This is a genomic window from Acinetobacter marinus (assembly GCF_900096915.1).
GTDB lineage: Bacteria > Pseudomonadota > Gammaproteobacteria > Pseudomonadales > Moraxellaceae > Acinetobacter > Acinetobacter marinus.
This window is the reverse complement of record NZ_FMYK01000003.1, coordinates 115,344-173,014: the sequence shown is the minus strand read 5'-3', so window position 1 is coordinate 173,014 and position 57,671 is coordinate 115,344. Positions and strand designations below refer to the sequence as shown.

At 43.6% G+C, this 57,671-nt stretch carries 50 protein-coding genes (2 of these 50 cut by a window edge); 21 read left to right on the top strand and 29 right to left on the bottom strand.

Annotated features, from left to right (window positions below):
• The 6 genes from BLQ60_RS06800 to BLQ60_RS06775 all read right to left on the bottom strand — a co-directional run.
• Positions 1-292: the 5' portion of a TonB-dependent receptor gene (locus BLQ60_RS06800; RefSeq protein ID WP_092617930.1), read on the bottom strand. The gene continues 1,871 nt to the left of window position 1, outside the view; only the first 292 of its 2,163 coding nucleotides appear in the window; it begins with the start codon at positions 290-292; the stop codon falls past the left edge of the window.
• A gap of 189 nt (positions 293-481) precedes the next feature.
• On the bottom strand, positions 482-1,672 hold the full coding sequence (gene tuf, locus BLQ60_RS06795; RefSeq protein WP_092616210.1) for an elongation factor Tu: 1,191 nt from the start codon (positions 1,670-1,672) through the stop codon (positions 482-484).
• Between the two features lie 96 nt (positions 1,673-1,768).
• Positions 1,769-3,907 (bottom strand): elongation factor G, encoded by a 2,139-nt coding sequence (fusA, locus tag BLQ60_RS06790; protein ID WP_092617927.1) that lies wholly within the window; start codon positions 3,905-3,907, stop codon positions 1,769-1,771.
• A 198-nt stretch (positions 3,908-4,105) separates the two neighbouring features.
• Positions 4,106-4,579: a 30S ribosomal protein S7 gene (rpsG, locus tag BLQ60_RS06785; RefSeq protein WP_092617924.1), complete on the bottom strand. Its 474-nt coding sequence runs from the start codon at positions 4,577-4,579 to the stop codon at positions 4,106-4,108.
• Positions 4,580-4,763: 184 nt separating this feature from the next.
• Positions 4,764-5,138, bottom strand: coding sequence for a 30S ribosomal protein S12 (gene rpsL, locus BLQ60_RS06780; protein ID WP_092617921.1), 375 nt, complete (start codon positions 5,136-5,138; stop codon positions 4,764-4,766).
• Positions 5,139-5,338: 200 nt separating this feature from the next.
• Positions 5,339-6,871 (bottom strand): EcsC family protein, encoded by a 1,533-nt coding sequence (locus tag BLQ60_RS06775; RefSeq protein WP_092617918.1) that lies wholly within the window; start codon positions 6,869-6,871, stop codon positions 5,339-5,341.
• A gap of 269 nt (positions 6,872-7,140) precedes the next feature.
• Between BLQ60_RS06775 and BLQ60_RS06770 the strand changes: the two genes are divergently transcribed.
• The 7 genes from BLQ60_RS06770 to hemJ all read left to right on the top strand — a co-directional run bounded on the left by BLQ60_RS06770 (position 7,141) and on the right by hemJ (position 20,521).
• Positions 7,141-8,292 (top strand): ATP-binding protein, encoded by a 1,152-nt coding sequence (locus tag BLQ60_RS06770; protein ID WP_092617915.1) that lies wholly within the window; start codon positions 7,141-7,143, stop codon positions 8,290-8,292.
• Between the two features lie 3 nt (positions 8,293-8,295).
• On the top strand, positions 8,296-11,070 hold the full coding sequence (locus BLQ60_RS06765; RefSeq protein ID WP_244515980.1) for a DUF5682 family protein: 2,775 nt from the start codon (positions 8,296-8,298) through the stop codon (positions 11,068-11,070).
• Entirely contained in the window at positions 11,067-12,230 is a 1,164-nt protein-coding gene (locus BLQ60_RS06760; RefSeq protein WP_092617912.1) for a vWA domain-containing protein, read from the top strand. Before BLQ60_RS06765 ends, BLQ60_RS06760 begins: the two co-directional genes overlap by 4 nt.
• Complete coding sequence (locus BLQ60_RS06755) at positions 12,227-14,590, top strand: SWIM zinc finger family protein (protein WP_092617909.1); 2,364 nt, start codon at positions 12,227-12,229, stop codon at positions 14,588-14,590. Before BLQ60_RS06760 ends, BLQ60_RS06755 begins: the two co-directional genes overlap by 4 nt.
• Positions 14,591-14,805: 215 nt before the next feature.
• Positions 14,806-18,567 (top strand): DUF4132 domain-containing protein, encoded by a 3,762-nt coding sequence (locus tag BLQ60_RS06750; RefSeq protein ID WP_092617905.1) that lies wholly within the window; start codon positions 14,806-14,808, stop codon positions 18,565-18,567.
• 148 nt (positions 18,568-18,715) lie between these two features.
• Positions 18,716-19,948 (top strand): beta-ketoacyl synthase N-terminal-like domain-containing protein, encoded by a 1,233-nt coding sequence (locus BLQ60_RS06745; RefSeq protein WP_092618688.1) that lies wholly within the window; start codon positions 18,716-18,718, stop codon positions 19,946-19,948.
• A gap of 120 nt (positions 19,949-20,068) precedes the next feature.
• On the top strand, positions 20,069-20,521 hold the full coding sequence (gene hemJ / locus BLQ60_RS06740; protein ID WP_092617902.1) for a protoporphyrinogen oxidase HemJ: 453 nt from the start codon (positions 20,069-20,071) through the stop codon (positions 20,519-20,521).
• 34 nt (positions 20,522-20,555) lie between these two features.
• Here hemJ and BLQ60_RS06735 read toward each other — a convergent pair whose 3' ends face one another.
• Positions 20,556-21,227 (bottom strand): HAD-IA family hydrolase, encoded by a 672-nt coding sequence (locus BLQ60_RS06735; protein ID WP_092618685.1) that lies wholly within the window; start codon positions 21,225-21,227, stop codon positions 20,556-20,558.
• 107 nt (positions 21,228-21,334) lie between these two features.
• Here BLQ60_RS06735 and BLQ60_RS06730 point away from each other — a divergent pair, with 107 nt between their 5' ends.
• Positions 21,335-22,108, top strand: coding sequence for a hydroxymethylpyrimidine/phosphomethylpyrimidine kinase (locus tag BLQ60_RS06730; protein WP_092617899.1), 774 nt, complete (start codon positions 21,335-21,337; stop codon positions 22,106-22,108).
• A 104-nt stretch (positions 22,109-22,212) separates the two neighbouring features.
• On the opposite strand, the gene dcd is transcribed toward BLQ60_RS06730, so the two are convergent.
• The 3 genes from dcd to BLQ60_RS06715 all read right to left on the bottom strand — a co-directional run bounded on the left by dcd (position 22,213) and on the right by BLQ60_RS06715 (position 24,085).
• Positions 22,213-22,782, bottom strand: coding sequence for a dCTP deaminase (gene dcd / locus BLQ60_RS06725; RefSeq protein ID WP_092617896.1), 570 nt, complete (start codon positions 22,780-22,782; stop codon positions 22,213-22,215).
• Between the two features lie 75 nt (positions 22,783-22,857).
• Entirely contained in the window at positions 22,858-23,544 is a 687-nt protein-coding gene (rpe, locus tag BLQ60_RS06720; protein ID WP_092617893.1) for a ribulose-phosphate 3-epimerase, read from the bottom strand.
• 127 nt (positions 23,545-23,671) lie between these two features.
• Positions 23,672-24,085: a MerR family transcriptional regulator gene (locus BLQ60_RS06715; protein ID WP_092617890.1), complete on the bottom strand. Its 414-nt coding sequence runs from the start codon at positions 24,083-24,085 to the stop codon at positions 23,672-23,674.
• Between the two features lie 161 nt (positions 24,086-24,246).
• Between BLQ60_RS06715 and BLQ60_RS06710 the strand changes: the two genes are divergently transcribed.
• Entirely contained in the window at positions 24,247-25,293 is a 1,047-nt protein-coding gene (locus BLQ60_RS06710; RefSeq protein WP_092618682.1) for an acetoacetate decarboxylase, read from the top strand.
• A gap of 77 nt (positions 25,294-25,370) precedes the next feature.
• Here BLQ60_RS06710 and BLQ60_RS06705 read toward each other — a convergent pair whose 3' ends face one another.
• Positions 25,371-25,739: a winged helix-turn-helix transcriptional regulator gene (locus BLQ60_RS06705; protein ID WP_092617887.1), complete on the bottom strand. Its 369-nt coding sequence runs from the start codon at positions 25,737-25,739 to the stop codon at positions 25,371-25,373.
• 141 nt (positions 25,740-25,880) lie between these two features.
• On the opposite strand from BLQ60_RS06705, the gene BLQ60_RS06700 reads away from it, so the two are divergent.
• Positions 25,881-26,435, top strand: coding sequence for a flavodoxin family protein (locus BLQ60_RS06700; protein ID WP_092617884.1), 555 nt, complete (start codon positions 25,881-25,883; stop codon positions 26,433-26,435).
• Positions 26,436-26,529: 94 nt separating this feature from the next.
• Here the strand turns inward: BLQ60_RS06700 and BLQ60_RS06695 are convergent, their stop codons facing one another.
• Positions 26,530-27,765: an NADH:flavin oxidoreductase/NADH oxidase family protein gene (locus BLQ60_RS06695; RefSeq protein WP_092617881.1), complete on the bottom strand. Its 1,236-nt coding sequence runs from the start codon at positions 27,763-27,765 to the stop codon at positions 26,530-26,532.
• 290 nt (positions 27,766-28,055) lie between these two features.
• Between BLQ60_RS06695 and BLQ60_RS06690 the strand changes: the two genes are divergently transcribed.
• Positions 28,056-29,318, top strand: a complete 1,263-nt coding sequence (locus BLQ60_RS06690) for a saccharopine dehydrogenase family protein (RefSeq protein WP_092617878.1) — start codon at positions 28,056-28,058, stop codon at positions 29,316-29,318.
• Between the two features lie 170 nt (positions 29,319-29,488).
• On the opposite strand, the gene BLQ60_RS06685 is transcribed toward BLQ60_RS06690, so the two are convergent.
• The 10 genes from BLQ60_RS06685 to argC all read right to left on the bottom strand — a co-directional run bounded on the left by BLQ60_RS06685 (position 29,489) and on the right by argC (position 40,628).
• The gene (locus tag BLQ60_RS06685) at positions 29,489-30,496 is read right to left on the bottom strand and encodes a M48 family metallopeptidase (protein ID WP_092617875.1); all 1,008 of its coding nucleotides are present in this window, start codon (positions 30,494-30,496) and stop codon (positions 29,489-29,491) included.
• 40 nt (positions 30,497-30,536) lie between these two features.
• The gene (locus BLQ60_RS06680; RefSeq protein ID WP_171259069.1) at positions 30,537-31,646 is read right to left on the bottom strand and encodes a YjgN family protein; all 1,110 of its coding nucleotides are present in this window, start codon (positions 31,644-31,646) and stop codon (positions 30,537-30,539) included.
• Between the two features lie 206 nt (positions 31,647-31,852).
• On the bottom strand, positions 31,853-32,686 hold the full coding sequence (gene fghA, locus BLQ60_RS06675) for an S-formylglutathione hydrolase (protein WP_092618679.1): 834 nt from the start codon (positions 32,684-32,686) through the stop codon (positions 31,853-31,855).
• A gap of 194 nt (positions 32,687-32,880) precedes the next feature.
• Positions 32,881-34,338 carry a C13 family peptidase gene (locus BLQ60_RS06670; protein WP_092617869.1) on the bottom strand — a complete coding sequence of 486 codons (1,458 nt, stop codon included), beginning with the start codon at positions 34,336-34,338 and terminating at the stop codon, positions 32,881-32,883.
• Between the two features lie 343 nt (positions 34,339-34,681).
• Positions 34,682-35,167, bottom strand: a complete 486-nt coding sequence (gene rimI / locus BLQ60_RS06665; RefSeq protein WP_092617866.1) for a ribosomal protein S18-alanine N-acetyltransferase — start codon at positions 35,165-35,167, stop codon at positions 34,682-34,684.
• Between the two features lie 58 nt (positions 35,168-35,225).
• Positions 35,226-35,573 (bottom strand): YnfA family protein, encoded by a 348-nt coding sequence (locus BLQ60_RS06660; RefSeq protein ID WP_171259068.1) that lies wholly within the window; start codon positions 35,571-35,573, stop codon positions 35,226-35,228.
• A 101-nt stretch (positions 35,574-35,674) separates the two neighbouring features.
• Positions 35,675-37,951 (bottom strand): ATP-dependent Clp protease ATP-binding subunit ClpA, encoded by a 2,277-nt coding sequence (gene clpA, locus BLQ60_RS06655; RefSeq protein WP_092617863.1) that lies wholly within the window; start codon positions 37,949-37,951, stop codon positions 35,675-35,677.
• A gap of 11 nt (positions 37,952-37,962) precedes the next feature.
• Positions 37,963-38,430 carry an ATP-dependent Clp protease adapter ClpS gene (gene clpS / locus BLQ60_RS06650; protein ID WP_244515978.1) on the bottom strand — a complete coding sequence of 156 codons (468 nt, stop codon included), beginning with the start codon at positions 38,428-38,430 and terminating at the stop codon, positions 37,963-37,965.
• 201 nt (positions 38,431-38,631) lie between these two features.
• The gene (locus tag BLQ60_RS06645; RefSeq protein ID WP_092617860.1) at positions 38,632-39,405 is read right to left on the bottom strand and encodes a DUF6776 family protein; all 774 of its coding nucleotides are present in this window, start codon (positions 39,403-39,405) and stop codon (positions 38,632-38,634) included.
• A 161-nt stretch (positions 39,406-39,566) separates the two neighbouring features.
• Positions 39,567-40,628 carry an N-acetyl-gamma-glutamyl-phosphate reductase gene (argC, locus tag BLQ60_RS06640; RefSeq protein ID WP_092618671.1) on the bottom strand — a complete coding sequence of 354 codons (1,062 nt, stop codon included), beginning with the start codon at positions 40,626-40,628 and terminating at the stop codon, positions 39,567-39,569.
• Positions 40,629-40,818: 190 nt separating this feature from the next.
• Here argC and BLQ60_RS06635 point away from each other — a divergent pair, with 190 nt between their 5' ends.
• Positions 40,819-42,288, top strand: coding sequence for a hypothetical protein (locus tag BLQ60_RS06635; protein ID WP_143005191.1), 1,470 nt, complete (start codon positions 40,819-40,821; stop codon positions 42,286-42,288).
• A gap of 66 nt (positions 42,289-42,354) precedes the next feature.
• Here the strand turns inward: BLQ60_RS06635 and BLQ60_RS06630 are convergent, their stop codons facing one another.
• A complete protein-coding gene (locus tag BLQ60_RS06630) occupies positions 42,355-43,104 on the bottom strand; it encodes a M48 family metallopeptidase (RefSeq protein ID WP_092617854.1) in 750 nt (249 codons plus the stop codon).
• A gap of 19 nt (positions 43,105-43,123) precedes the next feature.
• Complete coding sequence (gene rpiA, locus BLQ60_RS06625; RefSeq protein ID WP_092617851.1) at positions 43,124-43,795, bottom strand: ribose-5-phosphate isomerase RpiA; 672 nt, start codon at positions 43,793-43,795, stop codon at positions 43,124-43,126.
• Between the two features lie 118 nt (positions 43,796-43,913).
• Between rpiA and ilvA the strand changes: the two genes are divergently transcribed.
• The 6 genes from ilvA (at position 43,914) to BLQ60_RS06595 (ending at position 50,106) form a co-directional block, all read left to right on the top strand.
• Entirely contained in the window at positions 43,914-45,476 is a 1,563-nt protein-coding gene (ilvA, locus tag BLQ60_RS06620) for a threonine ammonia-lyase, biosynthetic (protein ID WP_092617848.1), read from the top strand.
• A gap of 616 nt (positions 45,477-46,092) precedes the next feature.
• Positions 46,093-48,003 carry an alkyl/aryl-sulfatase gene (locus BLQ60_RS06615; protein WP_092617845.1) on the top strand — a complete coding sequence of 637 codons (1,911 nt, stop codon included), beginning with the start codon at positions 46,093-46,095 and terminating at the stop codon, positions 48,001-48,003.
• Positions 48,004-48,220: 217 nt separating this feature from the next.
• On the top strand, positions 48,221-48,799 hold the full coding sequence (locus tag BLQ60_RS06610) for a hypothetical protein (protein ID WP_092617842.1): 579 nt from the start codon (positions 48,221-48,223) through the stop codon (positions 48,797-48,799).
• 52 nt (positions 48,800-48,851) lie between these two features.
• The gene (locus BLQ60_RS06605) at positions 48,852-49,307 is read left to right on the top strand and encodes a hypothetical protein (RefSeq protein ID WP_092617839.1); all 456 of its coding nucleotides are present in this window, start codon (positions 48,852-48,854) and stop codon (positions 49,305-49,307) included.
• Between the two features lie 48 nt (positions 49,308-49,355).
• Positions 49,356-49,850, top strand: coding sequence for a hypothetical protein (locus tag BLQ60_RS06600; protein WP_092617836.1), 495 nt, complete (start codon positions 49,356-49,358; stop codon positions 49,848-49,850).
• A 25-nt stretch (positions 49,851-49,875) separates the two neighbouring features.
• Positions 49,876-50,106, top strand: a complete 231-nt coding sequence (locus BLQ60_RS06595; RefSeq protein WP_092617833.1) for a DUF1653 domain-containing protein — start codon at positions 49,876-49,878, stop codon at positions 50,104-50,106.
• Between the two features lie 2 nt (positions 50,107-50,108).
• On the opposite strand, the gene BLQ60_RS06590 is transcribed toward BLQ60_RS06595, so the two are convergent.
• The 3 genes from BLQ60_RS06590 to BLQ60_RS06580 are packed head-to-tail and all read right to left on the bottom strand — an operon-like array spanning position 50,109 to position 52,140.
• Positions 50,109-50,747, bottom strand: a complete 639-nt coding sequence (locus tag BLQ60_RS06590) for an OB-fold-containig protein (RefSeq protein WP_092617830.1) — start codon at positions 50,745-50,747, stop codon at positions 50,109-50,111.
• Between the two features lie 35 nt (positions 50,748-50,782).
• Complete coding sequence (locus BLQ60_RS06585) at positions 50,783-51,103, bottom strand: Rieske (2Fe-2S) protein (protein WP_092617827.1); 321 nt, start codon at positions 51,101-51,103, stop codon at positions 50,783-50,785.
• A 56-nt stretch (positions 51,104-51,159) separates the two neighbouring features.
• Entirely contained in the window at positions 51,160-52,140 is a 981-nt protein-coding gene (locus tag BLQ60_RS06580; protein WP_092617824.1) for an adenosine kinase, read from the bottom strand.
• A gap of 181 nt (positions 52,141-52,321) precedes the next feature.
• Here BLQ60_RS06580 and BLQ60_RS06575 point away from each other — a divergent pair, with 181 nt between their 5' ends.
• Complete coding sequence (locus BLQ60_RS06575; protein WP_092617821.1) at positions 52,322-52,978, top strand: hypothetical protein; 657 nt, start codon at positions 52,322-52,324, stop codon at positions 52,976-52,978.
• Between the two features lie 395 nt (positions 52,979-53,373).
• On the opposite strand, the gene BLQ60_RS06570 is transcribed toward BLQ60_RS06575, so the two are convergent.
• Both BLQ60_RS06570 and BLQ60_RS06565 read right to left on the bottom strand, forming a co-directional pair.
• Positions 53,374-53,676, bottom strand: coding sequence for a type II toxin-antitoxin system RelE/ParE family toxin (locus BLQ60_RS06570; protein ID WP_171259066.1), 303 nt, complete (start codon positions 53,674-53,676; stop codon positions 53,374-53,376).
• Positions 53,664-53,936, bottom strand: a complete 273-nt coding sequence (locus tag BLQ60_RS06565; RefSeq protein ID WP_092617818.1) for a CopG family ribbon-helix-helix protein — start codon at positions 53,934-53,936, stop codon at positions 53,664-53,666. The genes BLQ60_RS06570 and BLQ60_RS06565 overlap by 13 nt, the downstream gene beginning before the upstream one ends.
• A gap of 199 nt (positions 53,937-54,135) precedes the next feature.
• On the opposite strand from BLQ60_RS06565, the gene BLQ60_RS06560 reads away from it, so the two are divergent.
• Both BLQ60_RS06560 and BLQ60_RS06555 read left to right on the top strand, forming a co-directional pair.
• The gene (locus tag BLQ60_RS06560; RefSeq protein ID WP_092617815.1) at positions 54,136-57,084 is read left to right on the top strand and encodes an insulinase family protein; all 2,949 of its coding nucleotides are present in this window, start codon (positions 54,136-54,138) and stop codon (positions 57,082-57,084) included.
• 115 nt (positions 57,085-57,199) lie between these two features.
• Positions 57,200-57,671, top strand: partial view of a phospholipase A gene (locus tag BLQ60_RS06555; protein ID WP_092618665.1) — the 5' end (the start) only. Its footprint extends 662 nt past the window's final position; 472 of the gene's 1,134 nt are visible here — the first part of the coding sequence; the start codon lies at positions 57,200-57,202; the stop codon falls past the right edge of the window.

Genomic DNA, 57,671 nt, shown 5'->3' with positions numbered 1-57,671 from the left:
CCGGCGTCCCTTGAAGCATGACACTCAGATCGTTAGCACCGTAGGTTTTATATTTCGACACATCAATGGTATCAATGGTCTGCGGAATATCTTTCTTATCCAAGCCATTACGTGTCACATTTGCTTGTTTATAGTCCACATAAGTTTTGATTGGATCACCCTCATCCATTGCCTCAATGACGATGGTGGGCAAAACCACAGCCCGATCCTCAGCATGCGCAGTTGTTGTTAGATAAGTGATCGAAAACAAGTTCAAGATGCTCAAACTCAGCAGTGTTTTGCGGAATGCCATAAATTCACCAATGCAAATATTAAGGCGAATGATTCTATATTAGTTTTACGCAAAAATACATTAGAATTCTCATCTTCATTCTTAAACTGAATTAATTAATTAAATTTCACACAGTTTGCGTGCTCAATAGATAAAATTCACATGTAAAAAAAGCGCCCAATGGGCGCTTTTTTAGATCACAGCAGTGACTTATGCAGTTACTTTCGCAACAACACCAGCACCTACTGTACGACCACCTTCACGGATCGCAAAACGTAGACCTGGATCCATCGCAATCGGGTGGATCAATTCTACTGACATTTCTACGTTGTCACCTGGCATAACCATTTCAACGCCGTCTTGCAATTGGATCGCACCAGTGACGTCCGTTGTACGGAAGTAGAACTGTGGACGGTAACCGTTTAGGAATGGTGTATGACGACCACCTTCTTCTTTAGAAAGTACATATACTTCCGCGTCGAATTTGGTGTGTGGTTTGATTGTACCGGGCTTAGCCAATACTTGACCACGTTGTACTTCTTCACGTTTTGTACCACGTAGAAGAACACCACAGTTCTCGCCTGCACGACCTTCGTCTAGCAATTTACGGAACATTTCAACACCAGTGACTGTTGTTTTCGCTGTATCTTTGATACCAACGATTTCAACTTCTTCACCCACTTTAACGATACCAGTCTCTACACGACCAGTAACAACTGTACCACGACCAGAAATCGAGAATACATCTTCAATCGGCATCAAGAAGTCTTTGTCGATTGCACGCTCTGGCTCTGGGATATAAGAGTCAAGTGCTTCAACCAATGCAAGTACAGCAGATTCGCCGTATTGACCCGCATCACCTTCAAGCGCTTTCAATGCAGAACCACGGATAACAGGCGTGTCATCACCAGGGAAGTCATAAGAAGAAAGAAGTTCACGAACTTCCATTTCTACGAGTTCAAGCAATTCTTCATCATCAACAAGGTCACACTTGTTCAAGAATACAAGAATGTACGGTACACCAACCTGACGAGAAAGTAGGATGTGTTCACGAGTTTGTGGCATTGGACCATCAGTCGCAGCACATACAAGGATCGCACCGTCCATTTGCGCAGCACCAGTAATCATGTTTTTCACATAATCGGCGTGTCCTGGGCAGTCTACGTGAGCGTAGTGACGTGTAGGAGAATCGTATTCTACGTGTGAAGTATTAATGGTAATACCACGTGCTTTTTCTTCTGGTGCAGAGTCGATTGCTGCGTAGTCTTTTGCTTCACCACCGTAGGTTTTAGCACAGATTGTTGCAATCGCTGCTGTCAAAGTTGTTTTACCATGGTCAACGTGACCGATCGTGCCCACGTTTACGTGTGGTTTATTACGTTCAAACTTAGCCTTAGCCATGTTCATCTTCCTTTGTAAGATTGCTTATGCAGGATCACTGCACAAGCATTAGATTTTAACTATAAAATTTAGTTAGGCAATATAGTAATCGAAAGATTACTCGTCGTCACCTTTTTTACCACCTGATTGGAATTTAGTGATAATGCCTTCCGCCACGTTACGTGGTGTTTCAGCATATTTTGCAAATTCCATAGAGTAAGTCGCACGACCTTGAGACATAGAACGCATTTGCGTTGCGTAACCAAACATCTCAGCAAGTGGCACTTCTGCACGGATTGCTTTAGTACCACCAGGTAAATCGTCCATACCTTGAACCATACCACGACGACGGTTTAAGTCACCCATGATATCGCCCATGTAGTCTTCAGGTGTTTCCACTTCGACTTTCATTACAGGCTCAAGAAGTACAGGGTCAGCTTTCATGAAACCATCACGGAATGCATAAGAACCAGCCATTTTGAACGACAATTCGTCAGAGTCGACATCGTGGTAAGAACCGTCATAAAGCACAGCTTTAACGCCTACAACTGGGTAACCAGCCAAGACACCGTTCTTCATACGTTCTTGAATACCTTTGTCAACTGCACCGAAGAATTCTTTTGGTACAACACCACCAACAACTTCTTCAGCGAATTCGTATTCTTTACCAGACTCATCAACTTCAAGCGGTTCAAGACGGACATAGACGTGACCGAATTTACCTTTACCACCTGTTTGACGAACAAATTTACCTTCTTGTTCAACCACTTTCTTGATGGTTTCACGGTATGCAACCATTGGCTTACCAATGTTCGCTTCAACACCGAATTCACGCTTCATACGGTCAACGATGATGTCAAGGTGAAGCTCACCCATACCAGCAATGATGGTTTGACCAGATTCTTCGTCTGTGCGTACACGGAACGATGGATCTTCTTTCGCCAAACGACCCAAAGCAATTGACATTTTTTCTTGGTCAGCTTTCGTTTTTGGTTCAACAGCCAATGAAATCACTGGATCTGGGAATTCCATACGTTCAAGGGTAATGATGTTTTTCTCATCACACAATGTATCACCCGTAGTCACGTCTTTAAGACCGACACACGCTGCGATATCACCTGCACGGATTTCGTCAAGATCTTGACGCTCATTCGCATGCATTTGTACGATACGACCAATACGTTCACGCTTAGACTTCACTGGGTTATATACTGGGTCGCCTTGTTTAAGTACACCAGAATACACACGAATAAAGGTCAAGTTACCCACGAACTTGTCATTCATGATTTTGAATGCAAGTGCAGAGAACGGCGCTTCATCAGAAGATTCACGAGTCGCTTTGGTTTCGTCCTTGTCATCAAGAACACCTTCGATCGCTTTTACTTCAGTCGGTGATGGCAAGAATTCAATCACAGCGTCCAACATACGTTGTACACCTTTATTCTTGAACGCTGAACCACACAACATCACTTGGATTTCTGAAGCCAATGTACGTGCACGTAGACCTGCAATGATGTCTTCTTTAGAAAGATCACCAGCGTCTAGATATTTGTCCATCAATTCTTCAGAGGCTTCAGCCGCAGCTTCAACCATGTTGGTGCGCCACTCGTCTGCTGTATCTTTAAGATCCGCAGGGATGTCGCCGTATTCGAACTGCATACCTTGAGATGCTTCATCCCAAATGATTGCTTTCATTTCGATCAGGTCAACAACACCTTGGAAGTTTTCTTCAGCACCGATTGGTACAACGATTGGTACAGGATTTCCACCCAAACGTGTTTTAACTTGTTCAACAGCACGGAAGAAGTTGGCACCAGTACGGTCCATCTTGTTCACGAATGCCAAACGAGGCACTTTATATTTGTTTGCTTGACGCCATACAGTTTCAGACTGAGGTTGTACACCACCAACGGCACAGTACACCATGCACGCACCATCAAGTACACGCATAGAACGCTCAACTTCAATCGTGAAGTCTACGTGTCCCGGAGTATCAATCACGTTGATACGGTGTTGATCAAATTGGTTACCCATGCCTGACCAGAAACAAGTCGTTGCAGCAGAAGTAATGGTAATACCACGTTCTTGCTCTTGTTCCATCCAGTCCATTGTTGCTGCACCGTCATGTACTTCACCGATTTTGTGAGATACACCTGTGTAGAACAAAATACGTTCTGTCGTGGTCGTTTTACCTGCGTCAATGTGCGCAGAGATACCGATATTACGGTAGCGAGAAATTGGAGTTTGGCGAGCCATATCTTACATTCCTAAATTTTGTTATTTAAAACAGGACGCATCAACACAAAATTGATGCGTACAGATACTTATGTCGTGTTTTCACGATGTCAGCAGATATCTTAAATACCTGCCCACCCCCCACTTTGATGGAAAGCGATATTAAATCGAATAACAGCATACATAAGTATTCTCCTGATAAGGGACTGTTTTATCCGCTTAGAAACGGTAGTGAGAAAAGGCTTTGTTGGCTTCAGCCATACGGTGTACGTCTTCACGTTTTTTCACCGCAGCGCCTTTACCTTCAGATGCATCAAGCAACTCACCAGCAAGACGTAAAGCCATGGTTTTCTCAGAACGCTTAGCAGCAGCATCTACTAACCAACGCATAGCCAAGGCAGTACGACGGGATGGGCGTACTTCCATTGGTACTTGATAAGTAGCACCACCGACACGGCGTGCTTTTACTTCGACCATTGGGCGAACTTTTTCAAGTGTATCTTCAAAAAATTCTACAGGGTCTACACTACTATTTTTTTCTTGAACGCGGTCTAAAGCACCGTAAACGATACTTTCTGCAATCGATTTTTTACCGTCTTGCATAACGTGGTTCATGAATTTAGCGATTGTTTGGCTACCAAACTTAGGATCCGGAAGGATTTCACGGGCAGCGACTACGCGACGTCTTGGCATTTTAATCTACCTAACTTTACTAGTCTTATGACTAGATGACACTTCAGGGGAATCCAGCAGTTTGTACGAGTGTCATGTACTTACGCTGGCCTTACTATACGTCGCTTGAATTTCATATCTTGAAAAGAACTCAAACAAGCGAAACGCTAAGGTGTTTATGCGTCGTTTTCAGACAGTAATCAAATTACTTCTTAGGACGTTTCGCACCGTATTTCGAACGTGCTTGGTTACGATCTTTCACACCTGCGCAGTCCAAAGAACCGCGTACTGTATGGTAACGTACACCTGGCAAGTCTTTCACACGACCACCACGAATCAATACAACACTGTGCTCTTGAAGGTTATGACCTTCACCACCGATATAGCTTGATACTTCAAAGCCTGAAGTCAAACGTACACGGCACACTTTACGCATTGCAGAGTTTGGTTTTTTAGGTGTAGTCGTATATACACGAGTACATACACCACGGCGTTGTGGACAAGCCTTCAACGCTGGAACTTTTGATTTTTCAATCAAAGTTGTGCGACCCTTACGGATCAACTGATTTGTTGTTGCCATATGGCAATTCTCCCGTTATTGAACAACCTTACAAAGTGCTTTGAAATAGCCACTTTTTAAGGGCATGAAATTGTAGATCAAAATGCCAAATTGGTCAATATCCTCAATACACTCAAAATCAGCTATCTAAATCGATACCTTCCATAAAAAATGACTGCAATAATGCAGTCACTTTTAACGACTTTTGAACTCAACAAATATCAACTTTTACGAGGCGTCGCATCATCTTGCTGTGCAGTTGCAGACTGCTTATCTGCAGTCTCTGCCTTTGCTTTGGCTCGTGAACTTGTGCTACGTCGAGTTGCTGGCTTTACTGTTGTTGACTTAGATGTTGCTGGCTTGGTTGTCGATGATTTGGTCGTGCTTCGTTTAGATGTAGCCGATTTTTCTGTTGATGGCTTTTCAGTTGACGCTTTTGCATCCGCTTTGCTTTCTATATTACTCGCTTTCGTAGATGCTGTAGCGGTTTTCGTTGATGTTCCGCTATCCGCTGGTGTAACTTCTTTTTTTGCCAAATCTTCAACAGCTTGATGAATCTCAGCTTCAGTTTTGGGCGCTTGCTCTGTGTCTGCGTGATCTTGCTTCTCAACTTTGACATTCACAATATCAGGATTATCGTCCAAATGTTGTTGTGCAGATTTTTGCTGTAACGCTGTGATTGCATCTTTGTGCTCTGTATGTTCAAGCAGTGGCGATACATCATTTTGTGCCAAAGCGGCTACTTGTGTGTGATGTGCATAACCACGTTGATACGCTTCAAGTATCGCAATGTGCTGCTCAGGATTATCGATCAAATAACGACGAGCATGAGAGAATATTTCATCAGCTTTTTCAGCGACTTCATCCACCATTTTACTGCCATAAAATGCACCTACCAAACCGCCCAGCACTGGCGTAGTGTAGCGTAACCATTTCACTTTACCCAGCGCATTGAGCATGCCCCATTTGTATTGCCCTTGTTCATCGGTCACGGCTTGTTTAAAGCCTTCAAAGCTATAATTGCTGTCTAAAAAAGTTTGCAATTGGCTGTAGTTGCCTGTGCTCAGTACATCTTTAAAATTGCGAATACCCAATAAAAGCACTTGTTTTTCAGCGATTAAACCTAAATCCGATTTGACCAACACTTGATAGACCGCCTGTTGATCTTCTTCATTATCTAGCTCAAAACCATAGGCATGCCCTGTTTCGTAGATGGTTTTTAAAGCCAATAACACGGACAACGGTAAATCCGCCACCGCACCGAGCATGCCCGCAACCCCGCTGACACCACCTTGCAGTGCGGCGAAGATTTTATTCACTTCTTTTAATGCAGATGATGCACGCGCCGAACGCTCGACATTTTGTTGTAGCTCTTGAATGGATTTGGCGCCTGTTTCAGCAAGGACACGTTCAGTCGATGCCAATGCCATAGAGGCTTTTGCCAACAGATCCAAGACTTCATCAGCAGCAGAATCGAGCCCATTTGGCAGGACAAAGCGTGCATATTTATTCACGGTGTTGTAACGAACGCCCAAAACCTGTTTGGTCACTGTTGGAAATTGATTACGGAACAATTGATGTAAATCATCATAATCCAAATCAAAGGCTTCACGCTGTTTGGCTTGACCTTCATGCACCTGCCCCTGCTGTTGGCTATGTTTTGACAATGCCGTTTGCTCGGTATTTTTATTCAGTGGCGATACTTTGAGTGTTTGTTGGCGGATTTGTTCAACGACTAAGTTTTTGATTCCCATTATTAATGCCTATGAAAAATTATCATTCGTTTTGATTAAATGCAATTTTGGCAGAAGATGCAACTTGCAATTGTCAGCAAACGTAGCGGATATGCAAAGCCATCCTAATTTTTCACCATGTCCTAACAAGATGTTTTACCCAAATGACCTATGCAAATAGCCTATGCAAATGGCTCATCCACATGGTTTACCAACCAATAACAAGCAAACAATTTCGACTGACATATACTGAGATGAAATGACATGATGATTAGGGACAGTAGATCTCAATGGCTCAAGATTCAAAAGTAAAACCAAGCGATGCAAAGAGTGACGTTAAAAATCAAGTATCCGACAACAATCTCCAGCACATCATCCGCCAAAGTGCCGAGCAAAAATATCACTATGAACTAGCACGCTTAGCTGAGCAAGATCAGGCTAACAAACCCGCTGGCTGGCAACTCTCAGCACATGCGGTACGCAAGTTTATCTTGGGTGATCAGCACTTAGATATCAGCAAAAAATTCTATGGTGATGATGCCTTGGTCGATCGTGCTTTGGTGACGCTAATGGGCAAGCAAGGATTGATGTTGGTGGGTGAACCTGGTACAGCCAAATCCATGCTGTCTGAGTTATTCAGCGCTGCCATTTCCGGCAATTCTCAGCGCACCATTCAAGGCACAGCGGGCACCACTGAAGATCATCTGAAATATGCATGGAACTACGCCCTGCTGTTAGCCGAAGGCCCAACCGAAAAGGCATTAATCGCCTCACCCATGTTTCAAGCCATGCAACTCGGACATATTGTCCGCTTTGAAGAAATCACTCGCTGTCCTGCGGAAATCCAAGATGTGCTGGTGTCGATGCTCTCCGAAAAGCAACTGATGATTCCAGAAATGGGACAAGACGCCAGCATCTATGCCAAGCAAGGCTTTAATATTATTGCCACTGCCAATTTGCGAGATCGTGGTGTGCATGAGATGTCATCGGCATTAAAGCGACGTTTTAACTTTGAAACGGTCAAACCAATTCAAGATCGTGCCTTTGAAATTGAATTGGTGAAAAAGCAACTACAGCATGAATTACAAGATTTAAGCCATGCAGTCAAAATACCTGACAGCGTGATCGAATTATTGGTGACCTTATTTCAAGAGTTACGCACGGGACAAAGTGTTGATGGTGCCAATCTCAAAACCCCTGATGCGGTGATGTCGACTGCCGAGGCGGTTAATATTGCCCATGCTGCCAGTCTACAAGCAATTTATCTCGATCAAGGTCAGTTAAGTGCGAGCCATATCGCCCAGCAGATGATCGGTGTGGTGTTTAAGGACAATGACGATGACCGCAAACGCTTGCGCTATTATCTCGATAGCGTCGCCAAAGAACGTGCCCGTCAAGACCAAGATTGGAAGCTGTTTTATCAAGCCAGTCGTGAGTTTTAAATCATGAATGCGGTTAAGTCAGCGCTAGATCAAGGTTCAGATCAAACCAGCATCCGATTTGCTGAAATTCATGTTGATTTGCCTGAACGCTTACAGTGTGCTTTTGATAAGCAAATGATGCTTGCCACTGAGCAGATTTATTTTGCACCGATCCGTCATCACAGTCCAAGCTGTGCCATGGCGCTCAAACACTATATTGAACAGCTCCAGCCCACGCATATCTTGATCGAGGCACCGCATTTTTTTGAACCATTAATTGCAGATTTATTGTCTAAAGACACCGTGCCACCCGTGGCAATCTTTGCTCAAGCTAAACCCTTAAAACTCAGCACCAAGCAAAAAGACACAACACCGCAAGCTGATCAAGAGCTAGACCGCACGCCAGCTCATGAAATTTATTCTGCTTATTTTCCATTTTGTGAATATTCACCCGAATGGGTCGCCATGCAGGTTGGTCATGCACATGGCGCACAGTTACATTTCATTGATCTGGATTGGGATAAGCAATGTCAATTTAAAGCCAATCAGCCTCAAGCCAACGCAACCCAAACCAATCTGATGGCAGAGCGCTATTTGGCGCACAGTCAATTTATTGCGCAACTGGCACAGCGTCTGCATTGTCGCAATCATGATGAGCTTTGGGATCATTTATTTGAGCTCAAATCCGCACAGCAATTGGCGAATCCGACGCAATATTTCCAAGAAGTGCTGACGTGGTGTGCCTTGGCGCGGTTAGATTATGAAAATGAGGTGCTGTACCAAGAGTGTTCTTTGCAACGTGAATATTGCATGTTGCAACATATTGAAAAGTTTAGAAATCATCACCCCGAGCAGGCAACAAACAAGTTACTGGTGGTCACTGGGGGCTTTCATACGTTGGCGCTGATCGAACAGCTCAGCCTAGACCATACAACAGCGACCGATCCGCAAAATCATTCAATTATCCCATCTTTAGACAAATTTGATCTGGCTTTGGATGCGCTCAACAATGAGCCCGCATGGCAACAAGATGCGTGGTTGATTCGCTATAGCGATGATCGGTTAGATGCCTTAAATGGCTATGCTTCTGGCATGCCCTCGCCTGCGTACTATTTATACCAATGGCTACATCAATGGAAAAATCAATCGCAACAACAAATTCAACAACAGATTCAACCTTATGACCACACTACCGATGATCTTACCCAACAGCATTTTTACAGTTTACTGAATGAACTTTGTCATCAACTTCAGGCAGGTAAAGCGCTGGAGGTCACCACTTTTATCGCACAAAAAAATACCGCAGAAATTGCTTTTGGACTTGCCAGCTTGCGTGGGCATCTCTATCCAAGTCGTTATGATCTGCTTGATGCGTTGCAAACAGCGTTAATCAAAGGCGAGATGGATGGTGGTCAGCAGTATTTTTGGCAAGTGGTGCATGAATTTTTAAGTGGACAAAAGCTCGGAAAAGTGGCTAAAAATCAACGTAGTCCTGCACTCCTACAACAGACCTATGCCACAGCCCAAAATTTTCGTTTTAAACTCGATGATACGTTGAGTAAAACACGGCAACTGGACATTTACCGCAAACCGATACAGCAAAAAATCAGTCAATTTTTACATATGCTCAGCTTTTTAAATGTCGGCTTTGCCACACAGTTGTCAGGTCCTGATTTTATTCACGGCACGCACATGGATTTGCTGTTTGAGCAGTGGCAATACGCATGGACGCCATCGGTTGAATCTCGTTTGATCGAGCTGGCGGAGCAAGGTGAGGATATTGCTCAAATTGCCATGCTAAAACTTCAACATGCCCAAGCCGAATTACAACAACAAGGTTTTGCCCAGTCTGCGCAGCACTGCGCCAAACTGTTTGCACAAGCATGTAAATTTGGCTTAAAACAACAGCTCCATCAGTTGCAACAGCATTTAGATGAACTGCTGACACAGGATATTGATCTGGGTTCGTTGATTCGTAGCGCCCAGCAATTATTTTATTTGTGGCATGGACGAATGCTTTTACAGTTGCCGAGTCATGCGCTGGAACATAGCCTGTATCTTGCGATACAACAGGCTTGCTATCAGCTCAATCAAATCTATGACACCCATGCTGAAAAAGTCGATGCACATCTAATACTTGTACGGGATTTACATCGGTTGATTGGTCAGGTGCAACAGCTTTTACCAAATATTGGTATGAAAGATATTAATGCAAACGACGCTGAATTGAATGATGTAGCAGTACCGAAAGAAACTCAGACAATCAATCATCTTAAGGCATTATTTTATCAACAGATTGATCTGCATCAGCTAAACATTCCTGAATTATCTAAACTCAAAGGTGCGCTACTTAGCATCATGTATTTGGATCAACGCATTGACTTGGCGCAATTGCAACACACGATTGAAAATGAATTTGCTGTTGGCACAGATGCCGAGGTGGCGGTGAGTTATCTACAAGGGCTGATGTCGATCGCACCAGAAGTATTCATTCAATCCACACTCGCAATCAAGAGTCTACAATCATTAATGGGCACGTGGACTGAGCAGACCTTCTTAGCGATTTTGCCTGATTTGCGCTTTATTTTTAGTCAGTTGACACCAAAGCAAAGCCATCAACTTTCCCAGCACGTTGCGCAGGATTTGGGCTTATCCAATCAAGCGGATTTATTGCAAGTGCATCACGACATCAGCGTAGAGGATGTGCAACATGGTTCGCAGTTGAACCATCAATTAACGCAATTATTACAAAGTGATGGTGTGCTGTCATGGATCAAAGATGTGGAGCAAAGCCGATGAACCCATCCCCTCATACTGACGATCAGAACAATTTAGATGAGTTAGCGCAAGCTCGGCGCTGGCGACTGATATTGGGACGTTATGCCGATCAACATTTGGCACAAGCCAATCTCTCAGGCGAACAACTCAAACTCGAGCGTTCCCTAGATTATTTATATCGTCACGAATATCAGCGCCGAGGTATCGAACAGGACAGCAATCGTCACGGTAGCCTCGATGCGTCACAACTCACAGCGATCAATTGGCTCAATCAAAGTCGCCAGCTATTTCCCAAGTCCACCTATGAACGCATGCAAAAACATGCACTTGAGCGCTATGGCTTAACCGAATTACTCAATCGTCCAGAACACATTCGTCAGCTCGAAGCCAATCCCGCCACCGCCAAAGCCATTCTCAGCATGCGAGGCAAACTTAATGCGGAAATGCGTGATGCCATTCGAGCGTTGATCAAAAAAGTGGTTGAACAATTGATGCAGCGCATTCGTCCTCGATTTTTAATGGCTTTTCAAGGACGTCGCAATCGCTTTCAGCGTTCGATGATCAAGCAAGCACAGAACTTTGATTGGCGCCGAACCATTCAGCACAATCTCAAACATTATCAACCTGAACTTGGCAAAATTATTATTCAACAGCCGTATTTTAATGCTCGAGTGCAACAGCATTTACCGTGGGAGATTGTGCTGTGTGTCGACCAAAGTGGCTCGATGATGGATTCGGTCATGCATGCTGCGATTACCGCCAGCATTTTGGCGGCGCTCCCTGCGGTGACTACGCATCTGGTGCTGTTCGATACCCAAATCGTTGATCTAAGTCATCAAGCACATGATCCCGTCGAAGTACTACTCACCATTCAGCTTGGCGGTGGCACCAATATCGCCCAAGCCCTGCGTTATTGCGGTCAAAAAATTACCCAACCACGGCGCAGTATCGTGGTGCTGATCAGTGATTTTGAAGAAGGTGGATCATTGCCTGCGCTGTACCAAACGGTGAGTGAATTGGCTGAGCAAGGCTGTCGTCTGCTTGGACTAGCGGCTTTAGACGATGCTGCCAATCCCGTCTATGATCGACAAACTGCGCAGGTCTTGCAAGATCGTGGCATGCATATCGGTGCGATGACCCCAGAGCATTTAGCTGAGTGGCTGGCTGAGGTGATGCAATGAGCTGGCAAATGTATCTACAGTATGATGAGGACAGCCTGACCAGTTTGAGCAATATTGGCTTATTACGCCGTGCCAAAAAATCCGTCGATCAAGTGCAATTGGCAAATAGCCCTGTAGAATTAAGCGCTGATCACGATGTATTACAGTTTCAGGTCGAAGAGTTTCAAGTCGGACTCCCTGCGACAGGCATCACCAACGCACGATGTACCTGTCCTGCCAGCGACTGTTGTAAACATATTTTGAGCAGTATTTTGTGGCTACAACAACATCCTGAACAATTACAACAAACGTCTACCGATGTCGCATCAGCACCGCAACCTGAACATGCGGATGTCGCTGATCAGTCAAAAAATCCACCAACCATTCCAACTCAAAGTAGTTCAGCATTAGACAGTTTGCTCTCGCTAGACAGTACAGCAATGCTAAAAGCAACACGTAAAGCCGAGCGACGCTTGGCATATCACATCGTCCAGAAATGGCAAGCTGATCCGACGCAATGTGAAATCGACATTCAACAGGACAAAATAAGTTTTAAAACGAATTTTTCTACGTCAAAAATTCATTATTTTGCTGGGGCAACGCCTGAAACCATGCTCTCTGATATCGCCAGTGCTCAAAAAATTGCCGTGCATCTGGCATGTATTGCGTGGTGTTTTTTAACGCAACAAGACGCGTCACAACCTAGCTCAGAAAAAAACAGCTCAGAAAATAGTTCTGAAAATAGCTCAGCAAATCGCTCACAAAACCATTCAAAAAACACATTCGCACAATCATGGCAATGGTCTGACGATGTCCTAATCGAGGCTAAAGAAGAAAATACAAATACTTTAAACGAAGATGATCTTGCCCTAATTGATGCCTTAGAATTGCAGTGCCAAGCCATTCTTGCACAAGGATTATCGCATCTGTCTAAGACCAGCATCATGGCATTGCACTTGCTCAATATGCAGGCTCGAGCACAGCGTATGCCCCGTTTAGCAAGCCTATTACGTCATTTGCATGGTCAACTCGAAAGGCTACATGTCGAGGATATCCAGATTGATGAACGACAAATCTTTGTCGAGTTGGCGCAGTTTTATACGTTTTTGGCGGCATTAAAATCGCCGAAACTCTCTGCTGAAAAGCGACTACAACTCACTGGCAATGCACAAAAATCGTTTCAAACGCAGACCTTGAGTCATCTGATTCCACTGGGTGCGGATTGGTGGCATGCGCCAACGGGAGCACAAGGACTAACCACTTGTTTTTGGGACACAGCACAGCAATGCCTTGTCAGCACCACCCAAGCCCGAGCCAATCATTTAGATCAGACCTTTGACCAGCACAGTGCTGCACAAACAGGTATGTGGGGCGTCAGTCTCAATCATCTGATGCAATATCAATTTTCCCTTGACCACGCCAAAGCCTCCACACCTCCAATCAATGATGCATCGCAAAGTCTTCAGCACAGCAAGAACTTCAACTTAAGCCCAAACAAAGATGCGAATTATCACCAATTAGCGCTTTTTGATACATTGTCGCTGGAGCAATTTCAACAGCAAGTCACAGGAATTTCTGATTGGTCAACGTTGGCAGAACAGGTTCGTCCTCACTCAATCTTTGATCAAAACCAGTCGCACTATGCCCTACTACACATTGCCCGTATCACCAGCCTACAGCTCAACGAATTGCAACAGCAGTTAGAGACATGGCTCAGCGATCAGCACGGTCATCAGCTGTTATTACAACTGGAGATCAATCCATCAAATCATAGCATCGCAGACAAACTGCAATACCATATCGATCACAGCAAAATCATTGCGGTACTGGTGCGTATACAACGTCAAGCAGGACAATTGCGCTGTACGCCATGCACGTTGATCTTGCAAGATCGGCAAAGGCTACATCTTTTCAATTTACACTATGACTATATCCGCTATTCTGGCAAACGCACGATTCCACAAAGCATCAGCGCACGCATCGAAAAACTGCTGAAAGAAAAAAAGCGCTTGCTGAATGTGCCACCGAAAACGCCACTGCAACAGTGTTTGTCGCAATGTCTATCAATCCTTGAGTTTTATGCCAATTCGGGGCGTCAGCAATTTGACTCAGCACATCAGCAACAACTTGCAGGGCTTGGTCAGCGTTTCGAGGACTTAGGGCTGAATCTGCTGGCGGATGTATTGGCTCGGTACGACACGATTCAACCACAATCGCACCGACAATCAAAATCGCAACGGAAAAATCAGCCACAGTCGCAACCGCAACCACAAAGCGATATGCCTGATTATTTAATGAAAATTCGGCAAGTCATTCACAGTATTGAACTGTTGCAAAGTGATTTACCGATGCGTACTCAACCCAACCCTGATGACATGTAAAAAAAGATGAGCGCCGAATATCAGCGCACACGTCATATTTGAATTTTCGTAGAAAACCCTGCAACACGGTGACAAATTGTGACGCATTACTACCGAAGCAGGCTTTTGTAGCGGTGCATAATCCGCTATGGTTTCAGCGATGTGATGAATATTTTTTATTTTAAAACGATTTTTAATATTGTGGACTCAACGCAAAATCTAAAAAGGAATCAGCCATGATCGAACAATCAGGACCTTCAGGAAAAAATAAATTTAACGCCAGCACCGATCTGGACACCTTAATTCACGCCATCGTTGCACCACTCGATCATATCGAAAAAGGTTTAGCAGATCAGAGTTATCACTATCTGATGTCAGGACAATATCCCGAAATCCTGCTCACGCTACGTCAATTGAGTAACGATCGCTTGACCTTATTGCTCGGCAGTCCGCTGACCAGTACATGGTTTTATCACCCAAGCATGCTCAATACTGAAGAAAAAAAATCTGCCAAGTATTCTGATCAAGCCCGTGATCAGCTCTACCAAAAACAATTTACCCAGCTTGAAGACGTGCAGTTAGTCCGTCTAGGACATTGGTTATCTGCCTGTGTCAGTTGCTTAAAACTACAACCGCTTTATGTCAACACACCCGATTGGCTGAGCGCACTGCTTACCGACCCACTGGTCGCCTCGATCAAAGCACAGCGCTATAAAATGCAGCAACAACCACTGCATTTAAGCACCTTTGAGCGTGGTGACTGGCATATTGATCGCCTCAATCAGATTTTGACTGCTGAGGAAGGCGCTGGGCATGAGGATCAACTGATTGGCGTATTGTTCGATCGCAATGGCATCAATGAATACAACAAGCAGGACTATAAATTATTATTGGCTTTGCCTGGTCTGGAGCATTATCTCACCCAGCATATTGACCAAGTGAAATTGGTTGCCAGCACCATGACTAGCCACGGACAATTGGTGTTATTAGACTATCTCAAGGATCAACCTCACCTACTCAACCTACTCAGCCAACTGGTGGTCGAGCTGGCACTGTCTTCTACTAAAAATGTCCGTGATACCGCCACAGGTCTGATCAGTAGTCTTGATCCTGAGCTTGCACAGCAACATTTGCAGGTCTATTTATTTGAAGGCAAGGGGCATGAGCGCAGTTATGCCGCAGATTTGCTTGCTCGCCAAGGCGATCAGCACCTCAACCTCTTACAACAAGCGCTTGAGCAAGAAAAGGTTAAATCCGTTCAACACACCATTCAAGCCGCACTACAACGCATCGAGACACAAAGCCGAGCGCAAAGCATCGACATCGAATTTCCTGCGGTCGAAGCCATCGCCGAGCAAAATCTACCGAGCAGTCTGATTGATCTACTCAAAGAAAATTATGCGGAAATGCTGGAAAAACACAAACAATACGCTGAGCAGGAAATCGAAAATAATAAAGTGTATGGCACCTATCAAAGCCAATGGGCGCAAAAGCGCTATCAAGATTTTCAAAAATACAATATCGACAAACACAGCGTGGAAATCTATGAACAGCTCAATGGCGAACGAGAGTTTGTGCGTTTTAATGATTTAAATATTATTTATCACGGCAATAAAATCCAGCGTCTGCCTGAGTACACGCTATATCATGCGCTACGTGCCATGAAAATCAGTGGCACCACCTTGCATTGGAGCACTGTATTTGAGTTTCGTGCTGAGCCACGGCATTTTATCGATTTGGATTTGCGTCAGCTTGAGTCGATCTTGGATCAACTCAACTATACCCACCCTGCCCGAACCATTGCCGATGGCTATCTACAAGAATATCAGGATGGTCTCAACCGTCGCATTACTGATGCGGATAAAGTGGTGCCATTTTTCCATTTGCACCCTGAGTTTATCGCAGAAGCGCTGGGATTATTGCCAAGTCGTGCAGCACATTACTATCACTTTTCTGCCAGCAAAGCGATTAAGCTACTGGAAAAATTCCCGCAGATTCCACAGCAATATATCGGCAAATTGCTCGAACTGGCTTTGGGTCAAGCCAAAACCACACGACTTGAAGCACAGCATTTATTAACCAAACTACCTGATATTCACCTGCAAGCCATTGAAGCACTAAATAATGGCAAACAAGACTTGCGTGTCAATGCGATTGAATGGCTCGCTCGTTTGAGTCATCAAGATGCGATTGCGCCACTTTATGCTTTGCTCAAAAAGGAAAAGAAAGAAGTGGTGATCGCTGCGGCGCTGACCGCACTTGAGCAACTCGGTGAGGATATTAGCGACTATCTCACCCCTGAAAAACTACTCAAAGATGCGCAAAAAGGCTTAAAAGGCAATATCACCGTGGCATTTAACTGGTTTGATTTTAACACTTTACCTAAAGCACAGTGGCAAGATGGTAGTGAGGTCAATCCAAGCATCATCAAATGGTGGGTGATTCTTGCCGAAAAACTCAAAGATCCTGTGCCCAATGCCCTGCTACAGCGCTATGTCGAGTTACTCCATCCGAAAAGCCAACAACAGCTTGGACTATTGTTACTACAAAGTTTTATCCAATATGACACCCGCCATCCAAGTATCGAAGAAGCCACCGAGGTTGCGGTCAAACAAGCACCGAGCCTGCTGAAAAGTTATCAAGACAGCTATCAACGCTACGGTCAGCAATATCCTGATTATTATGGACGTTATGCCAACATCACGCTTGAACAAGTGCAAGAGGAAATTAAGCGTGGACATCTGGCAATCTATCTCGGCAGTGCCATTAAAAATAAAGGCATGTTAGCACTCGCCTTTCAAACCAGCGCCAGTACAGCAGTCAAAATTCTGCAAGATTATATGAAACAGCATTATCAACGTCGAAGCCAGATCGAGGCGATGCTGTCCAGTCTTGCTGTACAAAATGATCCGATTATTATCCAGTTATTGCTGAGCATTTCACGTCGTTATCGCACTGCTTCGGTACAAAATCTTGCCAAGTCTTTGGTCGAGGACATCGCCGAGCGCAACGGCTGGAGTCGTGATCAGCTTGCCGATCGCACTATTCCAACCGCGGGCTTAGATGATCAAGGCGTGCTCAGCCTAGATTATGGACAACGAACGCTACATGCCAGCTTGGACAGTCAGGATAAATTCATCCTCAAAAATGAAGATGGCAAAGTGCTAAAAGCCTTGCCAAGTCCACGCCAAGGCGATGATGAGGCGCAAATCAAAGACACCAAGGCGCAGTGGTCAAATGCCAAAAAAGAACTGAAACAAGTGCTCGATCTGCAAACCCAGCGCTTGTATGAGTCGATGTGTAGCGAGCGTCTGTGGCATGTTGCAGATTGGCTGGAGTATATTCTTGTGCATCCGATCATGAGCAGACTGATTCAGCGTTTAGTTTGGCTTGAAGTCGATGATACGGGTAAAATTGTCAATCAATTTCGCCCCACCGAAGATGGCAGTCTGATCAACTTGGACGATGATGAAATCACCCTCGACTCGACAAACCAAGTCAAACTGGCACATGCGGTACTCATTGATGCGGAAACTATTCAAGCGTGGCAAGCGCATTTTAAAGACTATAAAATCAAGCCATTATTTGATCAAATGAGCCATAACTTGCCTGAGCTGAATGATAAAAACTATATTGACGATCACAAAGGCTGGATCACCGACACCTTCACTTTGCGGGGTGTGCTGAATAAACTCGGCTACCAACGTGCAACGATCGAAGATGGTGGCTCGTTTGACCGTTATTATAAAGCCTATGACAGCTTAGGGCTGTCCGCCGTGATCGGCTTTAGCGGTAGCTATGTGCCAGAGGAAAATATCGATGCCGTCTTATACGACTTGAGCTTTGAAGAGCAAACCGCTCGCTCTTGGCAAGATGATAAAATCCCACTGAAAGACATTGCCAAAGTGCTCTTAGCGGAAAGCTATGCTGACTATTTACAGGTTACAAATGCCTGCCGAGGCTTTGATGAACAGTGGCAAAAAAAGACCCCGTGGTAACAAATCCATGATCTGCGAAAAGGTATTTTAATTTCGAAACTGCACAGCCTTTGTGCAAGAAAAACTAATACCTTTCGCCATTGCGAAGCATTTGGAAAACCGCTTAAATGTTGGCAGTGAATTTTTTTATTTTTGCAAAGGACTCTCCATGAATCGTCGTGTTGTAATTACGGGTATGGGCATCAACTCATGTATCGGAAATACCTTAGAAGAAGTCAACCACTCCCTACAAAATGGCATTTCAGGCACACGCCACAATGCGTCCTATGCAGAATTGAATTTTAAAAGTCACGTCAGTGCCCCTGCTGATCAAGACTTTGACAACATTGATCGTAAACTGAAACGCTTTATGGGCGTTTGCGCCATGTATGCCTACAATGCAGCGGTCGATGCAGTACAGCATGCAGGCTTACAAGTCGAAGACCTCGCAGGCAATCCTCGCTACGGCATCGTCGGTGGTAGTGGTGGTAACTCGACTGCATCGGTTGCCGAGATGATCAAGCTGTTAGAAGAAAAAGGCGCCCGCAAAATCGGACCATTCTTCGTACCACGCAATATGAGTAATACCATCACTGCCAATGTCGGTGTGGCGTTTAAAATGCAAGGGATCGCACATTCGATCACCAGTGCTTGCGCAACCTCTGCCGATGCGATCGGCTATGCTTACAACATGATTCAACTCGGTAAACAAGACTTGATGCTCGCTGGTGGCGGTGAAGAAGATCATTGGTCACAAAGCCTCTTGTTCGATGCGATGGGTGCGCTCAGCTCAAAATATAACGACACTCCAGAAGCGGCTTCTCGTCCGTATTCCAAAGATCGTGATGGCTTTGTCATTGCAGGTGGTGGCGGTTTTGTGATGCTCGAATCACTAGAACATGCGCAGGCGCGTGGTGCTAATATTCTTGCCGAAGTAGTTGCTTATGCTGCCAATAGTGATGGTCATGACATGGTTGCACCAAGCGGTGAAGGCGCAACTCGCTGTATCTTGATGGCACTCGAAGAAGCCAAAGCACATGGCGTAGAAAAAATTGATTACGTTAATACCCACGGTACATCAACCCCAGCGGGCGACATTACCGAACTCAAAGCCATGGAGCGTGCGTTTGGTGAGGGCAAAGTGCCAGCGCTCAGCTCAACCAAATCAATGACAGGTCATAGCCTAGGTGCAGTCGGTGTGCAAGAAGCGATCTATTGTGTGTTAATGATGCAAAATGACTATATTGCACCGAACATCAATGTCACTGAACTCGATGAAGGTGCAGCTGGCTTTGACATCGTGCTGGAAAAACGTGATACCCCACTCGATACGATCATGAGCAACAGCTTTGGTTTTGGTGGCGTGAATGCCTGCCTGATTTTCAAAAAATGGGCTGGCTAACCGCATAGCCCTTTTGATAGTCCTTTTTTCGGTTCGACGAAACACTGCAATTACTTGCAACAATTTGTTATCATAGGCGAATTGTTGCAAGTTTTTTTACATTCAGTCTTTGGAAAAATGATGGACGCACCGTCAGAAGCCTTTTTATGGGTGAAAGCGCTACACATTATTGCCGTGGTGTGCTGGTTTGCCGCCCTATTCTATCTCCCTCGTTTATTCGTCTACCACGCCATGAGTGATGATGCGATTAGCCATCAACGCTTTCAAATTATGGAACGCAAACTGTATCGTGGCATCATGACCCCTGCAATGATCGGCACGCTGATCACGGCACACTTCCTTGTGGATTGGGGCGATGCGACTCGTCACTACCATGAAGCGACGTGGTTCTATATCAAAGTGGCTTTGGTCGGGTTACTGGTGGTTTATCATTTTGTTTGTGGTTACTACCGCACAAAACTCATCGACAATGCGCATTATAAATCTCACAAATTTTGGCGATTTTTCAATGAATTACCAACAGTGATTTTGATTGCCTGTATTATTCTAGTGGTGGTTAAGCCTCAATTTTAAGTGCTCTATTACCAATCACCATTTGGCAAATCAGCTAGTTTAAACGATCTAGTGCTGTCATGAGCGCAGAAAAATTCATAATCATTTGATTCGGCTGCGCTTGTGCAAATTCCTCTGCCGTGCCATAGCCATAAGTGACCGCAATACTTTTGACACCATTCTGACGAGCACCCAAAATGTCAAACTCACGATCTCCGACCATGACTGTGGCTGTTGCATCCAAGTTTTCTTGTGCCAAAAGATAAGTGATCAACTCGCCTTTATTGGTGCGTTCGCCTGTCAGTTCACTGCCATAGATTTTGATAAAGTATTTTGCCAAATCAAAATGTTCTAAAATCTGCTCTGCATAAATGGTTGGCTTCGCTGTTGCGACAAAAAGTCGATACCCTTGTTGCTGTAATTTTTCTAAGGTTTCTGCGACTTCAGGATAGACTTCATTTTCAAACAAACCAATCGTACTAAACCGTTCCCGATACAAAGCCAACGCCTGTTCTGCCAATTGATCTATATTGACAGTGTCATCGTCCGATTGTAATAATTTTGCCAAAGAGGCTTTCAGTGGTGGTCCTATACACCAATCCAAGTCCACTTCATCAGCAAGCGGTCGCCCGAGTTTTTGCATGGCGTAACGAATACAGGTGGTAATGCCAAGTTTTGGATTGGTCAAAGTACCATCTAAATCAATCAAAATATTTTCGATCTTCATCTCTACAATCATTTATCACTTCATTTCGTTCAAGATGAATTTTGACATAGCTCTTGTTAGAATGTCACTGACTCTCTTAAATCCAATTTGAATAAAGGAACTGTGCAGTGCGCCCAACGGTATTATGTTTTTCAGGATTAGACCCATCAGGTGGAGCAGGCTTACAGGCTGACATCGAAGCCATCGGACTGAGTGGTGCACATGCAGCGATTGCCTGTACTGCGCTGACCATTCAAAACTCGCAAAATGTCTTTAGTTTTGACGCCACTTCAAAGGATTTACTTCTTGCCCAAGCCAACGCAGTGATTGATGATTTACCGATTAATACCGTGAAATCTGGCATGCTCGGTACGACGGACAACATTGCTGCTTTAGCTCAGTTTTTAGATCAACATAATGATTTAAAATATGTGCTTGATCCTGTATTAGTGGCGAATAGTGGTGGCTGTTTGGGCGATTTACCGACTTTGGTTGAAGCCTTTAAAGTGCTGATTCCACGAGCGACGGTGATTACGCCGAATACCGTTGAGCTACGTGCATTGACAAGTTGTGAAGATTTAACCGATGCCACGCAACGGATTTTTGAACTGGGTGCACAAGCTGTTTTGGTCAAAGGCGGACATGAGAAATTGCCTGCCGATGTGATCATTAACCGCTTATATGTCGCAGGTGAATTGATCTATGAGAGTGAAATGCCACGCATCGATGGCGAGTTTCATGGTTCAGGCTGTTCGTTGGCGAGCTTTATTGCAGGACGCTTGGCGCTGAATGATTCATTAGAAAAAGCCGTTGAACTTGCTGAAAAATGGTTACATCGTGCATTAGAGCGTGCTGATAGTCCGCATGTTGATGGTCAGAAAATGCCGAGACGTTTTACCTAAATCTCGATTAGCTAAAAAGCAGGCTTTATCTAAATTTTTAAAATTCCATAAAAAAATGCGAGCATCTTCTTCCGATACTCGCATTTTTTATTCAAGTGAAATACTTATGCTTTAGGCAAAGTCACACCTGTTTGACCTTGATATTTCCCACCACGATCTTTGTATGAGGTTTCACAAACTTCATCACTTTCAAAGAATAACATCTGTGCCACACCTTCCCCTGCATAGATTCGTGCAGGCAAGTTAGTGGTATTGGAAAATTCTAGGGTCACGTGCCCTTCCCACTCAGGTTCAAGCGGCGTGACATTGACGATAATGCCACAACGTGCATAGGTCGATTTGCCCAAGCAAATGGTCAAAACATTCCGTGGAATACGGAAATATTCTACCGTGCGAGCTAGTGCAAAAGAGTTTGGCGGAATGATGCACACGTCTGATTCAATATCAATAAAACTTTTATCATCAAAGTTTTTCGGATCGACAATCGCAGAATGCACATTGGTAAATACTTTGAATTCACGGGCACAGCGCACGTCATAGCCATAACTCGATACGCCATAGGAAATCAACTTTTCGCCATGTTCATCATAACGAATCTGACCTGAAGCATAGGGCTCGATCATGCCATGTTGCTCACTCATTTCACGAATCCAACGATCAGATTTGATTGCCATAATTATTCCAATTTATCAATATTTAAAAATTTTAACGATACTAACGCAAATTACCTGAAATGCAAATGCAATGACTTACACCGTTTTATTGCCAACTTGTTCAAGCTCACTGCGCATCTCATCTATTACTTGCTTATAGTCAGGTTTGCTAAAGATCGCAGAACCCGCCACAAACATATCTGCACCTGCTTCGGCGATTTCACGAATATTGGCAGGTGTAACACCGCCATCGACTTCAAGATAAATATCACGACCACTGGCATCAATGATTTGACGGGCTTGGCGTAGTTTATCCAACGTGGTTGGAATAAATTTCTGCCCACCAAAGCCTGGGTTGACACTCATTAAAAGGATTTGATCAACTTTATCTAAGACATAATCCAAATAATGCAAAGGCGTTGCAGGATTAAAAACTAGTCCTGCTTTGGCACCGCCTGATTTAATCAATTGCAATGAACGGTCGATATGATCAGATGCTTCAGGGTGAAAGGTAATAATATCCGCACCCGCTTCTAAGAAGTCACCAATCATGCGATCTACAGGCGATACCATCAGATGCACATCAATCGGCGCTTTAATGCCATAATTTTTTAAGGCTTTGCAGACACCTGCACCAAAGGTCAGATTCGGCACATAATGATTGTCCATCACGTCAAAATGCACCACATCCGCACCTGCCTCTAGTACCCGTTCTACATCCTCACCCAAGCGAGCAAAATCGGCAGAAAGAATAGATGGCGCAATAAGATATGGCTTAGACATGATTCACCTGAATGTCAGTTGGCTAATTGTGGTCGCATTATAACAGAGCTTTGCTTTTAATTTTTTATCACGATTGAAAATTGCCGATGACCAGCACATTGATCACAAACAAACTAAAGTGAAATGATTAATTTTCAGACTCATCATAATAAATATTCATCAAGCGGTTGGCATTTTCTTCACAGCTCATATCCATGGGTTTATCTTGGATTGATTCAGTTAAAGCAATCAAATTTTGCTTATTCTCCGCCAACATTTTTTGCATGGCGGTAATTTCTGTGATTTTTTCTGTCAGCGTTTTGATTAGCAGATCATGATTCCATTTAGTTACATTCACAGGAATCAATGCTTTAATTTCATCAAGGCTAAAGCCAACTTGCTGTGCTTGCTTTATCAAAAATAACTTCTTTAAATCCTCTTCTGAGTATTTGCGATAGCCATTCGATAAGCGCTCTGCTTTGGGCAACAGCTTGATCTGTTCGTAGTAGCGGATGGTTGGTGCATTAACGCCACTCAGGTTCGACAGTTCACTAATATTCATTTGAAATTACCTCTTGACCTTAAAGTTAGCTTTAAACATAGCATACATTTAATGAATACTCAGAGGCTAATATGATGTTTAAGAAAGCTCGTTTAAAGCACAATCGTTTAAAGCACAGTCGTTTAAAGCAGTCTATCAGTCCAGTTGCCATCAACTTTGCAATGATCAGTTCTGCACTGGCGTCGACAACGATACAAGTCACATCAACACCTATACCCACACCGAACATTCAAAATAATACTACTGTGACGAGCAACATCGTCATTGCCGACCAACCGCAGACGCAATACCCAAATGCGACGGAATTTACCGAAGTAGAATTTGGTCCGCACAAAGTCCAAGTCCCTAAAGGTGGATTTTATGATCGCTTTCGTATGAATCCTGATCTCAATGAAGTCACTAAGATTCCCGAAGCTGGAAACCTCGACTTCTTTAGAAAGATACCAAAGCAACAAGTCGAAACTCGTGTCGGTAAAGTTTGGTCGCCGAACTATTACTACCGAACAAAGAATGTACAGCTATTGATGCTTGCACCGATTGACAAGCTCAAAGCCAAACTCAATGAGAAAATCGAACCGATGAATCTCTTTGGCTATGGCTTAGTATCACTGACCTTCTTTGCTTATGATGTGGCTGATAATGATCCCTATGATGAAGTATCAGTTGCGATCGTGACTCGTCGTCCTGATGCCAAAGGCTCAAATATCATGGAAATGATCAGCTCGATTCGTAACCGTGATTATTATGGTCATGTACTTGCCCTACCTGTCGATACCGAGATTGCACGTGTGCGTGGTGTCTATGGTTATAGCTTGCCAAAATGGTTAACGGCAATTGATCTGAAGATTGATGATCATGTCACTGCAACCTTATACGACACCAATGGCAAGATAGATGTCAGCCTAAGCGCACCAACGCCAAAGCTAAAAACGGTAGAAAATGAATCACGTCTTGAAAAGAAAACCATGCTCAATGAGGTTGATGGTACTTGGTATAGCTCATCTGTTCAGGCGAACAACATCACCTTTAGACAAAAATTCTTTCCAAGTGCTGTAGAGCTAACGTATAACGGTGGACCAGTGAGTAAATTGCTGGATGAGCTTGGTGCCAATAAGATCATCCGAATGGATGTGATCAAAGATGCGCAATTGGCTTTACATATGCCAAAACCGATTGACGCATGGAATGTACAAACTACAGCTAAATAATTTTTATGGTTTTATATACTTATCTTGGGTGATTATTCTTACCCCCTGCCTAACCTTCCCCCATAAGGGGAAGGAACTCAATGTTTTTGATCAAACTCCGATCTTGCCTGCAATACGCTATCCATGTTTTCCTCAACCCAACCTTTCAGTTGATCCGCTGTTTTTGCAAAGGCTTTGCCAAGTTCAGTCAAGGCATATTCAATCCGAATCACATTGTCATCATGAATGGTTCGAGTCAGCATACCATCGCGTTCTAAGATTTTTAACTTTTGCGAAAGCACTTTAGGAGAAATGCCCGTCACGCTTTTTTTCAGTTGATTGAAGTGCTGTGCATCCTGATCAAGTGTATACACGATCAGTAAAATCCATTTGTCTGCAAATTTTTCAAAAAAAATACGTGAGGGACAATCTGGATGAAACACATTAAATTTTAATGGCTTATTCATAATGATCACACTCCATTTCTACAAAAACCACCTAAAATTAAAAAAATAACATGGTGGTTACCAAGTGGTAACTAATTGATACTAGGTTTCAAAAGTGTATCATGATTTTAAATCAATCACAGCACATCGTAGGAAAAAATCATGTCTAGCGTATCTCTCGTTTATTTTTCAGGCTATGGACACACCAAAGTCATCGCAAATACTTTTGCTTCAGAGATCAATGCCAATTTGATCGAGATTGATGCGAATGGTGATATTACAGAGCAAGATTGGCAGACCTTAGATCAGTCCGATGCCATCGTATTCGGTGCGCCAACCTATATGGGTACAGCACCGTGGCAGTTTAAAAAGTTTGCGGATGCCTCATCTAAACGTTGGTTTACACGAGCTTGGTCAGATAAGATTTTTGCAGGCTTTACCAATAGCGCAAGCCTCAATGGTGATAAACAAGTAACTTTGATCCAAATGCAAACTTTGGCATCACAGCATGGCGGGATTTGGGTTAGCTTAGGTTTAGCCCCTGCCAATACTAAAGCTGCAACCCGTCAAGATGTGAATAATCTTGGTGGTTCTGTAGGACTGCTGGTACAGTCGCCTTCGGATGCCAGTGTTGATGAAATTCCATCAGGCGATTTAGACACTGCCAAACTGTATGCCAAACGTGTGCAAGCGATCACGGATAAATTCAACGCATAAAAAACCGACTCACCAAAGCAGATCAAAAAACACATTAGCAAAGCCCTCAATCATGAGGGCTTTGTTGTTTAGATAATGAAAGGAATGCTTGAACTTATATCGTGGCACGACCTTGCATGCGATGGCGATATTGCTTAGTACGTTTGATCATTGCAAGCTGTTGTAAGATCAACGCCAAGATTGGTGAAACTTTGGGATTGGGCTGTTTGCCTTTGCTTAGTTTCCGCAGTTGATATTTCACCGTAGACATATTGGCTACCGATGCCAATGCTTTATTATCCCACTCAATCGGTTTCAGTTCAGGCGCAACGGGTTTTCCAGCTTTCCACGCATTGGGTAAATCAGGTGCGATCGCCAGCGCCGTACCAATACCAACCATTTCTACGCCACTATTCACCACCTCTTCTGCCACTTGCTGACGGCGAATACCGCCAGTCACCATGATCGGCATTTTGGCGATTTTACGAATTTCTGTCGCAAACTCTAAGAAATATGCTTCACGAGCCAGTGTCCGACCATCACGTGCCTGTCCTTGCATGGCAGGCGCTTCATAGCTTCCACCTGACAGTTCAACCAAATCTACAGGCAACTCGTTAAGCATTTCCACCACTTGTTTAGCATCTTCGGCGCTGAATCCACCACGTTGGAAATCTGCTGAATTGAGTTTTACAGCTACAGCAAAGGTGTTCGATACCACAGCTCGAACGGCTTTAACGATTTCAATCAAAAGTCGTGCACGATTTTCAAGTGAGCCACCCCATTGATCTTTACGCTGATTACTCAGTGGCGATAAAAATTGACTCAGTAAATAGCCATGTGCTGCATGGATTTCTACACCTGTAAAGCCTGCTTGCTCAGCAAGCTGAGCGGTACGTGCAAAGCGCTGAATCACTTCATCAATCATCGCTTGCGTCATCGCAATCGGTGTCGCAAATTTATCTGACATCTTGCCAAGATCAAGTGCTACAGCCGACGGTGCCCATGTATCTTGTCCCATATTGGATTGCATCTGACGCCCTGGATGATTGATCTGCATCCAAAACTGCGCACCTTTGGCACGACCGATCGTCGCCCATTGTTTAAACAGTTCTAAATATTCAGTATCTTCCAGCACTACGCCACCTGGTCCAGTCATGGCGCGACTATCAATCATCACATTACCTGTAATGATCAAGCCGATGCCACCATCAGCCCACGCATGATAAAGATTAAATAATTCTTGTGATGGTGCTTGTTCTTTATCTGCCATATTTTCTTCCATCGCCGCTTTGGCAAGACGATTGGGAATGACGGCGCCGTTCGGTAAGGTTAATGGCTCAAATATGTTCATGTTGATCACCTCTTTTGATCTTAGGTGCACTATATCTTTAAAGTTAACTTTAAGGTCAAGTGATTTTATTTACGGTTAAGCCACAATTTTGACAATTTATATTTTCATTTTTTTAAGCATGCGCCGTATACTCAATACAACTGAAATTGATTTTCTTTAAACAACAACACTGAGATTGAAGACGACCACGATTTAAATCGATTTGATTTAGATCGATTTAGAGACAAATTGATTTAAAAAATTTGATTTTGATTCAAGTGCTCATCCATGTTTCGAGCAGGAGTAACACCATGCCAACCACCTCATCCCCGCAGTATGATCTTGTCGTATTTGGTGCGACCAGCTTTGTCGGAAAAATCTTAACTGCCTATCTTGCCGAATATCTAAGCCAACAAGGAAGCACAGGCGAACAAATCACTTGGGCAATCGCAGGACGCTCACAAGCAAAACTAGATGCCCTCAAAAGTGACTTAGGTGCGCAGGGCAAAGACCTTGACACTATCATTGCTGATGTCAATGACGCCTCAGCCATCAAAGCACTCTGCGAGCAAACCCGAGTCGTAGTATCGACCGTGGGTCCTTATGCGCTGTATGGCGAAGCCATGATCAAAGCCTGCGTAGAAACAGGTACAGATTATTGTGACTTGACGGGTGAAACCCAGTGGATCAAGAAAATGATCGACAGCTATCAAGATCAAGCTGTGCAGTCTGGCGCACGCATTGTGCACTGCTGTGGATTTGATTCTGTACCATCTGATATGGGCGTTTACTTTTTACAACAGCAAGCACTAAAGCAGTGGCAAGCCCCAGCAACCCAAGTCAAAATGCGGGTCAAATCGCTCAAAGGCGGTGCATCAGGCGGTACAGTTGCCAGCCTAATCAATGTCATCCAAGAAGCGGCTGCCGACCCAGCGCTACGCAAAGAATTGGTTAATCCATATTTACTCACCCCAAAAAATCACGGCTTTAACGCACGCCAGCACTATGTCAAATCTGCCGAATTCGATCAGGATTTTGATGCATGGATTGCGCCATTTGTGATGTCTGCGGTGAATGAGCGGGTCGTTCATCGCTCGAATGCTTTAGCGGATAATGCTTACGGCGATCAATTCACCTATAACGAAGCAATGCTCACAGGTCACGGCTGGAAAGGTCGTAGCCGTGCTTATAGCTTGGTTGCGGGGCTCGGTGCATTTATGCTTGGTGCGGCCAATAAACGCAGTAGTCAACTGATGGAACGCTACCTCTTGCCAAAAGCTGGCGAAGGTCCGACACCAGAGCAACAGCGCACTGGTCGATTTGATTTGCGCTTTATCGGCAAGTCAGCAACGGGACAGATCATCCGCACCAAAGTCACAGGCGACCGTGATCCAGGCTACGGTTCAACAGGAAAAATGCTTGGGCAAGCAGCATTAAGTCTGGTACTCGACCATCATGATCAACAGCAAAAAACAGGACGTCAAGGCGGTTTTTGGACACCTGCCACCATGTTTGATCAACGCTATGTAGAGCGCCTCAAACAACATGCGGGTATCACCTTTGATGTGCTTTAAATTTGAAGTGCTTTAAGTTTAAATACTCTAATTTCTAAACACATTGAAATGTGATTTTAAGCATCTTCGATTGCCATTAAAAAAACGTCAGCTGATCTGACGTTTTTATTGCTGATTCAAGTTGTCTATTTTGTTTTGAATCGTCGATAAATGATCGACGATTCGATGAATTAGAGCTGTGCTTTCACTTGGGCGATACGCTCTGAGGTCGCAGGATGACTTTGTAAAAAGTCCAGCGAAGATGATTCTTCTTCATTTTCTTCACTCAGACGTTGCAGGAAATCCGCCAAATACTGCGGAGAAATACCCTGACGTTTTAATTCGTCAATCGCATGCTGATCGGCTTGCAGTTCAAACTTTTGTGAATATTGTGAGGACACCAGCGCCACAGGTAAACTACCAAACAAATCCGATGCATCGCCTGTAATCGACACATACAAAATCGAAATCCCTAGGCTTTGCAAACCTTGCTCTAGACTGTGCCGACCATCTAAATGCCCTTGCTCGTGCGCAAGTACCGCAAGTAGCTCCTGATCATTTTTCGCCAGTTTGACCAGTTCATCAGTTAAGATAATTCGACCATTTGGAATCGCTAAGGCATTGGCACCAATGCGATTTCCACCCTCTCTAAACAGAATTTTTGCAGGATATTTGGCATTGATTTTGGTGCGGTACATGACTTGGATCTGTTGCTGTCTGGCACGACTGATTTTACTTGGCTCAGTCAGTTCAATCAGATAATTTTCCGCTTGATCACCTAAGCGTTGCAAACTATCTCGAGGCATCTGCTGGGCAATGGTATGTGCTGCCAGCGGAATGCCCCAGCGGAAGGTCGAAAAGATCACTGCGATCGTCACTACTAGACTCAGCGCAATCCAGCGCCAGCTCGATTCAATCGCATGTACACGCTGTGATTGTTGTTTAGACTTGAGCTGAAGCCAGTCAGGTAGCTGCGCATCTAAAAACTCAATGCGTGCATCATTGGGTAATTCAATCGCAGGCAAAACTGCGCCGATCGGACCGATATAAAGCATATCATCATAGTGATACAGCTTTTGCTGTGCCGTATTTTGAGCATCTGTGTATTCAACCACTGCACCGCTGGCATGTGAGCGCAAGGTTGCCACATGCGCACGATTGATGATGCCGTCATAATATTTAATTGCGATTGATTGCATGAGCAACACCTAGTCTTATGTTGTGATTGCAAAGGGTGGATTACAAAGAAATGTCGATATCAAAAATATCCGCCAATTCTTCGCCAATGGCATTGTAATCTTCTTGCGCCATATTCATCAGCTCAGTCGGATCATCATAAAACACCACACTCAGCGACTCCATTTGATAGCGATAAATCCGCACTTGTGCCCATGCAAACAACAGCCCAACACTAAAAATAATGGCAAGATTATTACTCATCTTGATCCATGCAAACCGCCAAGGATTGACATCGGTTTTCATCTGGCTTTTGCCAATATTGACATGCGACCACGTGGCTTTAAACAGATAGCCTTGTACCAGTGGTGCAAGAAAAAAGATCGCCACGACATATAAACCCGCAGCAAAGACCATCAATAGTTCTTCTGCAATATTGAGAAAATAGCCTGCCACAATCAAACCGATCGCACCAAAAATTGCCACCATAAACATCACCATCGGCAACATCACCGCCGCAAAGAAATCTCCTGCATCGGCAGTCAGTTTGAATTGCAATTGTCCGATATAGAGATGATCTATTTGATAACGCTTAAACCACAGCAAGGCAATTGGATACAGCAAACCTGCACTAAACACAGTAATCAGCACACAGCCCAATGCCATCAGATAAGTCTGTTTCATATTGGCGGAAAAATAAAAACGGCTATTCTCATATTTACTATTGCGGGCATGAAAGCGCATACTTGAGCGAATCAGCCATGGAATCACCGCAATAAAAATAAAGAATAAAATCGCATTGAGCTCCACCGAAAGCTGTGACGATGCAGCAAAAATACCATACGCCGCCAATGCAATCAGACGCCCCACCAAGATCCGAGATGGCACACCAGTAAAATCAAATTTACGATTTTTTAAAAAGGTATTGCCATAAAAATAACGCAAACGGCGCACTTTTGCCCACGGTGCATAGAGGCTCAGCGTGATAATGGTTAAAAACAGATTGCTAATCCAAATCTTGAAATATTCAGTACCATTGCCCTTAAAGCCAAAGCGCCACGTCTGATGGATTTCCTGCTGAGAATGTTGCTGCGGTGCATCACTCCATGCGGGTGCGTTGTGCGGGTTTGTATCGGGCTGTGGATTCCATGCGGTTTGATTGTCGTTATTCATAAGCCCCTTCATTAATATTCATGCTGAGTTCTCTTGTTGTATTGCCGTTGCCCGCAACGATGCTGAACAACGAAATGATCCCAGCCCAACTTTGCCGAACTGGAAATTTAAAATTGTACTATAGCTTAAGGCTTGATTAAATCAGCAAAAATAAATCAACACATTCAATCAATTCAGCACTGACTTTAATTGTTTACTGTAATTGCTTATTGCAATTGTTTGGCATGATGGCGTAGATGATCATCAATAAAACTTTGAATAAAATAATAACCATGATCAAAGCCATCGTGGAAACGTAAGGTCAAGGCTTGACCGACTTGATCACAGGCTTGTTGCAACTTTTCAGGATGAAGCTGTTCATAAAACTGATCATCCAAACCTTGATCGACCAAAATATCGGAAAAATGCTTACCATTTTTCACGATTAACTGCGCACTGTCATGCGCAAACCACGCATGTTGATCGGCACCGAGATAGTGATGAAAGGCTTTTTCACCCCAAGGACAAATGCTCGGTGCAGAAATCGGTGCAAATGCCGACACAGATTTGAATTTCTCAGGAAATTTAAATGCCAAACTCAGCGCACCATGTCCGCCCATGCTATGCCCCATGATGCCAACCCGATCAGGATCGACAGCAAAATGTTCAATCACCAATGCATAGAGCTCATCGACGATATAGTCTTGCATTTGATAATGCTTCGACCACAACGGCTGTGTTGCATTCAGATAAAATCCTGCGCCCTGCCCAAGATCCCAATGCGCATCATCCATCACATCAGCGCCCCGGGGTGAAGTATCTGGTGTGATTAAAATAAAACCCATTTCATTTGCCAAACGCTGTGCATGTGCTTTGATGGCAAAGGTTTCTTCGGTGCAGGTCAATCCCGCCAAATAAAATAAGGTCGCACACGACTGCCCTTGCAAGGCTTTTTCAGGAAGATAAACACCAAACTTCATATCACACTGCACAGATTGCGCATCATGGCGGTAAAAGCGTTGTTCACCTGCAAAGCAGTGATGTTGTTGTAGTAATTCGATAGACACCTTATTCTCCATATGTTCAAAAACCGTGTGCCGATACAGGACAGTCAAATACACTTGTCATTTTGCACTGATTTTGCAAAAAAGGGATAAGGAAACTGTTAAAAATGTTTAGCGCTGTCCATTCTAGACTTGAGATTTGCCAGCAATCTACCTTGAGGGATTCGTCTTGAGGAATCCGTCTTAAAGAGTCAGCCTTGAGGATGCAGTTGCGGGGTCAAGTCTGGCTTGTTTTGATTTTTCGGTTTTGATGGCAAGATCACACCATCTTGCTTTGGCAAGGTCACAGTGGTTTTGGGAAATAAGCGCTGCTCAAGCTGTGGCAGCATCAGTTTCATATTGTCACCGATGACCCACTGTGGTTCGGATGGCTCAAAGCCTTGGGCTGCTTCCCATGTACCGACTGTCGACTTGGCTTGATCAAAAGCCTCTTTCAGATCAGTTTGCTCACGCATCGCCTCATCGAAAAATGCTCGACCAAAATAGGTATAATCCGCTTCATTACTACAGCCAAACGAGCTCTTATCCGCAGCAGATGCAGTAATGATCAAGGTATCAGGCGACTGTAGCGCAGGAATAAAACTGCCCGAATAACATGCAGAAATGACGATCACACGCCAGCGAATGCCCGAATTGTCGAGTGCTTCACGTAACCATTTTGGATTGATCGGATCCATGGCAATCGGTGCATTAGACAATTCAAATTGATTCACATCACCATGCGAGGTCATATATAAAAACAGCACATCATTTTCACGATTCATCACGCCACCGATGCGTGTCAGCGCACGTTCGATACTGGTCGGCGTTGCCATCGGCAATTGTTCGGTACTTTGATCATTATTTACTAAAGCAATCGAACGCCCAAAAGTGCCAAATCGGGTATCAAATTGCTCTTTGATCCGCTCCACTTCTGAGCGAAATACATCTTGATAACCAGCACCTGCAATCCCCAAGAAATACCACTGCGTATCAATAAAATTACTCGGTTGTAGATTTTGTAAGGCTTGATTTAACAGCTCAGACTGTGCATAAAGCGCCTTTTCAGAAATGGTCGGTTGGACTTCTGCTATTTTCCAAATCGGTTGGCTTTTTACAGAAGATTGCCACACCACCATGGTGAACAAGGTCGCAAACATGATCAGCAACAGTTCCCACCACGGCCATCTCAAGGTTCGAGCCAGCACCCAAACCACCGCCAAACTCTGCCAGACAAATAACGCCAGAAATAATTGCGGTAAAAAGCTATAGCTGAAATACGGCAGCAGATCGAGTTTGCCAAGATACTGCAAAAAACTTTGTAACAGTGCGACATGCACATCCAAAATCAGCCAAAGTAGCGCAGGCACCAGCATGATGCGTTGCAACTCAGTACGTTGTGACAGAAAAATCCCGACAATCAACGCCAAAAATGGCCACAGCAGATAACTGATCAAACCTTGCGGATTAAATTGTCCTTGCCCATCTGCCACAATCCAACTAAACAGCGAATTGGCAGCACAGCCAGCAATCACCCAGAATAAAAGCTGTAATGGCGTCGGTGCGACCCAAGACAAACTGCGCCGAGAACCAACAAATAGCCACATTCCTGCAATCAGATTATTTTTAAAATTCTGAAAGAAAAATGGTGTGGATTTAATCTCTTGCATAATTGACCAATTTGGGCCTCAGTGATGGGTGCGTAATCAAAATTGATACGCTTAACGACATATAATTGCCACAGTGTAAATGAAATCAGATAAAAAAGATAAAGTTATCACACTTATACAGACCAAAGCCCCATAACTGTAAAATTCTTGCAATATGACATTTCACACGAGCGTATAGTGTAAGTGGTTATTTTAATTTGACAATGCGAAAAGCCATCAACATAACAAATTGATAATGAATTTTTCTGATCAAGTGTTGCTTTGTATATCTTAAATGACAATTAATCACATCATTTTTTGAGTTTTTCGTTCTTTTTTATCAGCTTATTTCAACTCAAAATGGTTATTGATGAAATGAAAATGCATCTGCGCTGAGCATATTGACCATAATCACCGCATGCTCTTTTTGTCGATTTGGCGCTGGATAATAGTTTTTACGCAGATCAATTTGATGAAAACCGACTTTTTCATACAACGCAATTGCAGCGTAATTACTTTCACGAACTTCTAGAAAAATTTGTACACATGCATCGCCCAATCGCTCAATCGCATCATTGAGAAGCAAGGTACCTAAGCCCTGCCCGTGACACTTTGGATCAATCGCCATCAGTAATAAATTGGCTTCATCCAAGACTTTTTGCACAATACAAAAGCCAAGAATCTCACCATCTCGTTCTACTATAGTCGCTTGGTAACGCTGTACACTATCAGCGAACTGCGATGCAGTCCACGGATGAAATTGCACTTGCTGTTCTATCGCACAAACAGCATTAATATCGCTATCTTGCATCGTGCGGATTTGAATAGATGGATGATTTGAATTTTGCATAATGAATCGGCTTAAAAACATTTAAAAGCGAGAAAATATGAGGAAATATAAAGCGCAATCAGCGAATAAATGCGCTCGGCTGTAAAATAATCACCAAGGCACCGCAGACCACGATCGCACCACCACAAATGTCCCACCACGTCAGTGGCATTTGATCGACATAACGTAGCCAGATTAACGCCATCGCCACATAGATCCCGCCATAAGCTGCATAAACTCGACCGCTAGCGGTTGGATGTAAACTTAACAACCAAACAAAAATTGCTAAGCTCAACACAGTCGGCAACCACAGCCACGCCGACTTTTGTTCCCGTAAGATCAAATATGGCAGATAGCAACCGACAATTTCTGCGATCGCCGTACACACAAATAAGCCGAATGTGCTGAGTAGCTTCAGATAATCCACGAGATGTTATAGTCCAGCGTTGCAACCAAAATTTTTTACCAATAAAAAGCACACACTCGAAAGTCTGTGCTATTCAATTTTTAGCCTTTAAATTGAAAACCTTAAGCAGGTTCTGCGCTATGGTCTTCGATCACTTCGAGCTTTAAGCCATCCTGATCGCTGTCTTTGCCATGTACAGTGACACTCACAATACCACCATCAATTAACGCACCAAACAGAATCATTTCTGCCAATGGCTTTTTCAATTGATCTTGGATCAGACGCTGCATTGGACGAGCACCCATCAGGCGATCATACCCACGCTCTGCGAGCCAATCACGAGCATCTTGATCGACTTCGAGCACCACTTTTTTATCATCCAGTTGTGCTTGGAGCTCAGTCAAGAATTTATCCACCACAGAATCAATCACTGTGGTTGGCAAGGCTTTAAACTGAATCACGCCATCCAGACGGTTACGGAATTCAGGGGTAAAGGCACGTTTCATCGCTTCTTGATTGTCTGCGCTGTTGTCCTGTTCAGTGAAGCCAATACTGGTTCGGGTAATACTTTCTGCACCAATATTGGTGGTCATTACCAACACCACATTTCTAAAGTCGGATTTACGCCCATTATTATCGGTCAATGTGCCATGATCCATAACTTGCAACAACAAGTTAAAGACTTCTGGATGCGCTTTTTCAATCTCATCAAGTAGCAATACGCAATGAGGCGTTTTATTAATCGCATCAGTGAGTAGACCACCTTGATCAAAACCAACATAGCCTGGAGGTGCACCGATCAAACGAGAAACCGCATGACGCTCCATATACTCAGACATATCAAAACGTACCAGCTCGACACCTAAAATTTTGGCAAGCTGACGCGTTACTTCGGTTTTACCAACACCTGTTGGTCCTGCAAAAATGAAGCTACCAATTGGCTTATCAGGCGATTTCAAACCTGCACGAGACAGTTTGATCGCCGCAGACAATGCACTAATCGCTTCATCTTGACCAAAGACCACACGTTTCAGATCACGCTCTAAGAACTCAAGCACCGACTTATCATCTTTAGACACAGTTTTCGGTGGGATACGAGCAATTTTCGCCACGATATCTTCGATCTCTGCCAAGCCGATTTGCTTTTCTTCACCATCGGCATGTAGCCGTTGCTGTGCCCCAGCCTCATCAATCACATCAATGGCTTTGTCTGGTAAAAAGCGTTCATGAATATATTTCGCTGATAGCTCAACCGCCGCCTGAATCGCTTCATCATCATATTTAACATGATGAAATTCTTCAAATTTCGGTTTAAGTCCTTTCAAAATATCAATCGTTTCTGCAATCGTAGGCTCGACAATATCAATCTTTTGGAAGCGACGTGAAAGCGCATGATCTTTTTCAAAGACTTGGCGATATTCTTGGAAAGTCGTTGAACCAATGCAACGCAATGAACCATTTGCCAAGGCGGGCTTGATCAAATTCGATGCATCCATGGTACTGCCCATACTCGAGCCTGCCCCGATGATCATGTGAATTTCATCAATAAATAAAATCGCATGTGGCTTTTTCTTCAAGGCATTGAGCAATTGTTTTAAGCGTTTTTCAAAATCACCACGATATTTCGTCCCTGCAACCAACGCACCAATGTCTAAGCTATACACTTCGGCATCAGCAAGTGGCTTCGGTGCCTGACCTTTGACGATCAGCCACGCTAAACCTTCAGCGATCGAGGTTTTACCTACCCCTGGATCACCGACCAGTAATGGGTTATTTTTGCGTCGACGGCAAAGGATCTGTGCAGTCCGTTCAATTTCTTTTTGACGACCAATCAGCGGATCAGTTTTACCTGCTTGTGCTTCTTGGTTAAGATTGACCGTGTACAGCTCAAGTGGGCCTGCATTGCTTGCGCTACTGCCATTTTCCGAATCCGTGTCCTCTGTTTCTTCTTCAGAAGCATTGATTTCTTTGTGCGCACCATGCGAGAGATATTGAGTCAGATTCAAGCGATTGATTTGTTGACGCTTGAGCAAATACACCGCAAACGCATCACGCTCGGAGTACATCGCCACCAAGACGTCCGCACCTTCGACCGCACGATCGCCACCGCTAGATTGCACATGGAAAATTGAGCGTTGTAAAATCCGATCAAAGCTCTCTGTTGGATGCGGTGCTTGATCGGTATCTTCAGGCAGTTTTGGGGTATGTAGATCGATATATTCTTCGAGCTCTTTACGCAAGGATACAATGTCGCCACCGCAGGCTTTGAGCGCATTGACAGCGGAATCGTTATCTAGCAAGGCGAGCAAGAGGTGCTCTACTGTAAGGAACTCGTGTCGTTTTTGACGAGCCATGCTCACAGCCAAGCGTAGGGAAACTTCTAAATGACGACTGAGCATGATGATGACCTCTATTCTTGTGGCTCTATCTGACAAAGCAAGGGATGTCCTTGCGATCGAGCATAGTTATTCACTTGGTTGGCTTTGGTCTCAGCAATATCTCGAGGATATATGCCTGCAGTACCTTTACCCTCATGATGTACCTGTAGCATTACTTGGGTGGCTCGGTCAAGGTCTAATGCAAAATATTGTTGTAAAATTTCAATGACAAAGTCCATCGGCGTATAGTCATCATTCAACAAAACCACCGCATATTGTGGCGGTCTTTTCAACTTTGGTGGTGCGAGCAGGACTGTGGTTGAGTGCTGACCATCATCTGGATGCTCCTCATCATGCGCAAAGACAGGATGTGTAGTCTGCGCATGCTGTGGATTGGGCAAATGCCAATCCATACTACCCATTTGTGCAAAACGCTGGCGCATCACCTCTTTTGTCAGTTGGGTAGATTTTCGACCAGATTTGGCGGAAAAATTTGTCATAATACCGTTTCTTTTATTCCAATCATTGTGGTGAGCATCAATTGTGCCAACACACATTAAAAAAAACATCTCGTTAAAACATCTCATTAAAAAAGTTGATCAAAAAGCACACCGAAAAAATCAAAACGCTGTTTTATCGCAGTACCATTTTTATCACTGTGTCATTCTACAGGAGCAAGATGATCATTTTAAGACGTGTTGTTAATCTGCATCCGCTTGCGTTTGCGGAATTTCACCCAAGAATGCTGACGATGCCACATCTTTTGCCCCACGGCGCCATGCAAAACGTTGAATAACCTTTTCACCCGAACCGCTCAATTGGATTTCAATATACTGCGGGGTAAAGCCACTTGGCATCGTCCAGCGCCCTGTCAACCGCTCAAAGTTATCAAAATTAAAATTGGCGCTTTCTAGCGGCACCACCAAAATTTCACCACCATTGATCAAGCGCATCTCAATACGCCCAACCGCACGGCGCTTACTCGGACTGACTTGCACCAAGTCCAGCACATATTCATAGGCATTGCTTGGTAAAGGCTTAATTTTGATATTTTGAATGGTCAGACTCAGTCCGCCACGTTCACGCAACTTTTCACGATAGGTGGTACTCAGTGCATCGGCATGCGATTTGTCTTGATTGGCAAGTCCTAGTGCCTCATTGAGCTCTTTGGCATTTTGAATCGCCACATCCCGCTCTTGCGTTGAAGTATTCAAACTGACACTCACCGCATCTAATGCAGACTTCTGTTTTGCAACGATTTCAGCGAGCTCTTGCGCATCTTGATCAAAGCCAACCACGGTCAAGCCTTGCTTATGCCCCACTGTATAGCCCAAGGCAAAACCACCACCCGCCAAAGCAATCGCCGCCATAAGTATCGACGACTGCGACTTCCAAAATGGCTTTTTCTTCACAGGAGCACTTTGCGGATTAGGCGGTGTTTCAGGATTGGGTGGCGTTTGTTCTGAATGATCCATAACAATGAGATGCTCAAAAGTCGAAATAGTAATTAGCGAAATGGGTTAGCTATTTTTAGCAAAAATAAGCCATTTGATTTTCAAGCCATTGCTCAAAAGGACAACTTGAAAGTTCAAATTGCTTGCTATTATGCCGATTTACACAAACATTGAAAGTAGTTTTACGGTAAAAGTCCAATCGACTGTAGCCCTAAACCTTCCTCTAAACCAAACATGATGTTCATATTTTGGATCGCTTGACCCGATGCACCTTTGACCAAATTATCCTGTGCAACCACGATCACTAAACGCTTTGGACTTGGTTGATAAAGTGCAATGCGTAGATAATTGGCGCCACGTACACTACGTGTTTCAGGCTGACTGCCCGCTGGCATCACATCGACAAAGGCTTCATCTTGATAAAATTGCTCAAACAATGTTTGTAGATCTGCCTGCTGACCCGCATCCGTCAGATTGACATAAATAGTGCTGAGCATGCCACGAATCATCGGCACCAAATGTGGCACAAAGGTCAGACTCTCAAAAGCACCCTTTTGCCCTGAAATATTTTCTAAGGCTTCCACGATCTCAGGATGATGACGATGCCCAGCCACGCCATAGGCTTTGAAATTGTCGGTATTTTCAGTATAGATCATGCCCATACTAGCTTTACGCCCTGCACCAGATACGCCTGATTTGGCATCGACGATAATATTTTCAAACGAAATTAAAGATTGTTCAGACTTTAACTCAGTTTTTAACAGTGGTGCTAAACCAAGCTGAACTGTGGTTGGGTAGCATCCTGGATTACCCACCACAGACGCAGTTTTGATTTTTTCACGATTCAGTTCAGACAAACCATAGGCAGATTGTTTTAATAATTCTGGGCAATCATGTTGCATGCCGTACCATTTTTCAAATTGCGCCAAATCTTGCAAACGAAAATCTGCGGCTAAGTCGATGACCTTAACACCCGCATCAACCAAGTCTTGAGCATGTTTCATCGCTACGCCATGCGGCGTCGCAAAAAATACCACATCACAAGTTTTCAACTCTGCAATATCTAAAGGGCTAAACGCCAAATCCAATACGCCACGCAGACTCGGAAACATTTCCGCAACTTTGACACCTGCTTCGGTACGCGAGGTGAGCATTTTGATTCGAGCTTGTGGATGCTGTAATAACAAACGGATTAATTCAATCCCTGTATAGCCTGTACCACCTACAATACCCACATTAATCACAGCGCTTACCTCATCTTTGGTGTTGTGTTTTGCTTGAACAGCGTAGTATGACAAAATTTCGCAAGAAACAAAATCAAGGATTGGACTAGACGAATAGTTTTTTTTACTTTTTAATACTGCCATAAGGATTTTTACATAAAAGCAATGGAGCGCGCGGATGCCTTCGAAAACAACAAAAGATGTAATGACGATGTCCTCACTACGTCATTTAAGTATCGCCCTGTGCTGTGCCACACTGATGGCATGTGGTGGTGGCGGTTCTGGCACCTCACGGAGTCAGGATAATTCTACTGACACCGAACAGCCTGCAGAAGATACCGTCAGCATGAATGTGCTGATACCCATGCATGTCAAAAATGCCACACTCAAAGTGTATCTGGCTGGAAAGTCTGATCCAATCTATAGTCAGTCAAATTTTACTGGTTTTGAGACAGCAGACATTGACGTTGCACAATCCGAGCTGAATAAAGTGCTGGTGGTTGAGCTGATCGGCAATGATAGTAGCACCATGTTTGACCCAATTAAGCAAACTGATGTGCCCTTCCAAGGGACATTGCATGCGGTCAACACCATGAAAAATAATTTAAGTATTGTGTTGTCCCCGCTTTCAGAAGCGGTCTATCAACGGACCATCTTGCGTGCTGGCAATTTGGATTTTAGTGCGCCCGATTGGGATTTGATTGAATCAAAACACATTAGTAAATCCGTGACTGAGGTTAATACCGTTTTTAATCAGGCATTTAACCTGACCAATTTCACCAAATTTAGCCATAGTCAAAGTATCAGGGCGCTCAGCTATGATTCCAAAAATGAAAAGAACTACGTCAATACCATGCTGGGGCTTGGCATGCTCAACCTCTGGCAACAGCGCTATCCCAATAGTGTGAATAATTATGTTGAACTTGCCACCAATATCGGGATCGATTTACGTGATGGCTCTTTAGATGGGCGCACGATTCAAGGCGATGACAGCACCTTTCAAAAATTGGTGGATGCGCCGAGAAATACCGATCCAAGCAAGAATAGCCTTGAGGACATCGGTGCAGTCCAAGCAACGATTCGGCGTAGCTTTGGCGAAGATTTAAAACAAGCCACTTTAGACTACGCCACACAAAGTTATCAACAAATTACCAATACGGATGGTTTTGAACTACTGAGCGATATGGATTATTACCAAACTGAGATTTTTGGCAACTCGAGCACCATCTACCGCTGGTTTGGTGCGGGTGACTATCGTCCTGCGTTTGGCTTTACAGGGAATGCAACTTGCACCAGCAGTGCTTATCCATGTCTACAAGGACTCAACGCCGATGATACAGGCACAGAGCGCAGCCAAATCGAATACTTGATTGGCACGCACAAGGTACAAAACTGTCAGATCGAAATCCTAGCCAGTGGTGACGTGACGCTCAGCAAAGGCAATAAAGTCATCATTGGACAAATCAACCGTGACCAAAGTGATAACTTACTTCGCCTAGATACAGCAACGCAATCGTATCTGCTCAATATCGGTGCTGGCGAAATCATTCCGCCTCACTTTATCCAGCTCGAAGTGAAAAATGCGCAGATCGTCGATGCGCATACGGGCAATAGTCAAAATAAATTCCCATCATTACAGGATTTAAGTTTTGACGATGATGATATTCAGTCTTGTAGTTAAAATCTTTAAACTTTTTTCATACTAGCAATCATCAATGCATTGATGATTGCTTTTTTCTTTAGCCGTTTATGCGCTCCACCAATGCGGTAAGCGATATTGTTTGAGGTTTTTTTGCTTTTGTTTTGCTTGTGGACACCACAGCTCAAGTTGTTGCCAAAAACTGGCTTGATGATGCATGTGAATCGTATGCGCAAGCTCATGCAAAATCACATATTCCGCACTCTCTAATGGCATCAGCAATAATCCCGCATGGAGCATGATACGTTGATCACTACTACAACTGCCCCAGCGGGTTTTGGCTTTACTAATACGCAGTGCATTGACCTTGCGCTGATGCATTTTGGCAAAGGAATATAACGGCTCGGGTAAAATCTGCTTGGCAAATTGAAATATAAACTGAGTTAATGCTTTCTCGGCATGATCCGCATTGACGATTAAACGTGATTCGTTTTCCGACCATTTAAACGCACGGGTCATATCTTGATAGTCAACACGAATGGTCTTCGGGAAAAAGTTTACATGCAAAGTCGTTGGTAATTCTATTTGCGCAAATTGTTCTGCCTTTTGCGAAATGAGTAATTGTTGTTTTTGCCATGTCTGTTCCAGCCAGCTTTGACTCTGCGCCAGAAAATCTTGCACCTGACGTTTAGTCGCATACGGCGGCACAGTCAGCCGAATGCCTTGCGCTGAAACAGCCAGTTTCAGACGCTTGGCACGCGCATGTCTAACCATGTGAATTTCTGGCAAGGTGCTAAAAACCTGAGCGTGGCTTTGATTTCGGCGCTGATTTAGGCTTGGATTTAGAATGTCAAACATTCGCTATGTCGCAGTACAGTTATTCGGGTTTTCTGACTTCAATGCCGTTGTCCGTCGCCACAATGGCAATGTTCGCTGCATTTTGTGCAAAGATACCATTAGTCACCACACCTGGAATATTATTGATGGTGAGTTCTAGTTCTAAGGCATTGAGAATATTTAAGTTATACACATCCAAAATCACATTACCATTATCCGTCACCACACCTTCACGATATGCAGGATCACCACCCAATGTCACCAATTTACGTGCAACCGCCGAGCGTGCCATCGGAATCACTTCCACAGGTAACGGAAACTCACGACCAAGCTGTGTCACCCATTTTGAATCATCGACAATACAGATAAACTGCTTTGCGGTAGATGCTACGATTTTTTCACGGGTTAGCGCCGCACCGCCACCTTTGATCATATGCAGATGACGATCAATCTCATCGGCGCCATCCACATAAGCATCCAAACCGCCAACATGATTGAGATCGACCACTTCTATGCCGAGCTTTTTCAGGCGTTCTTCGGTCGCTTTCGAGCTCGACACAGCCGCTTCAAGTTGTAACTCTGGCAATAAATCAATCAAAAAATTGACGGTGCTGCCTGTGCCCACTCCTAAGATGCCACCTTTTGGCAGGTGCTGAATAGCAGCTTCTGCGGCTGCACGTTTTTTGTCATCTTGCGACGCATATAAAGTCATCTTGAGTCTCTGCTACATGATTTGCGATTGGATTTTAGAATTCTAGCAAATCTTCAGCGCAATGAACTCTGATTTGCTACAATGGCGCATATTTTACTGTTAAATTTGGAAGAATGTCATGCTGTCTCGTTGGGTTAGACAAATTTTACAAGCAACTGTTTATGATGTTGCCATCGAATCCCCACTCGAGATTGCTCCGAAAATTAGCCAAAGACTGAATAACAACATTCGCTTTAAACGTGAAGATTTACAACCAGTTTTTTCATTTAAGTTGCGTGGCGCATACAATCGCATCAGCCAATTGCCAAAATCACAACTGGATAAAGGTGTGATCTGCGCTTCAGCAGGTAACCATGCGCAAGGCGTAGCGCTATCTGGTCAGAAGCTCGGTATTCCTGCGATCATCGTCATGCCAACCACCACACCCGACATCAAAGTCGAAGCGGTGAAGCGTCTTGGTGGTACCGTGGTTTTGCATGGTGATAGCTTTGATATTTCTAATAAATATGCCAAGCAACGTGCGGAAGATGATGGACTGACCTTTATCCCACCCTATGATGATGAACTGGTCATCGCAGGACAAGGCACCATTGCCAACGAACTGATCCGTCAGTGGCGTGATGTGGATTACGTTTTCGTCGCTGTCGGTGGTGGTGGTCTGATCGCTGGTGTGGCAGCTTATCTTGGTGATGTTGCGCCGCATGTCAAAGTCGTTGCAGTGGAATATGAAGAATCCGCATGTTTAAAACTCGCGCTTGAAACAGGACAACGCGCCATTTTACCGCATGTCGGTTTATTCGCAGATGGTACAGCGGTTGCGCAGATTGGTGAATTGCCGTTTGAAGTCTTGCAATTGGATAAATCTGATGGTTCAGGAAAGATCATTGAGCCTGACGTTGTGACCGTGAATACCGATGAAATCTGTGCGGCGATCAAAGATACTTATGATGAAAATCGCAGTATCGTTGAACCATCAGGTGCGATGGCGCTGGCTGGAATTAAAAAATACGTGGCACAGCATAAAATTGAAAATAAAAATATGGTGTCGATCGTTTGCGGTGCCAATATGAATTTTGATCGCCTACGCTTTATTGCTGAGCGCACTGAGCTTGGTGAACATCGTGAAGCAGTCTATGCCGTGACATTACCTGAGCAAAAAGGTGCATTCCTAGCTTTCTGTCGTGCCTTGCAAGGTCGTAATATTACCGAATTTAACTATCGCTACAACGGCAGTGAAAAGGCGCAAGTCTTCGTCGGTATTAGCCTGAAAAATGGCGACATCGAACGTCAAGAAATCTTCGAGCAACTGCAAGCCGATTATCAAGTGGTGGATTTATCTGATGATGAAATTGCCAAATTGCATATTCGTTATTTGATCGGTGGTCACGGTCATTTGCCTGATGAACGCTTGTTCCGTGTATCGTTTCCTGAGCGCCCAGGTGCGTTACTCCGCTTCTTAGAAAGTCTGGGGCCTGAACATAATATTAGCCTATTCCACTATCGTAATCATGGTGCGGCAGAAGGTCGTGTACTCATGGGACTTCAAGCAGGTAAAAACTCACATCAAACCGCAACTCAAGAAAATGAAGCTCAAGACAGCTTGCTCAAGACTTTGGAACAGATCAATTATCCATTTGAGGAAATCACTCATAATTTGGGTTATCAATTATTTTTAAAGTAAGTAGTTGAGTACCAAGATTCACATCTTTCAAAAGCAAACAAAGCATAGGCAACTTCACCCCATTCGACTCCAACTCGAATGGGTTTAATGATACCCCAATTAAATTTAATTGAACTAACAATAGAATCCACCTTATTAAAAATGGTGACATATGAGTATTTCTAAGATTAAAAAAATAGCCAACCATCATGCTACTTTGCATCATAATTTTTTAATAACAATTGTACGCCTGCTTTTATATCCCATATAAGGATTTGTCTTTATTTCCGAGCACCGATAACACGGAACTTATATTTTTTTTAGAAAATTTAAAAAGTGATTATTATATGGTTAAAATCAACACCTTACACTTTAAAGTATTTAAAAAAGTCAAGATTAATAAATTTAATTAATTTACAATTAAATCAATTAATTAGAATAAAACCCTATTAACTACGACTAATTTATTATGAAATATTCTGAGATTAAACACATAAAAATATAGAAAGATGCTATAAATATACACAAGGTACAACCTTACATAGAATCACTTACGAAGTTTACAAAAAGGGTGGAATATCGATATGGTAAAAAACACAACGTTCTCCTAGCAATACTCACTACAACATCATTATTTGTGAGTGCAGATAGTTTGGCGCAAGGTCAAGCAACTGCTGCGACCATTAAAGCAAATAATGAGGTAATTCGTAGCCTACCTTTTAACGATACTGAAGATTTTAAAGATGCCACAAGAGGGCTTATCGATAAGCCTGAGTCACTGATTATCAAGGATGCCAAGGGCAATGTCGTGTGGGATATGGATAGCTATACCAAATTTATTGGAATGGACAAGCCTGCACCCGCCACAGTGAACCCGAGTTTATGGCGTAATGCACAGCTCAACGTCCAATATGGTCTGTTCAAAGTGACCGACAATATTTTCCAGGTGCGTGGTTATGATATTTCTAATATTACCTTTGTCAAAGGGAAAACTGGCTGGATTGTATTTGATCCAGGCACAGCATCTGAAACAGCGAAAGCCGCCTATGACTTAGTGACAAAAAATTTAGGCAAACGTCCGATTAAAGCAGTCATTTATAGTCACTCCCATGTCGATCACTACGCTGGTGTCAAAGGGATCGTTGATGAAGCTGATGTAAAGTCTGGTAAGGTAAAAATCATTGCGCCAGAAGGATTCTTGGAGCACGCTGTTAGCGAAATGGTCATTGCAGGTAATGCAATGAGCCGTCGTGCGATTTTCATGTATGGCGCACTATTGCCACGAAGCGCAACTGGCGGCGTCAACGCAGGTTTGGGACAGACCAATCCAGTCGGTAACGTGACTCTAATTGCACCAACAGACACCATCAAAAAAACAGGCGAAACCATGACTGTTGATGGCGTTAAAATGGAATTCCAAATGACACCAGGTACCGAAGCACCTGCCGAGATGAATACATGGTTCCCTGAGTGGAACGCACTATGGATGGCTGAAAATACAACCAATACCATGCATAACGTCTTAACATTACGTGGTGCACAAGTCCGTGATCCACTGGTATGGTCAAAATACTTAAATGAAACCATCGACATGTATGGCAAAGATGTCCAAGTAAAATTCCAGAGTCACCACTGGCCAATGTGGGGTAATGAAAAAGTTGTAGATTACTTCAAAAAACAACGTGATGTTTATAAGTATACTCACGATCAATCTGTCAATCTTCTGAACAAAGGATATACCAGTAAAGAAATCTCCGAAATGATTCATCTGCCTGATGAACTTGATAAGTTCTGGCCAAATCGCGGCTATTACGGAACGCTTCGACATAATTCACGCGCAGTTTATCAGCGCTACATGGGTTGGTATGACGCAAACCCATCCAGTCTGAATGACCTCCCTCCTGCTGATGCTGCAAAAAAATACGTGGAATATATGGGCGGTGCAAGTGCAGTAATGAGCAAAGCGAAAGCCGACTATGATAAAGGTGAATACCGCTGGGTAGCTGAGGCGCTCAAACAAGTTGTCTTTGCTGATCCGAATAATACTGCTGCCAAAAACCTACTTGCCGATGCATATGAACAACTTGGATTCCAAGCAGAAGCGGGTACTTGGCGCTCAGTATATCTTGAAGGGGCGTATGAACTGCGCAACGGCACACCAATCTCTGGCGGGGTAAGCTCATCTAGCCCTGATACCATTAGCGCCATGACACCAGATATGCTATTTGACTATCTAGCAGTGCGTCTAAATGGACCTAAAGCAGCAGGTAAAAAGATGTATTTCAACATCGAATTCCCTGATCTAAAAGAAAACTACGGTTTGTCTTTGGAAAATGCGGTATTGAATTATGGTAAAGAAGTTGAATCACCGACAGCAACTTTGGTCTTGGACAAATCCACATTAGACGATATCCAAAACGGTAAACTCACCCTTGCTCAAGCTGCTCAGAATGGCTCATTGAAGATTAGTGGTGATGCGAATGCATTTCAGGAATTCCTTGGAATGTTAGATACCTTCCCGTTCTTATTTAATATCGTGACGCCTTAAACATCCGCAGTAAAAGAGTCATTGTCATAATGACTCTTTTACATTTTAGTTTTTTTAAATATGAGAGCTGTTGACATTTCAGCACACCAAAACAACATGCACTGTGTAGAATCAATCACCATTAAAAATGGTTTACACAAATTGATGTACAAATCTTGTGTGTATTGTATTTTTTTGTTAACTTAAAATAAATTCAAATGACTTCATATTTTTTCTAATGAACTTTAAAATTATTTTTATCCTGCTTTGCTTAGTTGCGCTTGGGGTTTATGGTTATCCAAAATACAAGTTAATTCAACAAGAAAAGCAAATTCATAAAAGCAACATCGCTATTCCAAGTGGTTCTGCTGTGCAACGTTTAATGCCCTTTCTTGATCATCAGTCCAAAGCGGAGTTTTACAATCAATATCCGATTTTCTCAATCGACATTCGTTTGGTTGATTACGAACAAACTGACGCACCTGAAGGATCATCTGCATTTTTAAAGAAATTTAGCTGTGGTACATTAAATGGACTTAAAACAAACACAGCGCTGTACCGTAATGCTGCGCTCAACGTCAATGAAAAAGATGCTGTTGAATTTCAATACTTTATCAAAAATAATCTTGGACAGACCATCCTACAGGTCTCACAGAAAATGGATCAATGCGACAATATTGACGAGCTCCGTGCCATCAAAGACTCTAAGTTTGAGCCGAAAACATTAGAGGAAGTACAGGCGAATCAGCCGCAACCAAATGCCCAAGGCTTAGCCGAAGCTGAGGCAAGAAACCGACAAGAAGAACGTGGCTTTTAGTCAACTTGGCTTTTAATCAATGTGGATGAGCAATATTAAGTACGAGGATAAAATGGATAAAACATTATTCAAAAGCCTAGTCCCGATGCTGATATTAATCAGTATGGGGCTTTCTATCAGTTATTTTTTTAATCTGAGTAACAACAATTACCAGAAAAATCTGAAAGCATATTTTCAGGGTGAAAAAATTATCAACGATTTCAAAGACGGGAAATATCAAGATATATTGGTTGCCTATCCCCTTGTGACGATCTATCACAATCAGCTGTTCAGTGAAAAGCCACCTTCGAAAGAAATGCAACAAATGGCTGATGAGAGTCGATGCGACTTTATTTTTTTATTATTTGAAGCCTTGCATGCCAATGATGTTCAAAAAAAGCAAATTTTAGAATTTCTTAAAACGGAAAATATTCAAGTCGAAAATATTTATCGCAACAAATTTGGACAAGTGCAGGCGCGTACCGAGCAGAACTTATCGGAGTGTTCAGGTTGGTATCCCAATAAATAATCTCACCCATCCCCAATGAATCAGGCTTATCATTTAAGAGCGCAATATATGAAAAAACTAGTCATCCTTATCCTGCTAATCGTCGTTGCTGGTATCGCATTTTTGTTTTATCAAAACTACCAAGAAAAACAATTTAAATCTGACTTTAAAAGAAATTTTGAGTCGATGCCTGCGCTATTGAATCCTGAGCTCAATAAAATGAATGATAAATTCATGGATGCTGAGGTCATGGTCATCTACCCTACGATGATTTTTTATTTAGACATGAATTTTTTCAAAGGTACCACATTACCCCCAGAAGCAAAAAAATCCATCACCAATCAAGGAAAAATGATTTGCCAGACCATGTTTGCAAAGCTAAATCAACAGTTTAATGTCACCAGCGACCGTGAAACCAAAATGGTGCTCGACTTGCTCCAATCCGAAAAAATCACCGCAGAAATTAAAATCCGCAATGCATTCGGACAAGATTTATATACTGAAAAACAATTACTCTCTTCTTGCCCAGAATACTCAACCGCAGTTTATAATCTCAACCAATAAACCATTAACCCAAACGGAACCCACGATGTCTGCACCCACACTACAAGCTGGAATTTATCAACATTATAAAGGTCAGCACTATCAAGTCCTGCATACCGCTCGACATAGTGAAACCGACGAAACATTGGTGGTTTATCAGTGCCTGTATGGGGATTATTCGATTTGGGTACGTCCTTTGCAGATGTTTGTCGAGACCGTGACGCTTGAGAATGGGCAAGTTGTACCACGGTTTCAGTTTTTACATACGATCTCTTAGATTTATTTTATCCAATCTTTTTGCGCCAAAGCCATTTGATATTCTTCACTATTGACGATGGCTTGGGCGATATAATGCGATTCTCGATAATCCACCAGTAGCACTTTGCTCTGTAAGGTAAATTCGCCAAATTCTGGCTCAACCTGCACATAATGCAAGCGACCAAATTGATCTCGGACTTTGGCTTGCGCACTTGATCCTGGTCGTGCCGTACCACTGACGATAGTTGCAAATCGCCCGAGCAAATTGACTTGATGGCTGGATTGTACAGGTTTGATCACCTGATCCAGACAGTGCATCATAAATAAGGTAAAAAACCACGCCATCAGCAAAGCGGGAATCAGCACAAACCCTGTGTGGACAAAATCATCTAGCAACGCAAAGGCACTGAGCTGTAATAAATAACCCGCAAAACTAAAATTGATCAGAAAGAATAATAAAATAATAAACCGTGAAATCTGTACTTGCAGTAGTGGCGCATCCCGCAGCCACATCGGCACCATCTGCCTGATCAACTGCGATGGTCGATGACCGATATAAATTCCTATGGTTTCTGCGATGATGAGAATAAAAATCGCCAGCACACTCATATGAAAAGGCAATAATGCACTATGAAAAAATAACACTGTAGTGATCGTCATCTCGGATCCTTCCCCTTTTCAATGCGCTAAAAAATTCAATCTTTCAGATAAATCCCACCATCAGAATGAATTTCAAGGTCAACCTTAGTCAGTGCATCACCCTGACACGGCCCCCAAATACACTCGCCATCTTCAACATTAAACAGTGCGCCATGGGTCGAACAGATAATATATTCCTTATCCATATCTAAAAATTGATCTTCCATATATTCAAGGCTCACTTGGAGATGCGGACAGATATTTTTATAGGCGTAGAATGAACCATCACGCTGTGTCACGATCAACTCGCCAACAGGCGTTTCAAAACCACGTGCTTCACGCTCTGGCACATCTTCTGTTTGGCAAATCAAATGCATATTTACTCCACACCTTGATGATAAACAATATATTTAAAGTATTAATTAATTGGAAATTATAGCAAAGCCTGATACTGTTCAAGGCTTAGACGAGGTCCAAACTGGCTCACCACTTTTGATGCGACCAAATTACCCAACGTCGCAGCTTCTTGTAAAGATTGCCCTTTCACCAAAGCTGATAAAAAGCCCCCTGCAAAAGCATCGCCTGCACCATTGGTATCCACAGCCTGCACAGCTTGACCTTGTACGGTGAATGTTTCTTGCTCACGACTTGCGATCAATGCACCTTTTGAACCCAAAGTAATCGCAACGGTTTCTGCACGTTCTAACAATGCCTGTACAGCGTCATCGAGATGACTTGTCGAAGTAAACATCAAGGCTTCTTGTTCATTGCAAAACAGTACATCGACGCCATCATCTATCAGCGCATCTAGACCTGCTTTGGCATATTGCACCATCGCAGGATCGGACAGGGAAATTGCCATTTTGACTTGATGCTTTTTGGCAATGTCACGAGAGAGTTTGACTGCCTCAATCGCACTTGGACTGGTCGCTAGGTAGCCTTCGATATAGAGCCATTCAGCCGATTTTAACGCATCGAAATGAATCTGATCTGCACTGAGTTCAGCGGTAATGCCAAGATGGGTATACATGGTACGTTCACCATCTGGGGTGATGAGCACGATGCACGTACCTGTCTGCCCTGCGCTTTTTGATTTTTCATCGGTCTGCACACCAACCGATGCCAAGTCCTTGAGATAAAAACTCGCCAAATCATCATTACCGACACGACAGGCATAGAAACTTGTTCCGCCAAGCGCACTAAAAGCCACCGTGGTATTCGCCGCCGAACCGCCACTGGCTTGCCCTTTGTGCTCCGCCTCTGCCAAATATTCCACCAGTTTGGCTTGTTGCGCTGCGTCACACAGTTGCATGGTGCCTTTATTCAGCTCGGCATGACCTAAAAATTCGTCATCGACCAAAAATTCTTGATCGACCAAAGCATTCCCAAGTGAAAACAGTGCAGGCGCCGTCATGTGCAAAATTCCAATGTTTTTAAAAAATTGCCTTAGAGTAGCATAAACTGTGCTATGGCTATGATTTAAGAATTCATTTTTGTAGAAATTTACTGGACTTTGCGGTATTTTTTGCGCAAAGCACAACATGCAAATCAACGATTTTATTAAAAACTTAGCATTGAAACACGGAAAATAAAAGATGACACAAAAGGCAACAACAACCAATCCATCACAATCCGTCCTGCAATGGATGGCATCAGAACGCTTGTACGAAGAATATTTATTTTTCTACCTGTTGATCATTGTGTTTTGGGGTTTTGTGGGTTTGTTTAGCTTTGGTTTTGAGTTATCAGGCTACAGCCTTCAGCAGAATTTATTTTTTAACTTTATTTGGTTTTTAGTCTTAGCGGTGGCGATGGCATTGACACCGTTTTGGTATCGCATTGTATTTGGCACAAAAGCACGCCTACAACGCCGAACCACTGAGATCGAAAAACAGATCGAAGCGATAAATGATCCTGTCAAGCGAGAGGCGATTCGACAGCATCTTGCCAATGATGGTGGTTTAGCGCCAAGACGATTACAAAAGTGGAGTCTGATCTTCTTAGGTTGGTGTGCGCTCTTTGAAATGCTTTTTGTGAGTAGTTGGGTCAAGGACTTAGCGCTCGTTTGGCAACCTGAATGGGTACATAGTGTAATTGACTGGGTTAGAGTCAATACAACTGTTCCACCACTTAATGTGGACGGGAAAATTTTTATGTTAAAGCTTAATGGTGCTGGAGAGGGAAAAGCGATGCTGAAGCAGATGTTTGAAAGCGAGCAAGCATTTTTATATTCCCCTTTTGGTGAGGCTTGACTGCTCTACCATGTATGGCATGTTCTATCCTTTTTTCCAATTTTAATCGCTTCGATCATATGCCTGTGGCAACTGATAGGTTGGACAGGTGCAAGCAACTTAGAAGCTAAAAAAGGCATTAAAGGCTATATATGGCTGGCAATCATCACCTTTTTTATGACTTTGATGCTTATAGCAGGCTCAGGAATTATTCTCATGGACGTTGGCTATCGCGCTGGCTCAGTGACAGGTTTGGCAGGTTGGGTAGGTGATTTCTGGCTACATATTGCCTACTTTTTTATCATCATCGCATTACGGCTGTATGCAAATTGGTTCAATATTTTTAGAAACTGCTTTACAACACGTTAAATTTTATACAAAAATACGTTTATGATTAGATTCAAATCAAATGATCATCAATACCCCACCTCTCTTTGATGACGTACTGCGAGTATGCTGAGCTGATGTTGATCTAACCGATAAAGCAACACATAACCACTTTGCCCAAAATCAATCAAAATTTCTCGATATTCACTCGACATCTCTTGCACAGGTCGCCCAATGTTAGGAAAGATTTCTAAAGGTTGAACACTTTGTCGAATGGCTGCAATGGCTTGCTTTGCGATATCTGGATCTTTTTCTGCAAGGAAACGATATAAACGCTGAATATCTGCTAAAGAGGATGGTGTCCAAATGATAGGAAATGCTACTGATGGCACTCAGGTATCTCCGCATCTTCACCAGCTTCTAATTTCACTAGCCATTGCTCAGCTTCCGCTTGGGTGAGATGTAAACCATCTGCTTGGTATTGTTGCCAAGCATTTACAGCATCTTGATGAAACTGCGCACGCTTTTCTTCACGTTCGACATATTCCTCAATCGCTTGACGCATGATCCAATGCGCTGAACGCTGGCGTGCATCGGCAAGCATGTGTATACGTTCTTTCAAACCGTCATCTATTTTTACAGAAACAGCCATTGAGTTGACCTCCGCATAATGAATACAAAGCACATAAAGGTAATACCTTCATATAACTCATACTACTTTAGCCTTCCTCAAAATACAATTGCTAAGTTTTCCGCTCTCCCCTATTTTTAGGTATACTCCAAAGCTGTTTTGCATTTTTTAGATGCTTCGCTTTGTGAAGCATCTATACCGTTTTTATTTTGGAGTCCGTATGTCGAAGACCAGTTCAAATTCAGTCGCCCCATCTACTCACTCTGCATTTGATTTGGTACGTCAGCAGTTCATCCCTGCACTTTCCACCACCGTGTTTGAATACCGCCATAAAAAAACCAATGCGGTGCATTACCATTTGGGCAATCAAAACCCTGAAAAAGTCTTTTTAGTCGCCTTTCGCACCCAGCCGATGGATTCCAAAGGCACGGCACATATTTTGGAACATACGGCGCTGTGTGGCTCGCAGAAATATCCTGTGCGTGATCCATTCTTTTCCATGATTCGCCGTTCATTAAATACCTTTATGAATGCTTTTACCGCAGCGGATTGGACGGCGTATCCGTTTGCCACGCAGAATGATAAAGATTTTAATAACTTACTTTCGGTGTATTTGGATGCGGCGTTTCATGCCAATTTGAATCCGTTGGACTTTGCCCAAGAAGGCATTCGTGTCGAACTGGAAAATGATCGCCCTGTGTATAAAGGCATCGTCTTTAATGAAATGAAAGGGGCAATGAGTGCCGCCACCGATCAGCTTTATCACAAACTTGCACATCATCTGTATCCGAAAACCACCTATCATTACAACTCTGGCGGTGATCCAAAAGATATTCCCGACTTGAGTTATGAGCAACTGAAAGCCTTTTATCAAAGTCATTATCATCCATCGAATGCAGTGTTGATGAGCTTTGGTGATTTGGATGTGACCGAATTTCATGCGCAAGTGGAATCACAAGCCTTACAAGATTTTGCGCAAGGCAACACCATTCATTCTGTGCCTGAACAACGCCTCAGCCAACCGATTCAAGTGGTCGAGTCCTATGCGGTTGATGAGGAAGATTTAAGCGAAAAAACTTATCATGTGATGGCATGGCTATTGCCTGAGATGACCAATATCAAACTGCGTCTTGCCATGCGTTTGGTCGAAGGCATTTTGTTGGAAAACTCGGCTTCTCCACTGCGTCAATATCTGGAAACCAGCGGACTTGGTCACTCTACAGGCCCGATGCTTGGCGTCGATGATAGCAATTTTGAGATGACTTTTTACTGCGGTATTCAAGGTTCAGAAGCAGATCGTGCCGAGCAGTTTGAGCAAGGTACGCTTGAGATTCTTAAAAGTGTCGCCTCGAAGCCAATTGACCAAAGCCAAATCGAAGCCATTTTACATCAGATCGAATTGCATCAACGTGAAGTCGGCGGTGATGGTACGCCGTATGGTTTAAGTTTGATTTTAAATGGTTTAGGCGCTGCCATTCATCACGGTGATCCTGTGGCAGTGTGGGATGTCGATCAAGCCCTGTCGCAAATTCGTGAAGACTTGCAAGATCCAATGTGGCTATCCAACTTGATTCAGACTTATCTCATTGATAATCCGCATCGTGTGCGTATGACACTGATTCCCGATCAAAATATTTCTGCGCAAGAACAAGCTGCCGAGCAAGCACGACTTGATCACATCAATGAAAAATTGACCGATGCAGATCGCACGCAACTGATCGAACAAGCCGAAGCATTGAAACAACGTCAAGCCACTGAAGATGATTTGTCGTTATTGCCTAAAGTCGGTTTGGAAGATATTCCTGCCGATCTCAAACATATCGAGCCAATCGACACTACCATTCAACTGGCAAACCAGCAGGCAAATCGTGAAACGCCTGTCAAGTTGTATCATTCAGGCACGAATGGACTATTTTATCAGCAAGTATTGATTGAACTGCCTGATGATGTGGTGCAATCGCCATATTTGGGTATTCTCGCTTTGCTGATGGGTGAAGTCGGCGCAGGCGATGATGATTATCTGACCATGCAACAACGTCAGACGGAAATCAGTGGCGGTGTCGGCATGGGTGTGAGCTTGCGTAGTCAGGTCGATGATGCCAATCAAATTAGTGCTTTATTGACGCTGACCACTAAAGCATTAAATCGCAACCCTGATGCAATGCAACTATTGCAACATGCCTTCTGCAATATTCGCTTGGATGAAAAGAGCCGTATTCTCGAACTTCTTCAACAACGCAAAGCCCGCTGGCAAGCTCGCCTCAGTAATGCAGGACATGGTTATGCCATGCAAACTGCTGCACGTAATATGAGTGCTTATGCAAAACGGGATTATCATGTGACAGGTTTGCCTGCCCTACAATGGCTATCGAAGCTGATTGATGATATTCGTGAAAATGACGTGAGCTACACTCAATTTATTACGCAGATTCAGTCTTTACAGCAACGCATTCTCAATCAGCCAAAACAATTCTTATTGGTCTGCGAAAAAGAGTTTGGCGATGAATTGTTGCAAAAACTTGCTGATGTATGGTCTAAAAATGCTGTAGATACTGAAACCGCACCATTAGCCACGCCATCTTTTGAAAGTAACACTCAAGATCAAGCGTGGTTGATTCAATCCAATGTCCAGTTCTGTGCTAGTGTCTACCCTGCGGTAGCGATTGACTATCCTGATGCTGCGGTACTGACCATTCTTGGTCCTTATCTACGAGATGGCTTCTTACACCAAGCGATTCGTGAGCAAGGCGGTGCTTATGGTGGCGGTGCAGGCTATGATGCCAATGCCTGTGCATTCCGTTTCTTTAGCTATCGTGATCCACGATTGAGTGAAACTTTTGCTGATTTCGAGCGCTCGATTGATTGGCTCATGACTCATGATGCCAAACCGCATCAGATCGAAGAAGCCATTCTCGGTGTGATATCTAGCATGGATAAACCAGGTTCACCTGCGGGCGAGGCGATCACCAGTTGCTATGCTGACTTTCATCAGCGAGGGCATGCTTTCCGTCAGGCGCTTCGTCAGCGACTTTTGGATGTGACGATTGAGGATTTACGCCGTGTCACAGCGCAATATCTCGTTGATCAAACCCCATCTCGATCTGTGGTTGCCCCGATCGCCCGTCAAAATGACTTGGAAGGGCTTGGTTTTGAGATCAAACGTATATAGAATTTTAAACAGTTGATTAATTTGCTTTAAGCGCTTTTCTGGAGTCCATATGTCTACCTCACAGCTTAAATTGCGTTACCCGTTACATGCGACCAGTTCCGTCAAATTATTGAAAATGGCGACCTTAAGTGCATGTCTTAGCTCAACATTTGCCTTTGCAGAAGATACTCTGCCTGTGGTTGGCGCGGACTCCAGTGATCCAAAGCCAGCATCGGCAACAGCTTGCGTCAGTCTCACCTCGGCAACCGAACGCTTGGCGTGTTATGACTTGGTGTTCAAAGCCAGCGCCGAAGCCAGTACGGACGCTGCACCAGAAAATAAAAGCGATAATGTTTTAACCGAAGCCAAGCCTGAGCCGACCACTGTGCCTGCGCAGATTAAACAAAAAGCAGAAGATTTGAATTTGATCGGCAAAGCGCCTGAATTCAATCCGAATACTTCTTTGCTGGATCAGCGCTGGGAGTTGAGCCCTGAAGCGAAGCTCGGCACATGGCAAATCCGCTCTTATCAACCTGTGTACTTGTTGCCTGCGTATTGGACTTCAGATACCAACACCATGCCACACAGCCCAAATCCGCTCAATACTG

Excerpts from the sequence above, each read along its gene's own strand:
- tuf (WP_092616210.1), bottom strand. The coding sequence starts at position 1,672 with ATGGCTAAGGCTAAGTTTGAACGTAATAAACCACACGTAAACGTGGGC.
- fusA (WP_092617927.1), bottom strand. The coding sequence starts at position 3,907 with ATGGCTCGCCAAACTCCAATTTCTCGCTACCGTAATATCGGTATCTCT.
- rpsG (WP_092617924.1), bottom strand. The coding sequence starts at position 4,579 with ATGCCAAGACGTCGCGTAGTCGCTGCCCGTGAAATCCTTCCGGATCCT.
- rpsL (WP_092617921.1), bottom strand. The coding sequence starts at position 5,138 with ATGGCAACAACAAATCAGTTGATCCGTAAGGGTCGCACAACTTTGATT.
- BLQ60_RS06775 (WP_092617918.1), bottom strand. The coding sequence starts at position 6,871 with ATGGGAATCAAAAACTTAGTCGTTGAACAAATCCGCCAACAAACACTC.
- BLQ60_RS06770 (WP_092617915.1), top strand. The coding sequence starts at position 7,141 with ATGGCTCAAGATTCAAAAGTAAAACCAAGCGATGCAAAGAGTGACGTT.
- BLQ60_RS06765 (WP_244515980.1), top strand. The coding sequence starts at position 8,296 with ATGAATGCGGTTAAGTCAGCGCTAGATCAAGGTTCAGATCAAACCAGC.
- BLQ60_RS06760 (WP_092617912.1), top strand. The coding sequence starts at position 11,067 with ATGAACCCATCCCCTCATACTGACGATCAGAACAATTTAGATGAGTTA.
- BLQ60_RS06755 (WP_092617909.1), top strand. The coding sequence starts at position 12,227 with ATGAGCTGGCAAATGTATCTACAGTATGATGAGGACAGCCTGACCAGT.
- BLQ60_RS06750 (WP_092617905.1), top strand. The coding sequence starts at position 14,806 with ATGATCGAACAATCAGGACCTTCAGGAAAAAATAAATTTAACGCCAGC.
- BLQ60_RS06745 (WP_092618688.1), top strand. The coding sequence starts at position 18,716 with ATGAATCGTCGTGTTGTAATTACGGGTATGGGCATCAACTCATGTATC.
- hemJ (WP_092617902.1), top strand. The coding sequence starts at position 20,069 with ATGGACGCACCGTCAGAAGCCTTTTTATGGGTGAAAGCGCTACACATT.
- BLQ60_RS06735 (WP_092618685.1), bottom strand. The coding sequence starts at position 21,227 with ATGAAGATCGAAAATATTTTGATTGATTTAGATGGTACTTTGACCAAT.
- dcd (WP_092617896.1), bottom strand. The coding sequence starts at position 22,782 with ATGGCAATCAAATCTGATCGTTGGATTCGTGAAATGAGTGAGCAACAT.
- rpe (WP_092617893.1), bottom strand. The coding sequence starts at position 23,544 with ATGTCTAAGCCATATCTTATTGCGCCATCTATTCTTTCTGCCGATTTT.
- BLQ60_RS06715 (WP_092617890.1), bottom strand. The coding sequence starts at position 24,085 with ATGAATATTAGTGAACTGTCGAACCTGAGTGGCGTTAATGCACCAACC.
- BLQ60_RS06710 (WP_092618682.1), top strand. The coding sequence starts at position 24,247 with ATGATCAGTTCTGCACTGGCGTCGACAACGATACAAGTCACATCAACA.
- BLQ60_RS06705 (WP_092617887.1), bottom strand. The coding sequence starts at position 25,739 with ATGAATAAGCCATTAAAATTTAATGTGTTTCATCCAGATTGTCCCTCA.
- BLQ60_RS06700 (WP_092617884.1), top strand. The coding sequence starts at position 25,881 with ATGTCTAGCGTATCTCTCGTTTATTTTTCAGGCTATGGACACACCAAA.
- BLQ60_RS06695 (WP_092617881.1), bottom strand. The coding sequence starts at position 27,765 with ATGAACATATTTGAGCCATTAACCTTACCGAACGGCGCCGTCATTCCC.
- BLQ60_RS06690 (WP_092617878.1), top strand. The coding sequence starts at position 28,056 with ATGCCAACCACCTCATCCCCGCAGTATGATCTTGTCGTATTTGGTGCG.
- BLQ60_RS06685 (WP_092617875.1), bottom strand. The coding sequence starts at position 30,496 with ATGCAATCAATCGCAATTAAATATTATGACGGCATCATCAATCGTGCG.
- BLQ60_RS06680 (WP_171259069.1), bottom strand. The coding sequence starts at position 31,646 with ATGAATAACGACAATCAAACCGCATGGAATCCACAGCCCGATACAAAC.
- BLQ60_RS06670 (WP_092617869.1), bottom strand. The coding sequence starts at position 34,338 with ATGCAAGAGATTAAATCCACACCATTTTTCTTTCAGAATTTTAAAAAT.
- rimI (WP_092617866.1), bottom strand. The coding sequence starts at position 35,167 with ATGCAAAATTCAAATCATCCATCTATTCAAATCCGCACGATGCAAGAT.
- clpA (WP_092617863.1), bottom strand. The coding sequence starts at position 37,951 with ATGCTCAGTCGTCATTTAGAAGTTTCCCTACGCTTGGCTGTGAGCATG.
- clpS (WP_244515978.1), bottom strand. The coding sequence starts at position 38,430 with ATGACAAATTTTTCCGCCAAATCTGGTCGAAAATCTACCCAACTGACA.
- BLQ60_RS06645 (WP_092617860.1), bottom strand. The coding sequence starts at position 39,405 with ATGGATCATTCAGAACAAACGCCACCCAATCCTGAAACACCGCCTAAT.
- BLQ60_RS06635 (WP_143005191.1), top strand. The coding sequence starts at position 40,819 with ATGTCCTCACTACGTCATTTAAGTATCGCCCTGTGCTGTGCCACACTG.
- BLQ60_RS06630 (WP_092617854.1), bottom strand. The coding sequence starts at position 43,104 with ATGTTTGACATTCTAAATCCAAGCCTAAATCAGCGCCGAAATCAAAGC.
- rpiA (WP_092617851.1), bottom strand. The coding sequence starts at position 43,795 with ATGACTTTATATGCGTCGCAAGATGACAAAAAACGTGCAGCCGCAGAA.
- ilvA (WP_092617848.1), top strand. The coding sequence starts at position 43,914 with ATGCTGTCTCGTTGGGTTAGACAAATTTTACAAGCAACTGTTTATGAT.
- BLQ60_RS06610 (WP_092617842.1), top strand. The coding sequence starts at position 48,221 with ATGAACTTTAAAATTATTTTTATCCTGCTTTGCTTAGTTGCGCTTGGG.
- BLQ60_RS06605 (WP_092617839.1), top strand. The coding sequence starts at position 48,852 with ATGGATAAAACATTATTCAAAAGCCTAGTCCCGATGCTGATATTAATC.
- BLQ60_RS06600 (WP_092617836.1), top strand. The coding sequence starts at position 49,356 with ATGAAAAAACTAGTCATCCTTATCCTGCTAATCGTCGTTGCTGGTATC.
- BLQ60_RS06595 (WP_092617833.1), top strand. The coding sequence starts at position 49,876 with ATGTCTGCACCCACACTACAAGCTGGAATTTATCAACATTATAAAGGT.
- BLQ60_RS06590 (WP_092617830.1), bottom strand. The coding sequence starts at position 50,747 with ATGACGATCACTACAGTGTTATTTTTTCATAGTGCATTATTGCCTTTT.
- BLQ60_RS06585 (WP_092617827.1), bottom strand. The coding sequence starts at position 51,103 with ATGCATTTGATTTGCCAAACAGAAGATGTGCCAGAGCGTGAAGCACGT.
- BLQ60_RS06580 (WP_092617824.1), bottom strand. The coding sequence starts at position 52,140 with ATGACGGCGCCTGCACTGTTTTCACTTGGGAATGCTTTGGTCGATCAA.
- BLQ60_RS06575 (WP_092617821.1), top strand. The coding sequence starts at position 52,322 with ATGACACAAAAGGCAACAACAACCAATCCATCACAATCCGTCCTGCAA.
- BLQ60_RS06565 (WP_092617818.1), bottom strand. The coding sequence starts at position 53,936 with ATGGCTGTTTCTGTAAAAATAGATGACGGTTTGAAAGAACGTATACAC.
- BLQ60_RS06560 (WP_092617815.1), top strand. The coding sequence starts at position 54,136 with ATGTCGAAGACCAGTTCAAATTCAGTCGCCCCATCTACTCACTCTGCA.